Origin of the sequence: Xylanibacter brevis ATCC 19188, assembly GCF_000621725.1 — a bacterium.
GTDB classification, from domain to species: domain Bacteria; phylum Bacteroidota; class Bacteroidia; order Bacteroidales; family Bacteroidaceae; genus Prevotella; species Prevotella brevis.
On the sequence record NZ_KK211333.1, the window covers coordinates 188,523 to 246,193 of the forward strand.

Annotated in this window: 46 protein-coding genes (1 of these 46 only partly in view); 29 read left to right on the forward strand and 17 right to left on the reverse strand. The window is 46.2% G+C overall.

The window, feature by feature from the left end:
• The 14 genes from miaA to T433_RS0113515 form a co-directional block, all read right to left on the reverse strand.
• On the reverse strand, positions 1-44 hold the beginning of the coding sequence (gene miaA, locus T433_RS0113450; RefSeq protein ID WP_027456151.1) for a tRNA (adenosine(37)-N6)-dimethylallyltransferase MiaA. Its footprint begins 877 nt before the window's first position; only the first 44 of its 921 coding nucleotides appear in the window; it begins with the start codon at positions 42-44; its stop codon lies beyond the left edge, outside the window.
• Positions 45-51: 7 nt separating this feature from the next.
• Positions 52-825, reverse strand: coding sequence for an acyl-ACP--UDP-N-acetylglucosamine O-acyltransferase (lpxA, locus tag T433_RS0113455; RefSeq protein ID WP_027449749.1), 774 nt, complete (start codon positions 823-825; stop codon positions 52-54).
• A gap of 37 nt (positions 826-862) precedes the next feature.
• Positions 863-2,245, reverse strand: coding sequence for a bifunctional UDP-3-O-[3-hydroxymyristoyl] N-acetylglucosamine deacetylase/3-hydroxyacyl-ACP dehydratase (locus T433_RS0113460; protein WP_027449750.1), 1,383 nt, complete (start codon positions 2,243-2,245; stop codon positions 863-865).
• Positions 2,246-2,248: 3 nt separating this feature from the next.
• Positions 2,249-3,283, reverse strand: a complete 1,035-nt coding sequence (gene lpxD / locus T433_RS0113465; protein ID WP_027449751.1) for a UDP-3-O-(3-hydroxymyristoyl)glucosamine N-acyltransferase — start codon at positions 3,281-3,283, stop codon at positions 2,249-2,251.
• Between the two features lie 44 nt (positions 3,284-3,327).
• The gene (locus T433_RS0113470) at positions 3,328-4,551 is read right to left on the reverse strand and encodes an HD domain-containing protein (RefSeq protein ID WP_027456152.1); all 1,224 of its coding nucleotides are present in this window, start codon (positions 4,549-4,551) and stop codon (positions 3,328-3,330) included.
• A gap of 11 nt (positions 4,552-4,562) precedes the next feature.
• On the reverse strand, positions 4,563-5,390 hold the full coding sequence (gene pyrF / locus T433_RS0113475; protein WP_027456153.1) for an orotidine-5'-phosphate decarboxylase: 828 nt from the start codon (positions 5,388-5,390) through the stop codon (positions 4,563-4,565).
• A 7-nt stretch (positions 5,391-5,397) separates the two neighbouring features.
• Positions 5,398-6,513, reverse strand: coding sequence for a peptide chain release factor 1 (gene prfA / locus T433_RS0113480; protein ID WP_027449754.1), 1,116 nt, complete (start codon positions 6,511-6,513; stop codon positions 5,398-5,400).
• Between the two features lie 98 nt (positions 6,514-6,611).
• Positions 6,612-7,775: an AIR synthase-related protein gene (locus tag T433_RS0113485; RefSeq protein WP_027456154.1), complete on the reverse strand. Its 1,164-nt coding sequence runs from the start codon at positions 7,773-7,775 to the stop codon at positions 6,612-6,614.
• A 19-nt stretch (positions 7,776-7,794) separates the two neighbouring features.
• Positions 7,795-8,370, reverse strand: coding sequence for a LemA family protein (locus T433_RS0113490; RefSeq protein WP_027456155.1), 576 nt, complete (start codon positions 8,368-8,370; stop codon positions 7,795-7,797).
• A 26-nt stretch (positions 8,371-8,396) separates the two neighbouring features.
• Positions 8,397-9,647 (reverse strand): TPM domain-containing protein, encoded by a 1,251-nt coding sequence (locus tag T433_RS0113495; protein WP_027456156.1) that lies wholly within the window; start codon positions 9,645-9,647, stop codon positions 8,397-8,399.
• Positions 9,648-9,659: 12 nt separating this feature from the next.
• Positions 9,660-10,409 (reverse strand): shikimate dehydrogenase family protein, encoded by a 750-nt coding sequence (locus tag T433_RS0113500; RefSeq protein WP_027449758.1) that lies wholly within the window; start codon positions 10,407-10,409, stop codon positions 9,660-9,662.
• 15 nt (positions 10,410-10,424) lie between these two features.
• A complete protein-coding gene (gene ubiE / locus T433_RS0113505; protein WP_027449759.1) occupies positions 10,425-11,156 on the reverse strand; it encodes a bifunctional demethylmenaquinone methyltransferase/2-methoxy-6-polyprenyl-1,4-benzoquinol methylase UbiE in 732 nt (243 codons plus the stop codon).
• Entirely contained in the window at positions 11,135-12,091 is a 957-nt protein-coding gene (locus T433_RS0113510; protein ID WP_027449760.1) for a phosphoribosylaminoimidazolesuccinocarboxamide synthase, read from the reverse strand. The genes ubiE and T433_RS0113510 overlap by 22 nt, the downstream gene beginning before the upstream one ends.
• Positions 12,092-12,187: 96 nt before the next feature.
• Positions 12,188-13,138 (reverse strand): PhoH family protein, encoded by a 951-nt coding sequence (locus tag T433_RS0113515; RefSeq protein WP_027449761.1) that lies wholly within the window; start codon positions 13,136-13,138, stop codon positions 12,188-12,190.
• 508 nt (positions 13,139-13,646) lie between these two features.
• On the opposite strand from T433_RS0113515, the gene T433_RS0113520 reads away from it, so the two are divergent.
• From T433_RS0113520 to T433_RS0113565, 10 genes are all read left to right on the forward strand, one after another.
• Positions 13,647-14,486 carry a DUF5715 family protein gene (locus tag T433_RS0113520; RefSeq protein WP_027456157.1) on the forward strand — a complete coding sequence of 280 codons (840 nt, stop codon included), beginning with the start codon at positions 13,647-13,649 and terminating at the stop codon, positions 14,484-14,486.
• A gap of 202 nt (positions 14,487-14,688) precedes the next feature.
• Positions 14,689-17,196, forward strand: a complete 2,508-nt coding sequence (gyrA, locus tag T433_RS0113525) for a DNA gyrase subunit A (RefSeq protein WP_394331339.1) — start codon at positions 14,689-14,691, stop codon at positions 17,194-17,196.
• A gap of 21 nt (positions 17,197-17,217) precedes the next feature.
• Positions 17,218-18,462, forward strand: a complete 1,245-nt coding sequence (locus T433_RS0113530; RefSeq protein ID WP_081778510.1) for a tetratricopeptide repeat protein — start codon at positions 17,218-17,220, stop codon at positions 18,460-18,462.
• Between the two features lie 75 nt (positions 18,463-18,537).
• Positions 18,538-19,665, forward strand: a complete 1,128-nt coding sequence (locus T433_RS0113535; RefSeq protein WP_052357163.1) for a hypothetical protein — start codon at positions 18,538-18,540, stop codon at positions 19,663-19,665.
• A 16-nt stretch (positions 19,666-19,681) separates the two neighbouring features.
• Complete coding sequence (locus T433_RS0113540) at positions 19,682-20,740, forward strand: UDP-N-acetyl glucosamine 2-epimerase (protein WP_027449766.1); 1,059 nt, start codon at positions 19,682-19,684, stop codon at positions 20,738-20,740.
• A gap of 199 nt (positions 20,741-20,939) precedes the next feature.
• Complete coding sequence (feoB, locus tag T433_RS0113545; RefSeq protein WP_027456160.1) at positions 20,940-23,264, forward strand: ferrous iron transport protein B; 2,325 nt, start codon at positions 20,940-20,942, stop codon at positions 23,262-23,264.
• Between the two features lie 115 nt (positions 23,265-23,379).
• Positions 23,380-25,017, forward strand: coding sequence for a diphosphate--fructose-6-phosphate 1-phosphotransferase (locus T433_RS0113550; RefSeq protein WP_027456161.1), 1,638 nt, complete (start codon positions 23,380-23,382; stop codon positions 25,015-25,017).
• Positions 25,018-25,896 (forward strand): glycoside hydrolase family 25 protein, encoded by an 879-nt coding sequence (locus T433_RS15590; RefSeq protein WP_044110024.1) that lies wholly within the window; start codon positions 25,018-25,020, stop codon positions 25,894-25,896.
• 20 nt (positions 25,897-25,916) lie between these two features.
• Positions 25,917-26,504, forward strand: a complete 588-nt coding sequence (locus tag T433_RS15595) for a sigma-70 family RNA polymerase sigma factor (protein ID WP_044110027.1) — start codon at positions 25,917-25,919, stop codon at positions 26,502-26,504.
• Positions 26,501-27,667 (forward strand): DUF3078 domain-containing protein, encoded by a 1,167-nt coding sequence (locus T433_RS0113565; RefSeq protein ID WP_027449769.1) that lies wholly within the window; start codon positions 26,501-26,503, stop codon positions 27,665-27,667. Before T433_RS15595 ends, T433_RS0113565 begins: the two co-directional genes overlap by 4 nt.
• 98 nt (positions 27,668-27,765) lie before the next feature.
• Here T433_RS0113565 and trmD read toward each other — a convergent pair whose 3' ends face one another.
• Positions 27,766-28,446 (reverse strand): tRNA (guanosine(37)-N1)-methyltransferase TrmD, encoded by a 681-nt coding sequence (trmD, locus tag T433_RS0113570; protein ID WP_027449770.1) that lies wholly within the window; start codon positions 28,444-28,446, stop codon positions 27,766-27,768.
• A gap of 2 nt (positions 28,447-28,448) precedes the next feature.
• A complete protein-coding gene (locus tag T433_RS0113575) occupies positions 28,449-29,303 on the reverse strand; it encodes a patatin-like phospholipase family protein (RefSeq protein WP_027456162.1) in 855 nt (284 codons plus the stop codon).
• Between the two features lie 266 nt (positions 29,304-29,569).
• Here T433_RS0113575 and ligA point away from each other — a divergent pair, with 266 nt between their 5' ends.
• The 15 genes from ligA (at position 29,570) to T433_RS0113655 (ending at position 52,742) form a co-directional block, all read left to right on the forward strand.
• Positions 29,570-31,567, forward strand: a complete 1,998-nt coding sequence (gene ligA, locus T433_RS15600; RefSeq protein WP_044110030.1) for an NAD-dependent DNA ligase LigA — start codon at positions 29,570-29,572, stop codon at positions 31,565-31,567.
• Positions 31,564-32,229, forward strand: a complete 666-nt coding sequence (locus T433_RS0113590) for a B3/B4 domain-containing protein (protein WP_027456163.1) — start codon at positions 31,564-31,566, stop codon at positions 32,227-32,229. Before ligA ends, T433_RS0113590 begins: the two co-directional genes overlap by 4 nt.
• A 16-nt stretch (positions 32,230-32,245) precedes the next feature.
• Entirely contained in the window at positions 32,246-34,336 is a 2,091-nt protein-coding gene (locus tag T433_RS0113595) for a glycoside hydrolase family 43 protein (RefSeq protein ID WP_027456164.1), read from the forward strand.
• A gap of 1 nt (position 34,337) precedes the next feature.
• Positions 34,338-36,302: a ribosomal protection-like ABC-F family protein gene (gene abc-f, locus T433_RS0113600; RefSeq protein ID WP_027456165.1), complete on the forward strand. Its 1,965-nt coding sequence runs from the start codon at positions 34,338-34,340 to the stop codon at positions 36,300-36,302.
• A 28-nt stretch (positions 36,303-36,330) separates the two neighbouring features.
• Complete coding sequence (locus T433_RS0113605) at positions 36,331-38,370, forward strand: M13 family metallopeptidase (RefSeq protein ID WP_027456166.1); 2,040 nt, start codon at positions 36,331-36,333, stop codon at positions 38,368-38,370.
• Between the two features lie 126 nt (positions 38,371-38,496).
• Entirely contained in the window at positions 38,497-39,408 is a 912-nt protein-coding gene (locus T433_RS0113610) for a double zinc ribbon domain-containing protein (protein ID WP_027456167.1), read from the forward strand.
• Positions 39,405-42,521 carry a protein kinase domain-containing protein gene (locus tag T433_RS0113615; RefSeq protein ID WP_081778511.1) on the forward strand — a complete coding sequence of 1,039 codons (3,117 nt, stop codon included), beginning with the start codon at positions 39,405-39,407 and terminating at the stop codon, positions 42,519-42,521. The genes T433_RS0113610 and T433_RS0113615 overlap by 4 nt, the downstream gene beginning before the upstream one ends.
• 2 nt (positions 42,522-42,523) lie before the next feature.
• Positions 42,524-45,838: an AAA family ATPase gene (locus T433_RS0113620; protein ID WP_044110033.1), complete on the forward strand. Its 3,315-nt coding sequence runs from the start codon at positions 42,524-42,526 to the stop codon at positions 45,836-45,838.
• Positions 45,835-46,440, forward strand: coding sequence for a double zinc ribbon and FHA domain-containing protein (locus T433_RS0113625; protein WP_081778512.1), 606 nt, complete (start codon positions 45,835-45,837; stop codon positions 46,438-46,440). The genes T433_RS0113620 and T433_RS0113625 overlap by 4 nt, the downstream gene beginning before the upstream one ends.
• 8 nt (positions 46,441-46,448) lie before the next feature.
• On the forward strand, positions 46,449-47,195 hold the full coding sequence (locus T433_RS0113630; RefSeq protein ID WP_027456170.1) for a PP2C family protein-serine/threonine phosphatase: 747 nt from the start codon (positions 46,449-46,451) through the stop codon (positions 47,193-47,195).
• Positions 47,196-47,211: 16 nt separating this feature from the next.
• Positions 47,212-48,129: a homoserine O-acetyltransferase MetA gene (metA, locus tag T433_RS0113635; protein ID WP_027449781.1), complete on the forward strand. Its 918-nt coding sequence runs from the start codon at positions 47,212-47,214 to the stop codon at positions 48,127-48,129.
• The gene (locus T433_RS0113640; RefSeq protein WP_027449782.1) at positions 48,129-49,988 is read left to right on the forward strand and encodes a peptidase U32 family protein; all 1,860 of its coding nucleotides are present in this window, start codon (positions 48,129-48,131) and stop codon (positions 49,986-49,988) included. The genes metA and T433_RS0113640 overlap by 1 nt, the downstream gene beginning before the upstream one ends.
• Positions 49,981-50,964: a zinc ribbon domain-containing protein gene (locus T433_RS0113645; protein ID WP_231478006.1), complete on the forward strand. Its 984-nt coding sequence runs from the start codon at positions 49,981-49,983 to the stop codon at positions 50,962-50,964. Before T433_RS0113640 ends, T433_RS0113645 begins: the two co-directional genes overlap by 8 nt.
• A 488-nt stretch (positions 50,965-51,452) precedes the next feature.
• Complete coding sequence (locus T433_RS15605; RefSeq protein ID WP_052342084.1) at positions 51,453-51,806, forward strand: hypothetical protein; 354 nt, start codon at positions 51,453-51,455, stop codon at positions 51,804-51,806.
• A gap of 27 nt (positions 51,807-51,833) precedes the next feature.
• Positions 51,834-52,742 carry a putative 2-dehydropantoate 2-reductase gene (locus T433_RS0113655; protein WP_027456171.1) on the forward strand — a complete coding sequence of 303 codons (909 nt, stop codon included), beginning with the start codon at positions 51,834-51,836 and terminating at the stop codon, positions 52,740-52,742.
• Positions 52,743-52,803: 61 nt separating this feature from the next.
• Here T433_RS0113655 and T433_RS0113660 read toward each other — a convergent pair whose 3' ends face one another.
• Complete coding sequence (locus T433_RS0113660; protein ID WP_027449785.1) at positions 52,804-53,208, reverse strand: DUF3127 domain-containing protein; 405 nt, start codon at positions 53,206-53,208, stop codon at positions 52,804-52,806.
• A 163-nt stretch (positions 53,209-53,371) separates the two neighbouring features.
• Between T433_RS0113660 and dnaN the strand changes: the two genes are divergently transcribed.
• From dnaN to porD, 4 genes are all read left to right on the forward strand, one after another.
• The gene (dnaN, locus tag T433_RS0113665) at positions 53,372-54,496 is read left to right on the forward strand and encodes a DNA polymerase III subunit beta (protein WP_027449786.1); all 1,125 of its coding nucleotides are present in this window, start codon (positions 53,372-53,374) and stop codon (positions 54,494-54,496) included.
• A gap of 126 nt (positions 54,497-54,622) precedes the next feature.
• Complete coding sequence (locus T433_RS0113670; RefSeq protein WP_027449787.1) at positions 54,623-55,483, forward strand: 3'-5' exonuclease; 861 nt, start codon at positions 54,623-54,625, stop codon at positions 55,481-55,483.
• A gap of 10 nt (positions 55,484-55,493) precedes the next feature.
• On the forward strand, positions 55,494-56,726 hold the full coding sequence (gene coaBC, locus T433_RS0113675; RefSeq protein ID WP_027456172.1) for a bifunctional phosphopantothenoylcysteine decarboxylase/phosphopantothenate--cysteine ligase CoaBC: 1,233 nt from the start codon (positions 55,494-55,496) through the stop codon (positions 56,724-56,726).
• A gap of 12 nt (positions 56,727-56,738) precedes the next feature.
• Complete coding sequence (gene porD, locus T433_RS0113680; protein WP_044110036.1) at positions 56,739-57,668, forward strand: type IX secretion system protein PorD; 930 nt, start codon at positions 56,739-56,741, stop codon at positions 57,666-57,668.
• Positions 57,669-57,671 lie beyond the last annotated feature (3 nt).

Below are 57,671 nucleotides of genomic sequence, written 5' to 3' on the forward strand. Positions count from 1 at the left end.
CCGACAGCTGTTGGGCCAGTGATGACTATCAGCGTTTTTGCCAAAGTCTTCTTATCTAATTACGCCTCGTTTTGAATTTTCAAAGAATGAGCAGATATAATCCACTTCTTTAGAGTCGGGATATTTTGCTCGGGCCTCAGCAATACCTTCTTTCAGGATACCCTGAGAGTAGATGATGCGATACGTGTCGTGAATCATATCGATAGTCTCATTAGAGAAACCGCGACGACGCAGACCGATAAGGTTCAAGCCGGCATAGCGGATAGGTTCCTTGCCTGCAATAATATAGGGAGGAATATCCTGGCTCGTACGGCTACCGCCTTGTATCATGACATATCCTCCAACACGGCAGAACTGGTGGAACAAGACTTCTGCAGAAACAATAGCGCAGTCATCAACCTCAACTTCACCGGCAAACTTTGTGGAATTGCCAATGATACAGCCGTTGCCAATGATACAATCATGAGCAATGTGCATGTTTTCCATCAGCAGGTTGTTTGAACCGACTACGGTTTTACCACGACTAGCAGTACCGCGACTGATTGTAACATTCTCACGGATAGAGTTGTTGTCTCCAACTTCGCATGTTGTTTCCTCGCCTTTGAACTTCAAATCCTGTGGCTTAGTTGAAATTGATGCACCTGGGAAGAACTCGTTACCGCTGCCGATACGTGCACCAGTGTGTATGGTAACATTGTTCAGCAGGTGATTATTGTCGCCCATCACTACGTTCTTGTCAATCACGCAGAAAGGACCAATGATATTATTGTCTCCCAATTTTGCCTCAGGATCGACAACAGCTAGGGGATGTATTTGATTTGCCATTATTTAAATTGTTCTATTATTAAATATCTTCAAATCTTCACTTGTTCTTAACAATTTGAGCAGTGAAAGTTGCTTCTGACACAATCTTGTCGCCAACGAAAGCATAGCCGTGCATAGTAGAAATACCATGACGGAGTGGGGCCATCAAATCAACTTTAAAGATCAGGGTGTCTCCAGGTACTACCTTTTGGCGGAACTTCACACCGTCAATCTTCATAAAGTATGTTGACCAACGCTCAGGTTCTTCCACACTGTTGAGAACTAACAGACCACCGCACTGTGCCATGGCTTCAATCTGCAGTACACCAGGCATGACGGGCTCCTGTGGGAAGTGACCAGTGAAGAAGGGCTCATTAGATGTGATATTCTTAACACCAACAATGCTATTGGGACCAATCTCAATCACTTTATCAACCAGCTGCATGGGGTAGCGGTGTGGCAACAGTTCGCGGATGCGGTTGACATCCATTACCGGCTCTTCGTTTGGATCGTAGGCAGGCGCTTGAATCTCGTGCTTGCGAATCTCCTTACGCATTTCGCGTGCGAACTTATTATTAATGGTATGGCCAGGACGTGTAGCAACGATACGTCCCTTTACAGGCTTTCCAATCAGGGCCATGTCACCAATGACATCGAGCAGTTTATGACGTGTACACTCGTTGTCCCAAACCAGTGGCTTGTGCTGGATATAACCCAATTCGTTGGCATCACGATGCTCTACGTGCAGCATATCTGCCAGTGTGTCAAGGCGCTCCTGAGTGGTCTGGCGCTCATAGATGACAATGGCATTGTCAAGGTCTCCACCTTTAATTAAGTTGGCTTGAAGCAGGGGCTCAATGTCGCGTACAAATACGAATGTGCGAGCAGCTGCAATATCCTCGGGATACTTCTTGATGTCATCGAGTGTGGCAAACTGACTGTGGATGAACTTTGATTCAAACGAACACATCGCTGTCAGCGTGAAGTCATCATCGGGAAGGATGGTGATGCACGAGCCAGTGGCTTCGTCTTTAACTTCTATTTTCTTACGAATGACATAGTAGTCTTTGGGGGCATTTTGCTCCTCAATACCTATCTCGTTAATCTTCTCTACATATTTGATGGCAGAGCCGTCAAGAATAGGAAACTCAGGACCGTTAACCTGTATCAAGCAGTTGTCAACGCCCAAAGCGTAAAGAGCAGAAAGAGCATGCTCAATGGTAGAAACTTTAATATCGCCTTTGCCCAATACCGTACCACGTTGTGTATCAACAACATTTTCTGCAATGGCATCGATGATAGGCATGCCATCGAGGTCAATACGCTGTATTTTATAGCCGTGGTTCTCTGGTGCGGGGTTGAATGTTACAGTCAGGCTAAGACCTGTGTGAAGACCTTTTCCGCAAAGCGAGAAACTACCTTTAAGAGTTTTCTGTTTCATACTTTATTTGTTTGCTTTAAGTTCTGCTAATTCTTTCTTAAGTTGATTAAGTTCCCGATACATATCAGGGAGTTTCTTCATTACGGCAGAAGCCTTGAAGAATACTTTGGGATCCATGGCGGGCGAACCGATAAGTTGCTCGTTGCCCTTGGTGTTGCTGATGACACCACACTGAGCACCAACGAAAGTTTTGTCAGCCACGTGGATATGTCCGGCAAAGCCAGCCTGTCCACCAACCATACACCAAGAACCAATCTTTGTGCTACCAGCCATACCGACCTGTGCCGACATAACGGTGTTCTCGCCAATCTCACAGTTGTGAGCCACCTGAATCAGGTTGTCTAGTTTTACTCCTTTATGAACTACTGTAGCACCCATTGTAGAGCGGTCGATACATGTGTTAGCACCAATCTCTACATTGTCCTCAATGATGACGATACCAATCTGTGGAATCTTGTCGTAGCCCTCTGTACTTGGAGCAAAGCCAAAGCCATCCGCACCAATCACGCTACCGGCATGGATGGTTACGTTATTGCCGATACGGCAACCTTGGTATACGGTTACATTGGGGTAGAAGAGACATTTTTCTCCAACTTTCACGCCGTCGCCAATGACTACGTGTGGGTAAATCTGGGCACCATCGCCAATCACCGCACCATCACCGATGCAAGCAAAGGCTCCGATATATACATCCTTACCGATAGTTGCCTTGGGCGAAACGAAAGCCAAAGAGTCAATGCCAGTCTTCTTAGGCTTGATAGACTCGTAAATCTGCAGCAACTTTGCTACGGCCTCGTAGGCATTCTTCACACGGATAAGCGTGGCAGAAACCTCCTGCTCCAGTTCCAAGTCTTCGTTGACCAATACGATGGTTGACTTAGTCTCGTAAAGATAATGAGTGTATTTGGGATTTGATAGGAATGAAATAGCTCCTTCCTGTCCTTCTTCAATCTTTGCAAAAGTGTGGACGGCTGCTGCTTCATTGCCTTCTACTCGTCCTCCAATTAGATCAGCTATTTGTTTAGCAGTAAATTCCATAATATCTACTAGTTTTTCAAATTAGACTGCAAATATAAACATTTTTATTGAATTCGCTGATAACAGAGATAATATTTTCGTATTTTTTTAGAAAGAAGTGCTACATTTAGTATCTCAGAGGCCTCTGAGATGTCTTTTATACTGCCGTCTTTGTATAAAATATCTATAGAATCATCATCAACCGAATACATATCTTTTTGTATTTCGCTGACGTTAAACATATAGTGTGTATCCTCTTTTGGAATACCCATTTCCAAGGCAATACTCGTACGTAGTTCTTCTAGTCTTTCTTCAGATATGGGTTCTTCGTGAACCTCAACTTTGAAGACACATCTGTCGAGCATGTCTTTCGCCAATGTTGACAGTATTTTGTCTTCGTGATATTTCCAAGCTTTCATGGCACTCCAGATGTCGGAGTCGTCTAGATCCTCGTACATCAACAATGCCTCACTATGATTTTCAAACCACTGACGGTCCACGTTGTTGTTTAGGAAATAGGCGAGGGCAGGCGATGCAAACACCTCTTTACCCTGGCGCACCAAATCTTTGGCTCGCGTCAGCATGCTTACCAACACTTTCTCATAAGCCACAGTGGTTTTGTGAAGATAAACTTGCCAGTACATCAGTCTTCTTGTGGTGAGGTAGTTCTCGAGCGAGTAAATGCCTTTTTGCTCGATGACCAAACGATCGTCAACCACATTCAGCATCTTGATGATTCGTGCCGAACCGATATTGCCTTCTGTGACGCCTGTGAAGAAAGAGTCGCGGCGCAGATAGTCCAATCGGTCCATGTCCAGTTGGCTGGATATTAGCTGATGAAGAAATTTCTTCGGATATTCGTTTTTGAAAATAGAAATGGCCAAATTAAGCTGACCGCCCATGTCGCGATTGATTTGCTCCATCATCATCAGTGAGATGTCCTCGTGCGATATACCTGAGATAAGCGTGTTTTCCAATACGTGCGAAAAGGGGGCGTGGCCGATGTCGTGCATCAAAATAGCCGCTTTTACGGCTTCGGCTTCTGAATCAAAGATAAAATGACCTTTCTGTTGGAGCGACAGAATGGCTTCACTCATCAGGTGGAAGGCACCAAGTGAATGCTGAAATCGCGTATGCCGTGCACCAGGATAAACTACCGATGTTAGCCCCAACTGGTTGATCCTGTTTAAGCGTTGAAACAGAGGATGCTTTACGATGCCGTAAAGCAATCCTCTAGGTATTTGGATAAACCCGAATACGGGGTCATTAATGATCTTTGTTTCGTTCATTCATCTGTTTTTTACATGCCGATCTTTGCAAGTTCTAAAGCCATCTCCTGCTGAAGTTCTTTAGCTTTCTGACCTGCTACTTCGGCATAGTTCTCGTCCTGAGAAGCATAGATGATGCCACGAGAAGAGTTGACCAGCAGACCGCAGTCCTTATTCATGCCGTATTTGCATACTTCCTGCAGGCTGCCACCTTGTGCACCAACGCCAGGTACCAACAGAAAGTGGCTGGGAGCCACCTTACGGATATCCTCAAACATCTGTCCCTGTGTGGCACCTACCACATACATCATGTTCTCGTCATTGCCCCATTTCTGTGAGGTCTTCAGCACTTTTTCGAAGAGGCGCTCGCCCTGCTCATCTGCTGTCAACTGGAAGTCATGTGAGCCCTTGTTGCTTGTCAAGGCCAGCAGAATCACCCACTTGCCCTCATAACCCAAGAAAGGCGTAACAGAGTCTTCACCCATATAAGGAGCAACGGTCAGAGAATCTACGTCATATTCTTCAAAGAAAGTGCGCGCATACATGGCAGATGTGTTGCCAATATCACCACGTTTAGCATCTGCTACAATAAAATGATGAGGATAATTCTCTTTGAGGAAAGAAATGGTTTTCTCAAAGGAAATCATACCTTTCACGCCGAAGGCCTCATAAAATGCCAAATTGGGCTTGTAGGCCACGCAGTAGGGGGCGGTAGCTTCGATGATGGCCTTGTTGAAGGCGAAGATAGGGTCTTCGTCTTTTAGCAAGTGCTGTGGGATTTTCTTTAGGTCTGTGTCAAGACCAACGCACAGAAAAGACTGTTTCTCTTTTATTTGCTGGATAAGTTCCTGTCTAGTCATATTCTTTTTATAATTCGTTTTCTTTCATTCGTTCTGCATTCTCAGCTACGGTCAGCGCATCAATCATGGCCTGAATGTCGCCACCCAGGAATCCCTGCAAATCGTGTGTGGTATAGCCGATACGATGATCGGTGACACGACCTTGAGGGAAGTTGTAGGTGCGGATTTTGGCTGAGCGGTCACCCGTGCTCACCAATGTCTTACGGCGACTTGCAATGTCGTCCATATATTTCTGGTGCTCTTTGTCGTAGATGAATGTATAAAGACGAGACAGGGCGCGCTCTTTATTCTTGGGCTGGTCACGTGTCTCAGTACATTCTATCAGGATTTCCTCGGTTTCGCCCGTGTTGGGATTCTTCCACATATAGCGCAGACGTACACCAGATTCTACCTTGTTTACGTTCTGACCACCGGCACCGCTCGAACGGAAGGTGTCCCATTTAATCTCACCTTCGTTGATGTGTACTTCGAATTTGTCTGCTTCAGGCAGAACGGCCACAGTGGCAGCACTTGTCTGCATACGTCCATTAGACTCGGTGACGGGTACACGCTGTACGCGGTGAACACCCGATTCGTATTTCAGTGTACCATAAACGTCGGCACCACTCACGGCGAAGTCAATTTCCTTGTAGCCACCCACAGCACCCTCGTTGAAGTCTGTGACGCTGAGTTGCCAGCCTTTAGCCTCGCAGTAGTTCTTGTACATCTTAAACAAGTCGCCAGCGAATAGGCAGGCTTCGTCGCCACCGGTTCCTGCGCGAATCTCCATCTGAACGTTTTTGGCATCTTCAGGATCCTTTGGAATCAGTGCAATCTTAATCTCCTCCTCAAGTTGTGGCTGTAACGCCTCGTTGGTAGAAAGCTCTTCGCGAGCCATCTCTTTCATCTCGGGGTCGTCTTCATTGGCCAGTATGTCCTTTGCCTCCTTGATGCTGTTCAGACAGTTGATGTAGCGCTTGCGTGCATCCATAATGTCGCCCAGGTCTTTGTACTCCTTCGTCAGTTTCACGAATCGCTGTTGGTCTGCAATCACTGCAGGGTCAGTAATCAGAGTAGATACCTCTTCGAAGCGACTTTCCAGTCCGTCCAGCTTTTGCAAAATGCTGTTTGTTGTTTCTGCCATTTTTATCTTTAAACTTTAATTTGGGTGCAAAGTTACGAAAAAAAAGCAGACTAACCAAAGGCTAGCCTACTTTCTTTAATATTGAGGAGTTTTCCTATTTAGTAATTAAATTCTCCGAATTCGCTCTTGATGGTGAGGCTCTTCTTTCCTTCCTCGATGTGGCCCACAATCTGAGCATCGATGTTGAATGACTTTGAAATCTCGATGACCTTGTCTGCAACCTCAGGACGTACGTAGATCTCCATGCGGTGACCCATGTTGAATACCTGATACATTTCCTTCCAGTCGGTGCCTGAGCATTCGTGGATAGCACGGAAAAGTGGGGGAACGGGGAACATGTTGTCCTTGATGACGCGACAGTTGTCGTTGACAAAGTGCAGTACCTTGGTTTGTGCACCACCAGTGCAGTGCACCATACCGTGAATCTCAGGACGCAGTTCGTCGAGCAACTTCTTGATCACAGGCGCATAGGTGCGGGTAGGTGAGAGAACCAGCTGACCTGCATTGACAGGCGAACCCTCTACGCTGTCTGTGAGCTTATACTTACCACTGTAAACCAGTTCGTCGGGTACTGCATGGTCAAAACTCTCGGGGTAGTTTTCTGCCAGATATTTTGCAAACACATCATGACGAGCCGAGGTAAGGCCATTGCTGCCCATACCACCGTTGTAGCGCTTCTCGTAAGTAGCCTGACCGGTTGAAGACAGACCCACGATGACGTCACCAGGACGGATGTTGGCGTTGTCGATGACGTCGCTGCGTTTCATGCGGCAAGTCACCGTAGAATCTACGATGATTGTGCGTACCAGGTCGCCTACATCAGCTGTCTCACCACCAGTGGGGTAGATGCCAATGCACATCTCGCGCAGTTCCGAAAGCAATTCGTCGGTACCATTGATAATAGCCGAAATAACCTCGCCAGGTATCAGCATCTTGTTGCGTCCGATGGTGGAAGACACGAGGATATTATCTACGGCACCTACACAGAGCAGGTCATCGGTGTTCATCACGATGGCATCCTGTGCAATGCCTTTCCATACGGACAGGTCGCCCGTCTCCTTCCAGTACATATATGCCAGCGAAGACTTGGTGCCAGCGCCATCGGCATGCATGATGTTACAGTACTCGGGGTCACCACCCAGAATATCTGGGATAATCTTACAGAAAGCTTGAGGAAAAATACCCTTATCAATGTTCTTGATAGCGTTGTGTACGTCCTCTTTTGCGGCACTCACTCCGCGTTGCATGTAGCGATTGTTCATTGAATCTATTGATGATGATTTAGAATTTAACTTCTGGTGCTTTCTCTGCCCCTGCGGCAGCTTCAAATTTGTCCATCTTCTCAAAACCAAACATACCGGCAAAGATATTGTTGGGGAAACGACGGATGTTTATATTGTATGCCTGAACAGCATTATTGTACTTGTTGCGGGCTTCGTTGATGCGGTTCTCAGTTCCCTCCAGTTGCTTCTGTAGTTCGCGGAAGTTGTCGTTGGCCTTCAAGTCAGGATAAGCCTCGTGAACGGCCAGCAGGCGACTCAGCGCACTCGACAGTTCGCCCTGTGCCTGCTGATATGCTTTGATGTTATCTGCATCAAGGGTGATGCTGGTGGCCTTCGAGCGCGCATTTACTACGCCCTCAAGTGTTTCCTTTTCGTGTGCGGCATAGCCTTTTACCACCTCAACGAGGTTGGGAATCAAGTCGGCTCTGCGCTGATAGGCAGACTGGATGTATGCCAACTCTGTAGTAGCTTGTTCTTCTGCAGAGACCATGCCGTTGTATGTTCCTTTTACCCATGCAAAGAGCATTAGTGCTGCTGCGGCAACGATGATGAGAATAACATAATTCTTTTTCATAATTGTTATTATTTAAGATGATTTATTTACCAACTTGATGTGGCGCCACCGCCACCAGAGCTTCCTCCGCTGAAGCCACCTCCGCTGAAGCCACCACCGCCACTGAATCCACCTCCGCCAAAGCCTCCTCGTCCACTACCTGGGATGAAAACGATCTGGCTTGTTTGTTTGACAAAGGGGTTTGCCAGTATGTGGTGGTATGCATAGCTCTTGATGTTCCAGCCATGACGCGCTTGAAGGATGTAATATAGTATGAGCCATCCGGAAAACAATACGAAGTAGAGCGTAAAGATAATCGATATGGGATCTGACTCTGCCTCCTTGTATTGCTCCCTCAGTATGCCCATGTTGGGCAGTTCCTTCTTTTGCAGTAGATTGTAAACTGCTTCCGACCAATAGAGCATGCCGCTATCAGGTTGCTCGGCCTTCATGCTGGGTATGATGTAGCGTTCCTGAAGCTGGAAACACTCTATGTCTGTTAAATCGGCTTCCAGCGAGCGACCTGTATGGGTTCGCATCAAATGGTCCTGATAGGCTAAAACAAAAACCAGTCCTCGGTCCTCTTTTCCTACCTTATATATATCAAATATATCCTGTGCAAAGCGGAATATATCCTGGTCTTTCAGATGCTTGACAATGATAACGGCCGACTCAATGCCCAGTTCGTCATCCAACTTCTTCAGTTGCTTGTTCATCAAAGCCTCTGTTTGTGGCGAGATGATGCCATCTGGGTTTGATACATATCTGCTGCCATCGGTCATGTGTGGCATGGGTATGCTTTGTGCCGTCCATGCCTCATCAACCGGCTTGTTGGCTTCTTGTGCTATCTCCGTATTGATGATGCTGTAGCTACATGCCGCCATCTGGGCGATAAGTCCTACGACAATGACAAGCTTCCATGTTTTTGAGATGGAGCGATTGACAACATTTTGAGCATCCCAACCACTTAATACTTCTTTCACCTGGAGCGCGAAATCAGCCCTGTCTCTCATGTACTGAGCTTCATAACTGCGTCTGATGTCTTCCTTGGATGAATTAGTAAGTCGGCTGAAAATGGTCGGTTGATGATAATGGGAGTCTAACTCCAGTTTATACGATCTCTCCAGCGATTTTACCTTGCTGTTGAAACGTGAAGCGCAGAGAAGAAGCTCTTGTTTCTTTTGCTTTATTAAGGCAGCAACATTCGTGCCCGTTTTCAGGTCGGCCATATAGCAACCTAAAATGGCAACAGCGAACGTGCTGGTATAAATCCAAAAGACACTCCAAACTTCTTCCATCGTTCAATTATTCTATTTTTCGCGTCCTGTCCAGAACTCCCAGCTGGCAAAGGCCTGCAGTAGCAGCATCTCCAAACCATTCTTCACGGTGGCACCTCTTTCTGCGCCTTTTTTCATGAAGAGTGTTTCGTCGGGGTTGTAGATCAGGTCATAGAGGATGTTGTGCTCGTCCAGGGCCTCGTATGGCAGATCAGGACATTCGTCGGTTTTGGGATACATGCCTAGTGGCGTGCAATTCACAATGACGTTGTATTCCTTGACTACATCGGGTGTGATGTTTTCGTATTGAATAGTGTCAGGACGCTGATATCTGCTTACAAAGACGGACTCCAGACCAAGTGATTTCAGACCATAAGCAATTGCCTTTGAGGCACCGCCAGTGCCCAGGATAAGTGCTTTCGAGTGGTAGTTCTCCAAAAGAGGCTCGATGCTTTGGGTGAAGCCTATCACATCCGAGTTGTAGCCTTTCAGGATGGTCTTCTTTCCTTCGTGCAGGATTCGTATCACGTTGACGGCACCGATGGCACGTGCCTCAGGACTGATATAGTCCAGGAACTCCATGACCTTTTCTTTGTAGGGGATGGTCACATTAAGGCCTTTAAGGTCGGGATTGGAATTCAGAACTTCCGCCAAATCGTCGATGGTAGGGATTTCGAAGTTGAAATACTTGGCGTTGATACCTTCGTCAGCAAACCGCTGGTTGTGGTAACTGATAGAGAACGAATGTCCCAAGGGGTAACCTATAAGTCCGTACTTATCCATGATTGTTGTCTTGTTTTACTTAGTTGCTGTGTATAGTGTGCAAATGCCGAATGTGAGTCGCCTGAAGGAGGCATTGGCAAATCCAGCCTGTTGCAGAATGTCCACCATGCGCTCGCCTTGCGGAAAAGCCTCAATCGTTTTTATCAAGTAAGAGTAGGCATTGGTGTCTTTGGAGATTAAACGTCCGTAGAAGGGTAGCACAGAGTGCGAGTAGATGTGGAACAGCTGTTTCATGGGGAAGCTCACTGGCGTTGTCAGTTCTACGATGCACAGGTGTCCGCCAGGTTTCAATACGCGGCACATCTCCTTGAGACCTTTGTCCAGGTCGGCAAAATTGCGGATTCCGAAGGCTGCAGTGACAGCATCAAATGAGTTGTCCTCATAGCTGAGGTGCAGACAGTCTTCTTTTTCAAACGAGATGATTTGACTGAGCCCCATCCGTTCCACTTTCTCCTTGCCAATTTTCATCATGCCCTCGCTGATGTCTGTGCCAATCAGTTTGGCGGGCTTCAACATGAGTGCCGATAGTATGGCGAAGTCTCCTGTTCCAGTGGCAATGTCAAGGATAGATTGAGGGTGGTGGGGGGCCAGCGTCTTGATGGCTTTCTTACGCCAACCTCTGTCTATATCCCATGATAGGCGGTGGTTTAAAGTATCATAGGTAGGGGCAATGTTGTCGAACATCGCCTCTACCTGTGTAGTTTTTTCTCCCTCGTGATAGGGTTTTATCGTTTCTTGTTGGTACATAACCATTCAGTTACGTTCTTTTCGATGCGCTGAGCGATGTCGCCAGTCTCTGCAGCACGGTCGAACTTCTCGCCTACGATGTGCTCGAAGAGCTCGATGTAGCGCTCAGAAACGCTCTCTGCATACTCGTCGGTAATCTCGGGCATCTGCTGTCCAGGCTCGTTCATGAAGTTATGCTCAATCAGCCACTGGCGCACAAACTCCTTTGAGAGCTGACGCTGAGGCTCACCTTTTTCCAGCTTCTCCTCGTAGCCATCGGCATAGAAGTAACGGCTTGAGTCGGGGGTGTGGATCTCGTCGATGAGATATACCTTGCCGTCTCTCTTACCAAACTCGTATTTGGTGTCAACCAAAATCAAGCCCTGCTTGGCTGCAATCTGCTGTCCGCGAGCAAAAAGCTTGCGTGTGTAGTCCTCCATGATGGCATAGTCTTCGGCTGAAACGATGCCCTGGGCAATGATTTCTTCCTTAGAGATGTTCATGTCGTGACCCTCGTCAGCCTTGGTTGTTGGAGTGATGATGGGCTCAGGGAAACGTTCGTTCTCGCGCATGCCGTCGGGCAACTTCACGCCGCACAACTCGCGACAGCCATTCTTGTACTCGCGCCATGCAGAACCTGTAAGGATAGAACGGATGATCATCTCAACGCGGAAGCCTTCACACTTGAGACCTACGGTCACCATGGGGTCGGGAGTGGCCAACTTCCAGTTGGGACAGATGTCGGTAGTGGCATCCAGGAACTTAGCTGCAATCTGGTTCAGCACCTGACCTTTGAAAGGGATACCCTTGGGGAGCACCACATCGAAAGCCGAGATACGGTCGGTTGCAACCATAATCATAAGGTCGTCGTTGATGTCATAAACATCGCGAACTTTTCCGTGATAAACACTCTTTTGTCCATCGAAATGGAAGTCAGTACTTGTTAACGCTTTCATTTTTTTACCTAATTTAGTTACCTATTGTCTCAATAAATTGCTTGCAAAGTTACAAAAAATTATGGATTCCATCACTATATATAGTGAAAAATCGTATCATTCGCCTTTAGATTCCTTGTCGAAGGCTTCATAGGCGTTCACAATTCTGGTCACCAGTTTATGTCGTACGATGTCTTTCTGGTCGAGATTGACCACTCCGATGCCTTCCACACCGTTCAGAATATGTAGGGCTTCGATGAGACCGCTCTTCTGAGAGTGGGGGAGGTCTATCTGGGTCATATCGCCAGTGATAATCATCTTGGTGTTCCAACCCATGCGTGTCAAGAACATACGGATCTGTGCAGGGGTGGTATTCTGGGCCTCGTCGAGGATCACAATGGCATCGTTGAGAGTGCGTCCGCGCATAAAGGCTAGAGGCGCTATTTGAATAACTCGCTTTTCCATCATGTCCTGCAATTTTACTTGCGGTATCATGTCTTCCAGTGCGTCGTAGAGAGGTTGTAGATAAGGATCAATTTTGTCTTTCATGTCGCCTGGCAGGAATCCTAGTTTCTCTCCGGCTTCAACGGCTGGACGACTGAGTATAATCTTCTTTGCTGCCTTATCTTTTAATGCCTTGACAGCCAGTGCGATTGATAGGTAAGTCTTACCTGTTCCTGCAGGTCCAACGGCAAAGACCATATCGTTCTCGTTGTAGGCGTTAATCAGTTTCTGTTGGTTCTCGCTTCTGGCCTTGATGGCTCTGCCAGACAGGGCGTAAACGACCACGCCTTCAGGTATTTCGTCGCGTGTTCTTTTGCCTTTTACAATGTCGATAATGTCTTCTTCTTTCAGTGAGTTAAAGCGCAGTACGTGAAGTCTGATTTTCTCGGCACTCTCTTCGAATGATGCCATTTGTTCTTCATCGCCCATGATGCGCAACACGTTGTCGCGTGCCACAATGCGCAGTTTTGGATAGAGCGCTTTCAACATTTGCAAATGAGCGTTGCCGACGCCGTAAAAGACTACTGGATCAATGTCCTCTAAAACAATATGCTTCTCTGTCAAGGTTGTAAATGTTTAGAATTTGCGTGCAAAGTTAATAACTTTCGTTGACTCTTGCAAACATAAAGCTAAAATATTCTTGTTCAAACGCATTGATATAGGTGTCGTTTTGTGTGGTCAAAGTGTTGCTACTATTGCGTAATACTGGCGCTTTTAAAATTCAAAAGAAAAGCTCTTGATTTGAATGCAGACCCTAGAAAGTCTGTTTCTAGACCCTAGAATGATCTGTTCTAGGGTCTGCATCAACCAGTTCTAGGGTCTAGAAATGACTCTTCTAGACTCTAGATTGAGATCAAAAGTGCCACTATTGCAACTCAAAAGTGGCACTTTTGCACTTTAAAAGGGTAACTATTGCGTGCTTAAAGTGCCACTTTTATAGAGCCAGATTTATTATTTGCCTTTTGACATTGATCGATCATGAAATTCTTTATGGTATGCCGAGATAATTCTTCTTGTTTTTTCTTTTGTTTCATTGTTTTTTATTAACTTTGCGCTCAAATTCTACAAGGTAATGAATAGCAGAAGAAAAACTCATAGGAATAGCAAAAGATATATACAGTGGTTTGGTGTGACAGTCATTGTTTTGGCGTTGTTTCGATGCGCTTTTTTAGGTGATTCGACCACCCAAACTAATGCTGAAGAACAAGTATGTCTGGCTGATGATGACTCAATAGCAAATCAGGAAATTGTCGATGTGCAGGAAAGTCAGGATGCTCAAGAGCAGTTAAACGCTCAGTCGCCTAGCATATCTTCGGCTCCGTCTGCTATAGACTGGTCGAAGCCTCATCGCATAAAAGGTGTTGCTAACTTCGATAAAGCCTTTCCCGATAGTAATCATGTGCAGCTGATATCCGCCCATCGCTGGGGCGTTTCGCCAGTGAAAGATCGTGAGGATGCAGAAAGACGCAAGTGCGAGTTGGTCTATATAGGTTCTTCACCTTATTATATTATTAAGCCACTCACATCCAGTATTCCTTATCTTGTACCCCATGCTGCACTTCTCCTGGAGGATATAGGGCGCAGTTTTATGGATAGTCTTCAGGCCAAAGGACTGCCTTTGCATTATGCCGTAGTGACCAGTGTGCTGCGTTCTGAATACGATGTCAAGCGCTTGCGCCGCCACAATGGTAATGCCACCGAACAGTCGTGTCACCTTTATGGCACCACCTTTGATATTAATTACAACCTTTTTGCTAAGGTTGGCGACCCAGAAGTGTGTCCGAAGCCAGACTATGGAGAGGCTCGCTACAAGCAGGTGCTCAGTGAGGTACTTAATGATTTGCGTCAGCAAGGACGTTGCTATGTGAAATACGAACGTAAGCAACCGTGTTTTCATATTACGGTCAGATAGCCTTAAAATTGCTTAAAACTTTCTTGTATTCAAGAAAAAGTTGTACCTTTGTTCGCTGAAAGTAAGTAGGCAAAACGCGTCAGCGGGCCTTAAAATGCCCTTCTCGTTGATTTTAGCCTAAAAATAAATAAGTAAAATTTGATAAAAAGTGGATCAGACTTTTGACAACGACAGAATTTTAAAGATTAACATCGAGGAAGAGATGAAGTCGTCTTATATCGACTACTCCATGTCGGTTATTGTGGCTCGTGCCCTTCCTGATGTTCGTGACGGATTCAAGCCAGTTCACCGCCGTATCCTCTACGGTATGTTGGGAATTGGAAATACCAGTGATAAACCACATAAGAAATGTGCACGTGTCGTAGGTGAGGTGCTTGGTAAGTATCACCCCCACGGCGACTCGTCTGTATATGGAGCCTTGGTACGTATGGGACAGGAATGGAACATGCGTTATACACTTGTTGACGGCCAAGGTAACTTCGGTTCTGTTGACGGTGACTCGCCTGCAGCCATGCGTTACACAGAGTGCCGCCTTTCAAAGATGGGTGAGCATATCATGGACGACCTGGAGAAGGATACCGTGGATATGGACCCCAACTTCGATAACACCCTCGATGAGCCTAGCGTAATGCCTACCAAGGTGCCCAACCTTTTGGTCAACGGTGGTAATGGTATCGCCGTTGGTATGGCTACCAATATGCCTACTCATAATCTCGGTGAGGTCATCGATGGTTGCTGTGCTTATATCGACAATCCCGATATCGACACTGAGGGACTGATGCAGTATATCCCAGGTCCCGACTTCCCTACAGGTGCATATATCTATGGTCTGCAGGGCGTAAAGGATGCCTATGAGACCGGTCGTGGTCGTATCGTGATGCGTGCCAAGGCCGAGATTGAAAGCGGCGAAATGCACGACAAGATCGTTGTGACCGAGATTCCTTATGGTGTAAACAAGGCTGATCTCGTGGCATATATTGCCGATCTGGCCAACCAGCATAAGATTGAGGGTATCTCGAACGTCAACGATGAGTCTGGTCGTCAGGGTATGCGTATCGTGGTTGATTGCAAGCGCGATGCTAATGCCAATGTTATACTGAATAAGTTGTTCAAGATGACAGCCCTGCAGAGTTCTTTCTCTGTGAACAACATTGCTCTGGTGCCCATTCCTGGCACTCATGGCAAGATGCGTCCAAAGTTGCTGTCGCTGAAAGAGTGCGTGCGCTACTTCATTGAGCATCGTCATGAGGTGACCATTCGTCGTACGAAGTTCGACTTGAAGAAAGCCCAGGAGCGTGCTCATATCCTCGAAGGCTTGATCATCGCCGTTAACAATATCGACGAGGTTGTACATATCATCCGTCAGTCAGCTACTCCTTCAGATGCTCAGCGCAACTTGGAGAAGCGCTTCGATCTGGACGAGCTGCAGTCAAAGGCTATCGTAGATATGCGCTTGAGCCAGCTCACCGGCTTGCGTGTTGATCAGTTGCATCAGGAGTATGACGAGCTGATGAAGCTGATTGCCGACTTGGAGGAAATCCTGAACAACCCCGAGCGTTGTAAGGAGGTGATGAAGAACGACCTGCTGGAGGTGAAGGAAAAGTATGGCGATGAGCGTAAGACCGAGATCATTCCTTTCGATCATGAGTTCAACGCAGAGGACTTCTATCCCAATGATCCCGTTGTGATTACCATCAGTCATATGGGTTATATTAAGCGCACTCCATTGAGCGAGTTCCATGAGCAGAGTCGTGGTGGAGTAGGTGCTAAGGCAGCCCGTCATCGTGACAATGACTTCACCGAGTATATCTATCCTGCCACCATGCACAACACATTGCTGTTCTTCACTCAGAAAGGTCGTTGCTACTGGCAGAAGTGCTATGAGATTCCCGAGGGTGACAAGAACTCGAAGGGCCGTGCTATCCAGAATATGCTGAACATTGAGCCCGACGATGCTATCAATGCCGTACTGCGCATCAGCAAGTTCGACGACGAGGAATTCCTGAACAGTCACTACGTGATGTTTGCTACCAAGCAGGGTATCGTCAAGAAGACCTGTCTGAACCAGTATAAGAATGTACGTTCTGCCGGTGTGATTGCTATCAACATCAACGAAGGCGACCAGGTAGTCAGCGTGCGTCTGACCAATGGTAACAACGAGATTATCCTGGCCAACCGCAACGGACGTGCTGTTCGTTTCAACGAGAACACTGTTCGTACCATGGGACGTGTGTCAACAGGTGTTATCGGTATGCGTCTTGATGATGGCGATGATGAGGTAGTAGGCATGGTATGTGTCAACGATCCCCAGACAGAGACCATTATGGTTGTTTCGGAGAATGGTTACGGTAAGCGTTCGGACATCGAGGATTATCGCATCACTAACCGTGGCACCAAGGGTGTTAAGACTCTTGCCATCACCGAGAAGACTGGTCGTTTGGTAGCCATCAAGGTGGTGACCGACGAGAATGACCTGATGATCATTAATAAGAGTGGTATCCTGATTCGTCTGAACGTCAGTGAGGTTCGTGTCATGGGTCGTGCCACACAGGGCGTTCGCCTGATCAATCTTACGAAGAAGAACGACACCATCGCCAGCGTTTGCAAGGTGCAGAAGTCTGAAGACGACCTGATTGAGGAAGACGTAGAGGATGTTGATGCCTCTGAAGTTTCTGAGACACAGGAGACGCCAGATAATAATAATGAATAAACCATTTAACTAATAATTATTATGATGATGAAAAAGTTAATGACGATGGCCCTGATGGCAGCAGCTGCCACCACAGCCTTTGCTCAGGATGCCGTAGTAAAAGAGGCTAAGAAGCTCCTCTCTAGTAAGGACTTTGATGCTGCTATAGCTAAGTTGGCACCAGCTCTCACATCCGACGAGACTCTTGATAAGGAGGCAGCTTGGAAACTGCAGTCGGATATTAACTATGATAAGTTTATAGCTATTCAGACTATCGATGCTCAGAACCAGCTCACTAAGCAAAACACTCCTTACGATACCCTCGGTATGTATAAGGCTGCTGTTGCTACCTGGGAGGCAGCTCTGAAGTGCGATGAGTTCGACCAGTTGCCCGATGCTAAGGGTAAGGTGAAGTTGAAGTATCGCAGTGCTTCACAGGGTCGTTTCAAGAACCACGGTATCGCTCTGGTACAGGCTGGTCAGTTCTTCTACAACCAAAAGGATCAGGATGAGGCTCTTAAGGACTGGGAACTCTATCTGAACATGCGTAACACCTCTATCTTTGAGGGCGTGAAGGACTTCCCCCAGGATCCTTTCTTCTATGACATTGCCTACTATGCAGCATTCCTTTCTTATCAGAATAAGGATTATGTGAAAGCCGAGCGTTATGCTCGTCTCACAGCTCAGGATCCTGCTAAGGCTGATGAGGCCAAGGAGATTCTGCTCTTCTCTCAGAAGGAGAACTGCAAGACTGCTGCCGACACACTGGCATTCATCAACCACCTGAAGGATTTGCACAAGGCAGAACCCGCTGAGCAGCGCTACTTCAACCTGCTGGTTGAGTTCTATGCTAAGGCAGGAAATGAAGAGATGCGTGCTTTCGCTGAAGAAGAGATTGCTGCTGATGCAAACAACAAGACCGCTTGGTTCCTGAAGGGCTATGCCGACATGCAGGACGAGAAGTGGGATGCCGCTATCGAGGACTATAAGAAGACCATCGAGATTGATCCCGCTTATATCGAGGGTAACTTCAACCTGGGTGTCTGCTACAACTCAAAGGCACGTGCTTTGCAGGATGAGTTGGCCGACAAGCGTACCGGTACTATCACTGTGGCTAACTTCGAGAAGGTAAAAGAGGTACTCGCTGTATCTAAGGTTTATCTGGAGAAGGCACGTGAACTCGACCCACTGCGCGAGAAGTGCAATTGGGCTTATCCCCTCTGGCAGGTTTACTATGCCTTGAAGATGGATAAAGAAGCTGCCGAGATGGAAGCACTGAACAAGTAAAGAATAAAAACACACTAAATGACGAAGCAAATCATTTCGACGTTGCTTCTCTTACTATCAATAACACCGTGCCTGATGGCTCAGAAGAAAGAGCTCAGTCAGGCACGGTCTTATATCAAGAGCGGCAACTATGACGGAGCAGATCAGCTGATGATGAATCTGCTCAAAGACACGGCAAATAGGGCCAACGAGAAGGTCTATTTGACGTTGTACGACGCAGTGCGCGGAAAATACAATCAGGGTAACGAAAAATTTTATCTGAAACAGTCCTTGGACACAGCGGCCTTTTTCGGCAATGTAAACCGCATGTTCATGGTCCTTGAGACGCTTGACAGTATTGATGCCCGTCCTGATAAGAAGGGACGTGTGGCACCTTCATATCGTAAGCGTCATGCTTCGCAGATGGATGCACAGCGCTCCAACCTCTTTAATGGTGGCGTGTTTCATGTGCGGAAAGGCAATTGGAAAGATGCCTACAAATTCTTTCAGACCTACATCGACTGTAGGAAGCAACCTCTTTTCACTGGCTATGATTATAATACCCGCGACAAGAGAATGCCTGAGGCTGCCTATTGGGCCACGTTCAGTGCCTACAAGCAGCACGACCCTGAGTTGACTCTACGCTATCAGAACACGGCTCTTCTAGACTCTTCACGTGCTGCGTTCACACTGCAGTATGTAGCCGAGGCTTACCTTTGGCAAAACGACCGCGACCTTTATCTGACCACTCTTCAGGAGGGCTTCCGCCGTTTTCCTCAGTTCGCTTACTTCTTTCCTCGTCTAATAGATGAATATACCCGTCTGGGACAACATGAAAAGGCGTTGGCTGCAGCAGATAGTGCCATCGCAGTGAACGACAGCAGTCAGCTATTCCTCTTTGCTAAGTCTTCTGCTCTGCTGCGTCTTGAGCGCAACGAGGCTTGTATAGAGGTGTGTCAGCGCCTGATACAGTTGAACGATAGTCTGTCTGAGGTCTACTTCAATGCCGGAACGGCTCATATGAACATTGCTATGATGGCTAGTGAGGACAATGATAAAAAGACTGCTAGTCAGCACTATCAGAGTGCTCGCACCTATATGGAGACCTACCGCAAGATGTGTCCCGATGAGAAGAGCAAGTGGGCACCTGCCCTTTATCGCATCTATCTCAATTTGAATATGGGACGTCAGTTTGACGAGATTGACGAGTTGTTGAAAAAATAAATAACCTTGAATAGTTATGAAGAAACAAATCTGCATCGTAGCTGGTGCACGTCCAAATTTTGTTAAGGTGGCACCACTCATTCGTGCCATAGAAAAGAGTGGGGCAGCAAGCTATCAGCTGATCTACACTGGTTGTGAGGATGATCCCACACTTGAACCCACGCTTTTTGAGGATTTGCAGATGCCACGTCCCACAATCTATCTGAATGTGGACAGTGTCAAACTGAACGAGATAACAAGTCGTGTCATGGCCGAGTTCGATCAGTATCTGGATCAGCATCATCCCGATGTGGTTATTGTGGTCGATGATTTGGCCTCTACGATGGCTGCTGCCATTGTTACCAAAAAGCGAGGCGTGCGCTTGGCTCATCTAGTGGCAGGCACCCGTTCGTTTGACATCAACATGCCTAAAGAGATTAATCGTCTGGTGATTGACGCATTGAGCGACTATCTTTTCACAGCAGGCGTGAAGAGCAACAGTGTAGCAACTCGTGAACAGGGGGATATAGGCCAAACCTATATGGTTGGTAATATACTGATGGACTCGCTCCGTTTCAACCACGACCGTCTGCGTCGTCCGGCTCTCAATGTTCAAGAGGGTGCTTATCTGGTGTTTACGCTGAACCGCAAGGCCTTGATGGCTGATCAGGATAATCTGAAGAAAATGCTTGATGCGCTCGTGCAGTCGGCTGGCGATATGCCTATCATAGCACCTCTGCGCGGTCAGGCAGCCAAGGTTGTGGCCTCGGTGTCTAACTGTATTCAAATTATCGATTCGCTGAGCTATTTGGAGTTTGGCTGGCTTACAGCCCATGCCCGCGGTATTATCACCGATAGTGGTAATGTCTCGGAGGAAGCTACCTTCAATGGTGTGCCATGTATCACGCTGAATAGTTATACCGAACACCAGGAAACAGTTACCGTGGGTTCTAACGTATTGGTGGGCGAAGATGCTGATCGTTTGCAAGAGGAGGTCAGCAAGATGATAGCTGGCAATTGGAAGAAGAGTGCATTGCCCGATCGTTGGGATGGACGTACGGCTGAGCGCATTGTTAGAATCTTAACTGAAGTATAACGCGTGAATCGTTTCATATAAAGAGCTCCCCTGATTTTGGATTATCAAAGTCCGTGGGAGCTTTTTTTTTCTTATTTCTTTTGATATGCCACCATTTTCATGATTACTCATTTTTAGGTATCTCGTGTTGAAACTTATATTTCTATATTCATCTTTTGGAAAATATTTGTAACTTTGCAAACCGAAAGAGAATAGAACTATGAGATTATCAGAACTGAATACAGGCGAAAAGGGTGTTATTGTAAAGGTATTGGGACACGGTGGCTTCCGTAAGCGTATTATAGAAATGGGTTTTGTAAAGGGGAAAACCGTCGAGGTTCTTCTAAATGCACCTTTGCAAGATCCCGTGAAGTATAAAGTGATGGGCTACGAGGTAAGCCTGCGCCGCCATGAAGCCGAACAGATAGAAGTGGTTCAAGACCAATTGCCAGCTGCCGTTGCCAGTTCTGTTAGCGAAAGTCAGGAAAGCGTCAGTGAGGAACGACGTGATGTCCATCACGAGGCGCTCCGAAAACGCCGTCATTTGAATGTGGCGCTAGTGGGTAATCCCAACTGTGGCAAGACCTCTCTGTTTAACTATGCCAGCGGAGCCCATGCCCATGTGGGTAACTATAGTGGCGTTACAGTAGATGCAACCATAGCTAAGACCGAGATGTACGGCTACGAGTTTGAACTTACCGACCTGCCTGGTACTTATTCGCTCTCATGCTATTCACCCGAAGAATTGTACGTCAGAAAACACTTGGCAGAGGCCATGCCTGATGTCGTTATCAACGTTATTGATGCGTCAAATCTAGAGCGTAATCTCTACCTCACCACTCAATTGGTGGATATGAATGTACCTATGGTGGGAGCGCTCAATATGTACGACGAATTCGAACGTCGTGGCGATAGTCTGGATATCGACACACTCTCTCATCTCTTTGGAGTCCCCATGATTCCAACTTCCTTTAAGAGTGGCATGGGGGTCAAGGAACTTTTTAAGGCTGTCATCCAAGTGTACGAAGGTAACTTGGGACCTTCGCGTCATATTCATATCAACTATGGTCATGAATTGGAAAACGGTATTAGCGATATTCAGGCCTATCTGAAGGCCGACGAGCATATCCGTCAGCGCTATTCTACACGCTACCTGGCCATTAAATTACTGGAACACGACAGTGATGTGCTGCAGTATGTTGGCAATCACTTGGAAGGTGAGAGCAAAAAGACACAGCGCCGCTTGTTGCTGGCTGCACGTGATAAGGCCGATACACGTATTAAAGAAGAAACAGGAACCGACGCGGAAACGGCTATTATGGATGCGAAGTATGGCTTCATCAATGGCGCACTTACTGAGTCAAAGTTTCGTACTGGCGAGAAAGAAGACACCTATCGTACAACGCACCTCATAGACCGTGTGATGTCCAACCGCTTTTTGGGATTGCCCATTTTCTTCTTCATCCTTTTTGTGATGTTCCAAACCACCTTTGTGCTGGGCCAGTATCCCATGGATTGGATTGATCAGATGGTAGAGTGGGCCAGCGATTGGGTGGGGCAGACCATGAGTGAAGGCCCGTTGCGGTCAATGCTGGTTGATGGCGTAATAGGGGGTGTGGGAGCCGTTATCGTCTTCCTGCCACAGATATTGATTCTCTATTTCTTCATCTCGTTGATGGAAGATTCTGGCTATATGGCTCGTGCTGCTTTTATTATGGACCGTCTGATGCATGTCATGGGACTACACGGCAAATCGTTCATTCCCCTCATTATGGGCTTCGGTTGCAATGTGCCGGCTGTCATGGCAACCCGCACCATTGAGAGTCGTCGTTCGCGCATCATTACGATGATGATTATTCCGCTTATGTCGTGCTCGGCGCGTTTGCCTATTTATATTATGATAATAGGAACTTTCTTTGCTGTGGAGTATCAGTCGTGGATTATGCTTAGTCTCTATGCCATTGGCATCATTATCGCCGTAGTGATGAGCAAGTTGTTTTCACGCTTCCTCGTCAAAGGTGAGGACACCCCGTTCGTGATGGAACTGCCTCCATACCGTTGGCCTACAGCCAAGGCTATTGGACGTCATACGTGGGAGAAAGGAAAAGAATACCTCAAGAAAATGGGTGGTATCATCTTGGTGGCTTCTATCATTGTATGGGCATTAGGCTATTTTGGTCCTAATGGCGTGGCTGCTGATATGTCTAGCAGTTTTATTGGTGCATTAGGTCGTTTTATTGCTCCAGTATTCTATCTTCAAGGGTTCAACTGGCAGATGGATGTGTCGCTGTTGGCCGGTGTTGGTGCCAAGGAAATTGTGGCATCGACCATCGGAATTTTGGGCGGACTGGATGCGGTTTCTTCCCTTGCAGCTTATAGCTATCTGCTCTTTGTGCTTATCTATTTCCCCTGTATTGCCACCGTCGTAGCAGTGAAGCATGAAACAGGGTCATGGAGATGGGCTGGTTTTATGGCTCTATACACGACGATACTAGCTTGGGTCGTTTCTATGCTGGCATATCAGATAGGTCTTCTCTTCGTTTGAAAAAGAATACAAAAAAATGCACGCGCATGATAGTTTTCTCACTGAAATTGATTACCTTTGCAGTCGAATTTCAATAGAACATTTTATTCATTAAAATATAAGTAAGAAAAAGATTATGGAAAAAAGTGCATTGCAGATTGCAAGAGCTGCTTACCAGCCCAAACTGCCTCTGGGACTTCAGGGTGCAGTAAAGGTGCAGGAAGGTGCTCCCACTCAGAGTGTTGACAATCAGGAAGAGATTAAGGCTCTCTTCCCCAATACCTATGGCATGCCTCTCGTAGAGTTCGTTCCTGGACAGGAGACTGCTCACGAGAAAATGAACGTTGGTATCATCCTCAGCGGTGGTCAGGCTCCTGGTGGTCACAACGTGATTACCGGTCTCTTTGATGCTGTTAAGAAGTTGAATCCAGAGAACCGCCTGTTCGGTTTTATCCTGGGTCCTGGCGGTCTTGTTGACCACAACTACATGGAACTTACTGCAGACATCATTGATGAGTATCGCAATACTGGTGGTTTTGATATGATCGGTTCTGGTCGTACCAAGCTTGAGAAGGTAGATCAATTCGAGAAGGGTCTTGAGATCATTCGCGAGTTGGGAATCAAGGCCATTGTTATTATCGGTGGTGATGACTCTAATACCAACGCTTGTGTATTGGCAGAGTACTATGCAGCCAAGAACTATGGCGTACAGGTAATCGGCTGTCCTAAGACTATCGATGGTGACCTGAAGAACGATCAGATTGAGACTTCATTCGGTTTTGATACTGCATGTAAGACATACTCTGAGCTCATTGGTAACATTGAGCGCGACTGTAACTCTGCACGTAAATACTGGCACTTCATCAAGGTGATGGGTCGTTCGGCTTCTCACATCGCATTGGAGTGCGCCCTGCAGACTCAGCCTAACATCTGCCTCGTTTCTGAGGAGGTTGAGGCTAAGCAGATGAGCCTCGACGATGTAGTAAGCTATATCGCAGAGACCGTTGCTGCTCGTGCTAAGGACGGCAATAACTTCGGTACCGTGATCATTCCTGAGGGTCTGATTGAGTTTATCCCTGCCATCAAGAAGCTGATTGCTCAGCTTAACGATGTTTTGGCATTGCCCGAAGCAAAGGATATCAGCCGCGACGAGCAGGTTGACTTCGCTAAGAGTCACCTTACTGCCGAGAACCTCGCAGTGTTCAACAGCCTTCCCGAGGGCGTAGCCCGTCAGTTGGCTCTCGACCGTGACCCTCACGGAAACGTACAGGTTTCTCTCATCGAGACAGAGAAACTGCTCTCTGAGATGGTTGCTAAGAAGCTCGACGCCATGAAGGCTGAGGGTAAGTATGTTGGCAAGTTCTCTGCTCAGCACCACTTCTTCGGATATGAGGGACGTTGCGCTGCTCCATCTAACTTCGATGCTGACTATTGCTATGCTCTGGGTACCAGTGCAGCTCAGCTGATTGCAGCTGGCAAGACTGGCTATATGGCTATCGTTAAGAACACTACAGCACCTGCTGCTGAGTGGAAAGCCGGTGGTGTGCCCATCACCATGATGATGAACATGGAGCGTCGTAACGGTGAGATGAAACCTGTTATTCGCAAGGCTCTTGTGGAACTTGATGGCAAGCCCTTCAAGACATTCGCAGCTAGCCGCGAAAAGTGGGCTCGTGAAACTGCTTATATCTATCCTGGTCCAATTCAGTACTGGGGTCCCACTGAGGTTTGCGACCAGCCTACACGTACTCTGGCTTTGGAGCAGAGCAAGTAAATGCCTGCAAAAAAGAGATCAAAGTATAATCACAAACGCAGCAAGACGAAGAGACGTCAAGGTTTCTTTGCCTTGCTGCGTCATCGTTTACCGGGATGGACGTGGGTGCTCGGAGGTGTTGCTATGATGGGTCTCTATATCTGGGGATTCTGGTATTTCTTCGTGTCGCCCTACGGCATCCGTTGGAAGGCTATCTATGGTGAGATTGACTATCCTGCTGGCTATAATATTCACGGCATCGATGTCAGTCATTATCAAGGCACGATAGATTGGGAACTGCTGCGCAATCGCGGAACGATTGACGAGTGTCCCATTCGATTTGTCATGATTAAGGCCACCGAGGGAACCGACCGTTTGGATCCTAAGTTTAAACGCAATTTTCTGAAGGCACATGAATATGGCTTTACGAGGGGTGCCTATCATTTCTACAGCATGCACTCTGATGCTGCTGCTCAAGCCCGCTTCTTTATCAAAAATGTGAATTTGAAAAAGGGCGATTTGCCCCCTGTACTTGACGTGGAACATAAGCCTCAAAACAGAAGTAAACAGCAATTTAAGCACGACGTGCTCAATTGGTTGCGCATCGTAGAGAAACACTATGGTGTCAAGCCAATTCTTTATACATACTATCGTTTCAAACAGGACTATCTAAACGACAGTATCTTCGACCAATATCCCTATTGGATAGCTCACTACTATGTGGATAGTGTCAGCTACAAGGGGCCATGGAAGTTCTGGCAGCATACAGATATGGGACAACTGCCTGGCATCAAAGGAAAAGTGGATTTGAATATCTATAACGGTTCTTATTATGAACTGCGCCAGCTAACCATCGGCAGCCAGGAGACCATTGGAGTAGATGCTTATAAAGACGAATAAAAACTAATTTTAGAAGGTATATGGGAAAGACGAATGATATCAATAAGTTGGTTGAACAAAACCAGGGATTTGTAGTCACCACAGCTCGTCAGTATCAAGGTCGTGGTCTTGATATTGATGATCTTATCAGTGAAGGAAACATCGGGTTGATCAAAGCCGCCCAGAAGTTTGACCCAGAAAGGGGTGTGCCCTTTGTCAATTATGCAGTAGTCTTTATTCGTCAGCAGATAGAAAAATCCTTGAAGCACGAAGAAGAACTGACAAAAGTTGAGAGTAATGGTAAAGGCATGCGCCGTTCGGTAGATGCTCCTCTTGGCTCTAAGGCTAATGTTAGTCTGCTGTCTGTACTTGTGAATCCTAACTCACCTCTTGCTGATGAACGCGTGTATAATGCTAACACGGCGGATGCTGTGGAGTATGCACTCGACAAACTAGACGATCGCTCGCGGATGGTGGTGGATGCCTATTTCGGTATCACACAGGATCACCTCACCATGGCCGAGATTGCGGAAGATATGAATATTAAGCGTGAACGCGTCAGACAGATTCGCGATCATGCCATTCGCCAGATTAAGAAACATTATAAAAATTATCTCAGCAACCTATGAAAAATCTCTTGATAATTGCATTGGCGCTTTGTTCGCTGAATGTCCATGCCGCTAAACCCAATGGCAAGTACTACAGGCTTTTCACTCCTCTAACATTCTTTCATGGCGTTTCTGGCAGTCAGCTTTCTATTGCTTCTAAAGACTCTGATGAGGTGAGTCAAGCCATCAATCAAGCGCTGATGAATGTCTATTTAAAACGTCCTGATCTGGTGAGAATCACTGAGACCGAACAGCAACATGCAGGAACTCTACGACAAGACATTATTGATAAGGAGATTGTTCAGACAGCCACTGTTGTAGAACAGGCAGAGCCCATGCCATCTGCTCCTGAGGTTGAAACTGTACAGGTAGATGTGAGCAAACCTAATTTCTGGAAATTCCGTGGAGATAGCTATCTTCAGTTTATGCAGAACTATGTCAGCGGCAACTGGTATAAGGGTGGCGAAAGTAACTATTCGGCTGTGGGTAGTCTGACGTTGGAGGCTAACTATGATAATAAGCAGAAATTCAAGTGGGAGAACAAATTGGAACTCAAACTTGGTATGCAGACTTCACGAAGCGATAGCTTGCATAAGTTCAAAGCTCACGAGGACCTGATTCGTTATACAGGAAAGGTGGGTCTTCAAGCTGCTAAACGTTGGTACTATACCATGCAGTTGCTGGCATATACTCAGTTTACTCAGGGTTATCGTGCCAATGATAAGAAAACCTACTCAGACTTTATGTCGCCGTTCAACCTCAGTGTCGGTCTTGGTTTGGATTACAAGGTAAATTGGTTGAAAGGACGTATTACTGGCACTGTCAATATGTCGCCACTTGCCATCAACTACCGTTATGTGGATCGTGCTGACCTGGCTGGCAATTTCGGTGTGAAGCTAGACCGTCATACTCATTCGTTGACTGACTTCGGTTCGCAGCTCACTGCATCTATAGAATGGCGAATCAATGATGTGGTGACATGGAAGACACGTCTGTACAGCTTCTCTAGTTTCCACCGCGAGGAACTTGAATGGGAAAATACCTTTGCATTGCGTGTGTCTAAATACATTTCAGCCAACCTATTCCTCTTCCCACGCTTCGATGACAATCGTGAGCGCGATGAGAAGTTAGGCTACTGGCAGTTCAAAGAGTATTCTTCACTAGGATTCTCATATAATTTCTAATTGATAAAAAGCGTATTCTCAAGAAATCCTGAGGATACGCTTTTTTTATATAGACTCTATTATTCTTAGTACGCTTGAACTTATGGGGGAGGTAACTATTATTTCTCCTCAAGTAGGTCAGGGCGTAAACGACGGGTGCGTTCCATAGCCTGTTCCAATTCCCAGTTTCTTATTTTTGCTTCGTTACCGCTCAGCAGTATTTCGGGCACTTTCCAACCTTTATAATCGGCAGGACGCGTATAGATAGGGGCTGCTAACAGGTCATCCTGAAAACAGTCGGATAGGGCGCTCTGCTCATCACCAATCACACCAGGTACTACGCGTACAATAGCATCGGCAATCATCGCAGCCACTAGTTCGCCTCCTGTCAACACAAAATCACCAATAGATATTTCCTTTGTTATCAGATGGTCGCGTACACGCTGATCGATACCTTTGTAATGACCGGCAAGGATAATCAAGTTTCCTTTCAATGACAGCTCGTTGGCCATATGCTGGTCAAAACGTTCACCGTCGGGTGAAGTGAAGATAACCTCGTCGTAGTCGCGCTCGGCTTTCAGTGCAGTGATGCATCGGTCTATAGGTTCACACTGCATCACCATGCCTGCACTGCCACCATAGGGATAGTCGTCAACACGGCGCCACTTGTCTAATGTGTAATCTCTAAGATTGTGTAGCTTGATCTCTGCTAGTCCTTTCTTCTCTGCACGTGCCAAAATTGACTCGTGGACAAAACCTTCTAGCATCTCTGGTAGTACGGAGATGATATCTATTCTCATGTTTATTCCTTTTGATAAAATGCCTTTATTCTTTCAATATATTGTTCTCCAATGCGTGTGCCCATATCATAAACCTCTTTCATTTCATGTGGGTCGTGTGATATGTGACCGATGGGAATCTTGACTTCCGGACGAATCACCAAGCATCTGCCTGCGGCCTCAGCCTGACGAACGTAGGCCAATTGCCCATTGTACATTTCGTGGCGCAGCTCCATAGCTTTAATCATGTTCGGATATTTTCTAAGTGCAATGCGCATGATGGGCATCAGTGGGTTAGGTTGCTTTACGAACCCATCGGGTTGGGTTAGCACTACAACGTTGCGTCGGTAGCCCAACTTTTCAAAATATTCCAATGGTATGGAATCGCTCACACCACCATCCAATAATTTAATACCTTCTAATTCAACAACCTTTGATGCTAGTGGCATAGATGCTGATGCCCGTATCCAGTCGTAAGTATTATCAGTTACCTCGTCTAGACGCTTGTAAACGGGAAATCCTGATTCTACATCTGTGCATACAGCATAGAATTCCATGGGGTTCTCGTTGAAAGACTTGTCGTCGAAGATGTCATAGCGAGTGGGCACCGTGTGGTAGTCAAACTCAGCGTTGAAGTAGTTGCCAGTCTTTAGCCATGAGCCAATTCCGCTGTAACGCTTGTCCTTGGCAAAACGCATATTGTAGCGGATGGCACGTCCTATCTGTCGCGACTTCATGTTGCAACCGAATGCAGCACCTGCTGATACGCCAATCAAACCATCGGGCCATACTTCGTGGCGCATCATCACATCGATGATGCCTGCAGTGAAGAGTCCTCTCATGGCTCCACCTTCCAGTACAAGTCCTGTTTTGCTCATATTTTAATGCAAAGGTAATATATATTTTCGAATCATGCAAATTAGAATGTGCAAATATGTCTTCATTCTGAAGAGGTACTGCTGTTTTGCCATCTTAAAGTACTTGTTTTGTGAATTAATAGTGGCAGTTTTATGATCTAATAGTGGCTGTTTTGTGGTCTTAAAGTAACTGTTTTTGTAGTTGCAACTGCCAAAAATAGATGATTTTATTTTGTTCTGCTCTCCTTTTTTAGTACCTTTGCAACCAAATACTAAACGGGAAAGCAATGGACGATACACAGCGTATCATGGAATTGCGGCAGCAGTTGCATGAACACAATTATAAATATTATGTACTGAACCAGCCGGAAATCAGTGATCAGGAATTTGATTTCATGATGCACGAGTTGCAGGAGTTGGAGGCTAAACACCCAGAACTCTTCGATGCTAATTCGCCCACTCAGCGTGTTGGCAGCGACCTGCAGTCAGAATTCCATCAGGTGGCGCACAAATATCCTATGTTATCGCTGGCAAATACCTATAGTGAACAAGATGTTCGTGAGTGGTATGAGAGTGTTCGCAAGGGACTTGGAGGCGAGGATTTTGAGGTTTGCTGCGAAATGAAGTACGACGGATTGAGCATCTCGTTGACTTATGTAGATGGGCGACTGACGCAAGCTGTCACGCGTGGTGATGGTGTGCAGGGCGACGATGTGACGCAAAACGTGAGAACGATTTCCTGTATTCCGCTGATATTGCCTGGCAGTGGCTATCCCCGTGAGTTTGAAATTCGTGGCGAGATTCTAATGCCATGGTCTTCATTTGAACGATTGAATCGCGAACGTGAAGCTGCTGAGGAACCTTTGTTCGCAAATCCACGTAATGCTGCAAGTGGAACACTGAAGAGCCTAGATTCGAGGGTGGTGGCTAAGCGTGGCTTAGATGCATATCTTTACTATCTCCTGGGCGAAAATTTGCCAGATGAAGGACATTTCGAAAATCTACAGACGGCTCGTTCCTGGGGATTTAAGATATCAGAGGGTATGCGTAAGGTGAAGACGGTAGAAGAAATTCTAGACTTCATTAACTATTGGGACACTGAGCGCAAGAATCTGCCTGTGGCTACCGATGGCATTGTGCTGAAGGTGAACTCTCTGCGTCAACAGCGTTCGTTGGGCTATACAGCCAAGAGCCCTCGATGGGCCATCGCATATAAGTTCAAGGCAGAACGAGCTTGTACTCGTTTGCTGGAAGTAACCTATCAGGTGGGACGTACTGGTGCTGTGACGCCTGTTGCTAATATGGAGCCTGTGCAACTGGCAGGTACAACAGTGAAACGAGCAACGCTGAATAATGAGGATTTTATCAAGAGCTTTGACCTTCATATTGGCGATGCTGTCTATGTAGAGAAGGGTGGCGAAATAATCCCCAAGATTGTGGGAGTCGATGTAGAACAGCGCCCAATCATCGCCATGCCAGTTCAGTTTGTTAAACGCTGTCCTGAATGTGGCACACCGCTAGTGCGCTATGAGGGAGAGGCTGCATGGTATTGCCCGAATGATACTGGTTGCCCGCCGCAGATTAAAGGTCGTATTGAGCACTTCATAGCACGTAAAGCCATGAACATAGATTCTTTAGGTCCTGAGACCATTGATGAATACTATCGTCGAGGATTGGTGAAAAACGTGGCTGATCTCTATTTGATAGATGTGCAACAAATCAATGGCGATGGCAGTAGAACGAAGTCAGCACAGCGCATCGTGAATGGAATCTTGAAATCTAAAGAGGTGCCCTTCGAACGTGTCGTCTTTGCGCTGGGCATTCGTTTTGTTGGCGAGACTTCTGCTCGTCTGTTAGCCCGTCATTTCAAGTCGATGGATGCACTGATGGCTGCTGGTTTAGACGAACTTCAAGAAGTGGAAGGTATCGGCGAGGTGATGGCAAAGAGCATCATCGGTTTCTTCCATGATGAAAAGAATCAGGAGATTGTCAGCCGCCTGCGTTCGTATGGGTTACAGATGGAATTGCAAGCTAGCCAAACGGCTCAAACCAGCGATAAACTCGCAGGGCAGAGCGTGGTGATAAGTGGCGTGTTTGCTCATCATTCGCGCGACGAGTATAAACTCATCATTGAGCAGAATGGCGGAAAGAACGTAGGCAGCATCAGCGGAAAGACCTCGTTCATTCTGGCAGGTGAGAATATGGGCCCATCGAAGTTGGAAAAGGCGCAGAAACTTGGTATCAAGATATTAAACGAGGATGAGTTCCTTGAATTGCTAAAATGAAGATCATTGTATCCAAAGAGATAGCATCTGTATGCCCAGAGTTCGTAGGAGCAGCAGTTGAGGCACAGGTGAAGAATACAGCATATTGTGAAGCCCTGTGGGATGAAATAAAAGTCTTGCAGGCTGAGGTAACTCAGACTCTGTCAAATGAACTTTTGAAAGAATTGCCTGGAATTGCTGCTACCCGACGAGTCTATAAGGCCTGCGGAAAAGATCCCTCCCGCTATCGTCCTGCTAGTGAACAGCTGATGCGCCGTCTGCTGCAAGGTAAAGACCTTTATCAAATTGATACCTTGGTTGACTTGGTAAACTTGGCCAGCATAAAGTTTGGCTATAGCATTGGCGGCTTCGATGCTGACAAACTGGTTGGTCAGACGATAACGCTGGGGGTAGGGCGTGATGGTGAACCCTATGAAGGTATTGGTCGTGGAGTTTTGAGTATTGCTGGTCTGCCTGTCTATCGCGATGAGGTAGGGGGATTCGGCACACCAACCAGTGACCATGAACGAACGAAGATGACCATTGAAACTACTCATCTGCTGGTGCTTATCAATGGCTACGATGGCAACGAACAGCGCGTGGCTGATAATGCCCGCTATATACAAGAACTACTTAAACGTTATGCCGACAGTGATGGCGGCTCAGTTACTATTTACAAATAATTAATCGACTAAGACAATGAAGAAAACTACTATTTGCCTCTTGCTAGGGGCTGTGATGACGATGTCTGTTCATGCCCAGTCGTGGACGGCTGATAATGGGAATGGAACATTTACAAATCCGCTGTTCTACGATGAGTTCAGCGACCCAGATATTTTGCGTGTTGGTGATGATTACTATTTAGCCGGTACAACAATGCACGCAGTGCCTGGACTTGTCATCCTGCACTCAAAGGATTTGGTGAACTGGGAAAATATATCGTACTGTTTCGATCGCTTTGATTTTGACGATGATGCATTCTCATTAAAAAACCATAAAGAGATTTATGGTCAGGGTATTTGGGCTCCTTGTATCCGCTATGCCAATGGTCAGTTTTATGTTTTCTCAAACGTTAATGGCAAGGGCTTGCAATGCTACACGGCTAAGGATATACGTGGCCCATGGACGCATCATAATATGAAAGGCAACATCTACGACCTTGGTGTACTGTTCGATGATGATGGAAAGGTTTATGCTATCCATGGATATGGAATGGTGAAATGTACAGAATTGAAACCCGATATGAGTGGGCCTGTAGAGGGAACCGAGCGCGTTATTATTCCTGAAGGTAATGGCGTGGGTGAAGGGCATCATATGTATAAGATTGATGGAATGTATTATCTCATCTCTACCGACTACAAACCCAATGGACGCACCCTTTGCTCGCGTTCAAAGAGTATTTGGGGCCCCTATGAGACACGTGTCATTACGGCCGATGAGACCTATGGTTATCATGCTGCCTCGCTCACGCAAGTACCAGGTGGTGAGAAATATCGTATAGGTCATGATGGTACAAAGTTTAAGTTGGGACCTGTGGATCAAAATGCTACTGCCTGTTCCAATGCTCATCAGGGTGGCATCGTACAGGCTGCAGATGGCTCGTGGTGGGCACTGTTTATGCAAGACTTTCACTCGATAGGTCGCACCGTTTGCCTGATGCCTATGACATGGAAGGATGGGTGGCCAATGGTAGGCTTGGAGGGTAACTTAGGACGTGCACCTCGCACGTGGTTCAAGCCTGGTACTCGCTCCGAGGTGTCCACGAAGGTTTGCGCTCCCTATGATAGAAACGAGAATTTTAATGGCAAGACATTAGGACGTGTGTGGCAGTGGAACCACAATCCAGACGATAGTAAATGGCAGTTGAAGAACGGCCGTCTGCGCTTACAGTCGATGCCCGCAGAACAACTGATGTGGGCGCGCAATACGCTGACACAGCGCGTCATTGGGCCTAAGTCCGTGACTACCGTAGAACTGTTTGTAAAGGGAATGAAAGAAGGAGATGTTTGTGGTCTTGGAAATATCAATGTGCCTTGCTCGTGGATTGGCGTGGTGAAGGAGAATGGAAAAATGATTCTGCGCTGTTTTGAGCAGTTGACCAACGATACTGTAGATAAAGTTGTTTCATTGCCTCAGGAAAAAATATGGTTGCGTTGCAATGGTGAGTATGACGATGATAGGGCACAGTATGCTTATAGTGTGGATGGACTTCATTTCCAGACCCTTGGTCGTGTGATGCCCCTCAGCTATCAGCTCATCTCTTTTCAGGGATCACGTCATGCCCTCTTTGCTTTCAATAAAGATGGGAAGAATGGTGGCTATGCAGAGTTTGATAACTTTACTGTAGAGGAGCCTTGTGCTGACCGTAGTGAGAATATTCCTTTTGGTAAGACGTTTCGTATTATCAACAAGTCTACGGGGCTTCCTGCCATTTGCACACCTCACGGCGTTCTCTATGATACCCGTGTGAGCGACAAGAGTCTAAACACGCGGTTTCGCCTTGTTGATAAGGGGCAAGGTCAGGTGTTGTTGCAGTGCGTGGATGGCCGATATGTCAAGGTCTATGGCGAGGGCCTACCTGGTGATGTGCGCTTCACGCATTATGCAGATGATGCAGAAATGTTCCTTTGGCAAGATTACCTGAATGGCGACTTTATGCTGTTTTCTGTGCGCAATCATCAGTATATAGGCAAGAGTCCTACTACAGGTAGTCCTTATAGTATGGATTATAAAGGTGCAGATCCAGCTCGCAAGAATGGGGCTGTGTTGCACTGGGAAATAGTGGAATAAAATGATTTCTGTTGAGAATTTAAAAGTAGAATTTGGCGTCAAGCCATTGTTTTCAGATGTAAGTTTTGTGGTCAACGATCGCGACCGCATTGCCTTGGTGGGTAAGAATGGCGCAGGTAAATCGACCATGTTGAAAATGCTGTGTGGGCTGGAACATCCCACGGCAGGACAGGTTAGTGTACCTACAGATACTACCATTGGATATCTGCCTCAGGTCATGGTGCTTCAGGATAATACGACTGTTAGGGAAGAGGCTCAGAAAGCCTTTGCCGACATTCAGAAAATAGCAGCTCGTATAGAACGTATGGAAAAACAACTCAACGAACGCACTGATTATGAGAGCGAAGAATACATGGCGCTCGTTGAGAAATTTTCCAGTGAACATGAGCGCTATCAAATGTTGGGGGCCGAGGGATACGAGGCTGAGATAGAACGAACGCTGATGGGACTTGGCTTTGAGCGTTCGGATTTAGATCGTCCTACGCGTGAGTTCTCGGGTGGTTGGCGAATGCGTATAGAATTGGCCAAGATACTGCTTCGACGTCCTGATGTGTTGTTGCTTGATGAGCCAACTAACCATCTGGATATTAATTCTATCCAGTGGCTGGAACAATTCCTCACTCAGTCGTCGAGTGCAGTTGTGCTGGTTAGTCACGACCGTGCCTTTATTAACAATGTAACAAACCGTACGCTAGAGATTTCTTGTGGTAAAGTAGTAGATTATCGTGTAAAGTATAACGAGTACGTCACGCTGCGCAAGGAACGTCGTGAACAGCAGATGCGTGCCTACGAAAACCAACAGAAGGAAATCAGTGAAATGAAAGCCTTCATTGAGCGTTTCCGTTACCAGGCAACTAAAGCTGTACAGGTGCAGCAGAAGGTGAAACAGCTAGAAAAAATAGTCCCTATTGAGATAGATGAGGTCGATAATTCGGCCTTACACTTGAAGTTCCCCCCCTGCCTACGCAGTGGTGACTATCCCGTCATTTGTGAGGACGTAAAGAAAGCATATGACCACGTGGTCTTTGACCATGTTAATCTCACAATAAAACGTGGGGAAAAGGTGGCTTTTGTAGGTAAGAACGGAGAAGGTAAATCAACGCTTGTGAAATGTATCATGGGCGAGATTCCCTTTGAAGGAAACTTGAAGGTGGGGCATAATGTGCAAATCGGTTATTTTGCTCAGAACCAAGCACAGTTACTGGATGAATCGTTGACGGTGTTCCAGACCATTGATTATGTGGCTAAGGGTGAAGTTCGTCTCAAGATTAACGATATACTGGGCGCCTTCATGTTTGGTGGTGAGGCTAGTGATAAGCGCGTAAAGGTGTTGAGTGGTGGTGAGCGTAGTCGACTAGCTATGATTCGCCTCTTACTTGAACCTGTCAATCTGCTTATTCTTGATGAGCCTACCAACCACTTGGATATGGCCTCAAAAGATGTTTTGAAAGAAGCAATCAAGGCATTTGATGGTACGGCTATTGTGGTTAGTCACGATAGAGAGTTCCTAGATGGCTTAGTGGATAAGGTCTATGAGTTTGGCGGTGGTAAGGTGCGTGAACACTTGGGCGGTATTTATGATTTCTTGCGATCAAAGGATCTTCAGACAGAGGCAAAGGGCGACACAATAGACGCTTATTTTGAAAAAGGAAAGAAAACTAAGGAAACAGCGAAGACCACCGAGATTCCATCGACAACGGTAAAGTCCGTTTCGTATGCAGCACATAAGGAACTGCAAAAACAATTAAAGAAAGCCGAACGTGCCGTGGAAGATAGCGAAAAGAAAATCAGTAAGTTTGAGCAGCGCCTAAAGGAATTAGATACTCTTTTGTGTGATCCCAAGAACGCCGCCGATATGACTCTAGTTACGGAATATACCGATATTAAGAAAGGATTGGACGAAGAGGTGGAGCGCTGGGAAAGACTCTCTGAAGAACTAGAACAATTACAAGCTAATCAATCATAAAGAGTTATTATTTATATTTTTAAAAAACATGGAATTTAAAAGTTTATTTACTATGATGACATTGACGCTAATGTCAATGACATGTAGCGCACAGGGCTCTCTAAGCTCTGGTATTGATCCCGGGAATATGGATAAGAGTGTGAAACCTGTAGACGATTTCTATCAGTATGCATGCGGTGGTTGGATGACTAAGAATCCGCTGCCTGCCGCCTATTCACGATTTGGTTCTTTTGACATGATCGGTGAAGAGAATAACAAACGTGTGAATGGTATTCTGGATGAGTTGTTAAAGGGTAATTATAAGAAGGGCTCAATCGAGCAGAAGCTAAGTGATCTGTACAAGTTGGCAATGGATGCTGAGCGTCGCAATAAGGAGGGTGTGACACCTGCCATGGCTCTTATTGAACAACTCGAGAAGGCAAAAACCGTGGCTCAACTCTTTCAGGTTCAACTCTCTATGGCACCTTATGGTGATTCAGAATTTTTCAATGCTTACATAGGCGCTGACGAAAAGAATGCGGCTCAGAATATTCTGCAGCTTTCACAGGGTGGCATCTCACTTGGTGATAAGAGCTATTACCTGGAGAATGATGCTGAGACAGTTAAAATTAGAGAGGCTTATAAGAATCATATAACCAGAATGTTCCAACTTTTTGGCTTTAGTAAGTCTACTGCCAGAAAGAAGATGAACAACGTGATTCGAATTGAGACTGCACTAGCCAAGGTGTCACGTTCAAAGACGGATTTGCGTAATCCTCAGTTGAACTATCATAAAATGTCATTAAAAACGTTCAATGAGAATTATCCAAATCTTAAATTAGAAAAAGTGGTAAATGCCAGTGGACTTGATTCTAAGTATTGTCAGGAACTGGTGGTAGGTCAGCCTGAATTCTTTGCCGGTGTTAATGCCCTGTTGGGAACAATAAAGGCTGCTGAATATCGTGACTATATGGAGTGGGGGTATATCCTTGCTGCATCAAACTATCTGGACGACAAAACACAGCAGGAGAGCTTTGAGTTCTTCGGAAAGGTGATGTCTGGTCGAAAGGAAGATCATCCTTTATGGCGTCGTGCAACCCAGCAGTTGCAGAGTCAGATGGGACAGGCACTGGGTCGTATTTATGTCGAGAAGTACTTCCCCGCTTCGTCTAAAGAGCGTATGGTTCGTCTGATTAAGAATCTGCAGATTGCCCTTGGTGAGCGTATTGCAGCACAGGATTGGATGAGTGATGCTACCAAGGTGAACGCAATGCTGAAGCTGAACACGTTCTATGTTAAAGTCGGTTATCCCGATAAGTGGATTGATATGAGTCAACTGACTATCGATCCTGCTAAGTCTTATTTCGATAATATCTTGGCTTGCCGTAAGTTCTGGAATAGCTACCAGATAGAGCATTCTGCAGGTAAACCAGTTGATCGCGATGACTGGCATATGTTCCCGCAGACAGTTAATGCCTATTATAATCCCACTACCAATGAGATTTGTTTCCCAGCAGGTATCTTGCAGGGTTGCTTCTTCGATCCTGAAGCTGATGATGCCTTTAACTATGGCGCCATTGGTGTGGTGATTGGTCATGAGATGACTCACGGATTTGACGATCAGGGTCGCCAATATGATAAAGACGGTAATATGAACGACTGGTGGGCCGAGAAAGATGGTGATCTCTTTAAGGAGCGTGCCAATCAGTATGCTAATTTCTTTTCTTCAATCAAGGTGCTGCCCGACCTGAATGCCAATGGCCAGTTTACATTGGGCGAGAACTTAGCTGATCATGGTGGTTTGCAAGTTGCTTATGCAGCATTTAAGAATGCAACCAAGAATAATCCACTTCCTGTGATTGATGGTCTTACACCAGACCAGCGATTCTTTATAGCTTATGCAGGTGTATGGGCTGGTAATATCACTGAGGCTGAGATCAGAAACCGTACAAAGAATGACCCTCATTCACTGGGTAGATGGCGCGTGAATGGTGCTTTGAAACACATTGATGCATGGTACGAGGTCTTTGGCGTGAAGCCTGGTGACGCTATGTTTATTCCAAAGGAGCAGCGTTTGCAACTGTGGTAATTAGAAACTTAAATTAAGTAAAGTCCTTAAACTTTGAATTTTTTTGAAAGTTTAAGGACTTTATTTTTGGTAATATAAAATATACTACGTATCTTTGCAGAAGATTTTAACTAAGATACAAAAACCATGATTACAAACGATCAGACGCAAGGTGGTGAAAGACCCATGCGTGAACAATCTATGAGTTGGGAAACGTCTGGTGGTATGCAAATGCAGCAGAATACCATTCAGGGTGTTCCTTGTCCAAAATGTGGAACCATAAACGAGCCCGATGCTATGTATTGCGCTTCGTGCGGAGCACTGATGCGCATGGATATCTGTCCAAACTGTGGCGCACAGATTGATCCCGAAGCAGACTATTGTGAGGCGTGTCATCACTATATACGTACCGATGTGTGTTCCTTCTGTGGCGCACACCTTTCTGAGTTTGAGGGCTATTGTCCTGAGTGCGGTTCGCCAAGAGGCGGTATCGTATGTCCTACTTGCCATACGATGAACGATTTCGCATTTTGCAAACAGTGTGGAATGCCACTTACGGAAGAGGCTCGTCAACTTGTCGCCCAATTAAAAGATATCCCAGAATATAAAGAGTTAATGTCGTTGGCTCGTGAATATAGCGAATTGGAAATGAGGTTGCCATATAACACTGAGCGTGACGCTTTGCGTGATAAGGAGTGCCAGGAATTGCGTGATAGAATATTGCGCTTGCTGGCGCAAGACGATGGTATCCAAAATCCAGTTATACCCGAGCCTAAAAATCAGCGCATGAGTAAAGAGGAGCTGACTGCGATGAAGCGTCGTAAGCTTGAACAGATTGCCGAGATGCTTGACCAAATGTCGATCCCTCCCCAGCAATCACCTGCTAAAGTGCGCAATTTCGCTATGGCGCAGAAACCCTCGGGTGTACGTTTGGCATGGCGCTGCAATTATAAGAATGCCATGCACTCAAGTCCTTGTGGATGCGCAAAGCCTCAGATGGGCGGTAAGTGGATTGTATTGGGACACAATTCTAAGCAGGAAATCAAAGACGACAAATGATGACAGACAATCAGTGGGATAAAACAACCCGAATGATCGATAATACAGCAAGTGCGAGCAATGATGCCGACTATGCTGGAGATAGAACCTTAAAAGCGCCGTCATCCATGATGGCGGCAGCTCAGAGTAATGACGAGCCAGACTACGAAAGTACGAGACGCTCGGACATGTCGTTTGCACCTCAGGAATCCGAAGAGTCGCTTGCTGGACATGTGTTCATGTTGAAAGGCGAGGGCTATCGCGAGGTGAAGTGCTTGAGCGATAACTCAGGTGAGGCTCAGGTGTTTCTGGTTGAGAAAGACGGCAAAGAGTTTGTGCTGAAGGTCTATTATCCAAATTTTGATGTTGATAAGAAATTGCTGCAGACCATTCGCTCATTTCATTTTGAGATGATTGTTCGGCTCTTTGACTATGGTAAGACCTATGTTGAAGGTAAAAACCGAAATTATGAGTTGATGGAGTATCTGCGTGGCGGCACACTGAAAGACCTTCGTATAGAGGGTAATTTTAATCGTTTCCGTCGTCTCGTATTGCAGGCTGCAGGTGCTTTGGCCTATTGTCATAAGAATAATATACTGCACAAAGATATTAAGCCCACTAACTTCTTTTTCCGTGATGAGTCTCAGCAGGAACTTGTGTTGGGTGACTTTGGTATCTCTTCATTGCAGACCAACGGCAGCAATACGTTTCGCACAACCCAGGCACGTACGCCAATTTACGCTGCACCAGAGATGTATACAGACGTGATAGACGGTGAAGTGGAGATTACTCCTGCTGCCGATTTCTATTCGTTGGGTATGACACTCTTTGCTGCTTGGCTCGGTGAGAACCCTATGAGTTCTAATGAGCGACTGATGATGCGCCAGAAGAATGAAGGACGTCTGCCGCGTATGGACGAGCTACCTGATCAGGTCAAGAAGTTGATTCAAGGTCTAACGTCTGTCAACAAGATGACACGCTGGGGATACGATGAGGTGGAGCGATGGTTCCTAGGCGAGGATGTAGCAGTGGACATCTCTTCTCCTTTCTTGCGCTATAAGAGCTTTATCGTTGATCCTGACCGCAACTTGGTGGCTGAGAATGTACATGAGTTGGTGCCAATGTTGCTGGAGAACGAACAACTTGGTAAAAACTATCTCTATAATGGGCGTATCGTGCAATGGCTCGAGGCATGCGGAAATACCAAGTTGTCGGCAGTAGTCAATGAGATAGTGACTCAGCGTTATCCCACTGATCAGCGTGCTGGACTTTATGCTTCGGCTTTTACCATGGACTCATCACAGCCTTACCGCGATATAAAGGGTGTTGCATGTGAGGATGTGCATAGCGTGGCTTTGTCGCTGTTATCTCATCGTGAGGAGTATTCTTTGATTTTGAAGAATGCAAATGATCCAGTGTTCATTTGGTTGGAGTCGCGTACGAAATGTCATGTGGACCGCTTGCGCTCTTATTTCAATGAGGATTGTGAGCCGCGCATTTCGTTGATGCGACTCGTTCTGGAGATTGATCCTGATATTCCATTCCTGACCCATCGGTCAACACTTAATATACAAGATATTGTTCAATACTTTGGCAATGCCGAACCAACTGAAGACGAGTGGCACTCGCTTTGCGACGGTCGATTGCTTTCATGGCTTTATGTTCATGAGGACATGGTTAAGTGTGACAATGTCATGAAAATGACAGCGGGTAAAGAATTCTCAATGGATTTGGCCTATAAGGTACTATACAGCGCTGATCGTACTGCAGCCTATGACCTGCGTGAGGCTCAGACGCCACAAGCTGTAGGTGATATACTGGCCAATCAGTTGAAACAATTGGAACATGTATCTGCAGATGAACTAGCTAACCAAATGTCAGCTTTTTCTAATACAGAAGATGGACGATTCTATTTCTTTGCAGAGATTCATGGATGGTATGACCTGCTCAACGAGGCTAAGCGTTGTTTTGACATGAACTCGGAAGAAAACCGTGAACGTTTAGGTGCTTACGACCTTCGCACTGCGCTGTACCGCTTCTGCCGTTCGTTAGGAGTTATTCCAACCTATCTGCTACCAAATGGAACTCTGTTGTCCGATGGAAAACAGTTGGATGCGAACCAAGTACCACAGATGCGCACCGAGATACGTAATGGAGCCTTGTCTCAGTGGCTGTCGGTGTTCTTCCACGAAGATCCTACTCGCGACTTCCAGGAAGAGTATAGCTATGAGCGTGAACTGGAGGCTTGGTTGATGGCAATAGGAAGCATCGATCCACAACAGTTCCATTATCGCCGTTTTGCAAAGGCTCGTGAAGATACTAAGGCTCGTATAGCAGAAGTGCGTCGTGAATGGAATGGTGCTCAATCACGCGAGAAGACGTTCATGGCCATTTATTATATTGTTTGTTTTATATGGGTTGTCATGGTTTTGTTTGTTGGTTTCTCGAACAAAGACTATGTGATGGCTCATCCTTATGTTACGATAGGATTACCCGTAGGCGGTATGACGGCTATTATAGTGGCTACGCGTTCCTATTTTAATGGTTATGGCTCAACGATTGCAGCCTTGTGGGGCATCGTAGGAGCTTTGACCGTGCTTATACCTATTTATACATTAAGATTCGTATATACATCATTCCCTCAGCTTTTCACTGTTGCAGTGTTACTGTTGACGGCTGGATATATGGTGGTGTGTCATTACACAGATTTCCGCAAGGCACAACAGACTGACGCGAAGTTTGTGAACGACGTTTTGAAGCATGAAGATTTAAAGTCGGTGCTGATAGACCCACTTTACTATACCTTCAAAACACGATCCCATCGTTATAAAGGTTCAAAGTTTGGTTTGTTGGATAATGTGGCTGATCAGGTACACTCACTATCGGGTGAGACTGTGTTGCATTATATCCAATGGGCCATCATGATTCTTTTGTTGGTGGGTGAGTTTGTATTGTATAGTCCCTCGCTGATGAATATGAAGAATCCGGACCTTGGTAAAGGGTATATCAGCAATTTTGAGAATGTTGTTGGTACAGGCGACTTTAAAACAAAGTCAGAATCTGAAGAAGTACAACAACAAGAAGGGGAGGTTACAGAGAATAATGAATTATCAGAAAGCGAAGGAAACGAATAACTATGAAGTGCGAACATTGTCAAACTGAAAATAGAAGTAGCGCCAAGTTCTGTAAGCGCTGCGGACAGCCGCTCGTGGTGCAGAACGCACTCGACAAGCTGGTTGGCCTTGACGAGGTGAAGTCTCAGCTGAAGACGATTGTGGACACTTATTCCTTCTTACGAACTCGTAAGGATATTGCCAGTGTGCGACTTTCGGTCAATGCAATCATCATTGGTGAGACAGGTACCGGTAAGACCATGCTTGCTAGCACTATTTGTGACTACTTCTGTCAGCATAAGATTATACAGTCGCCCAAGTTAACAATGGTAGATGCTGTCGATTTCCAGCGTTTCGTTGATCATTGGGACGAGAATATACAGAAAGCACAAGGAGGAATCTTATTCTTCGACAACGTGCAGAAGCTGCTGCCAGATAAGTATTCTAATCAGGTGAACCCGCTTGACAAGCTCTTTGTGGAGATGGATCATTGGAATGATGATCCTATTGTGGTAATGGCAGGTCTTCCTAAAGGATTAGATGACTTTTTGGAGAGTAATCCTGCGGTAAAGAACCGTTTCAAGTACACATTCAGACTTCCAACGCCAGGCTATCAAGAGCTTTGCGACATCGCACGTCAGGAGCTGCGTGTTAAGTATGGTATCGGTGTGTTCTCGGTTGAGGCAGAAAAACACCTCACGCGTTTCTTTAAGTATCAAATTAAGATTAAGGATGATACTTTCGGTAATGCGCATGTAGCCATGAAGACGGCCGAAGATATCTTTACTTCGTTTATAAGTAGAGGTGCTCAGGCTGCCTGTGTCGAGCGCGATGATATTAAGGGTTATGTGCCCGAAGAGCGGTCATTAGATGATATCCTCCACGACCTTGATACGTTCATTGGTATGGACGAAGTGAAACAGACCGTCAAAGAGATTGCCTATTCTGTTCAAAACAATATGCAGCGTGTTGAGCGTGGCTTAGGGCTGCAAGACAAGATGTCTATGCATATTGTCTTGACGGGTAATCCTGGTACTGGTAAGACAACCATAGCGCGTAAGTTGGGCGAGATTCTAGCATCAATTGGCTATCTCGATTCTGGACATGTTGTCGAAGTGGATCGTTCAAAGATGGTGTCACAGTATCAGGGCGAGACGCCCAAGGTGGTCAACCATCTCTGTGACAAGGCTATGGGTGGAATCTTGTTTGTGGATGAAGCTTATACGTTGGCACCGGTCAGTCAGTCTGGAGAACGCGACAACCAAGGCGCACAGGCTCTGGAGACGCTGATGAAACGCATGGAGGACGACCGTGGCAAGTTTGTGGTCATCGCTGCCGGCTATCGCACCGAGATGGAGAACCTGTTCCGTGTGAACCCAGGTATGCGTAGTCGTTTCACCTACTTCCTCAATATTGAAGACTATACCCCCGAGGAACTGTTCAGTATATTATCTGTTTTTGCCAAGGACAAACAGTATATATTTAACCCTGAGGCCGAGGAACTGACACGCAAGGTTATCAGCGATATGTACCAACAGCGTGACAAGGACTTTGCTAATGGTCGTACGATGCGTTCACTCTTCGATCAAATCTGTAAACGTCAAGCTAAGCGATTGCAGACGGGCGATATCATTACGATGTCAAACGAAGAATTAATAACCATCTGTAAGGAGGATATCCCATACGAAGCACCTAAGGAGGTTGACTACACCGAGTGCCTTAAGAAATTTGAAGGTATGGTGGGTCTTGATGCTGTTAAGAAGGAGATTACCAACTTGGCATCATACCTGAATTTGCAGGTGAAACGTGGCGAAGGCAATACTTTCCAAGGAAAGCACTATGTCTTCACGGGTAATCCCGGTACGGGTAAGACCACAGTAGCCAGAATTATGGCTGATGTGTTCCGCTCGCTGGGTATCCTGACCCGCGGACAGCTGGTAGAAGCTGACCGTTCGAAACTGGTGGCTGGTTATAGTGGTCAGACGGCCATTAAGACTAATCAGTTGATAGATTCTGCCATTGGTGGTGTGCTGTTTATAGATGAGGCTTATACACTTAAATCGTCAGATGGCGACACCTTTGGTTCAGAAGCCATTGATACCTTGTTGAAACGTTTGGAGGATGATCGTGGCAAATTTATCTGTATTGTGGCTGGATATACCGACCAAATGCACGACTTTATTGATTCGAACCCAGGTTTGAAGAGTCGATTCACACAGACCATTCACTTCGATGATTATAAGCCAGAGGAATTGACACAGATATTCGGACATCTGGCTGCAGAGAAGCAATTCACCATCGACGAGGAGACACAAGGTGCTATTCAGCGAATGTTCGAACAGCTATACTTGCGACGCGACAAAAACTTCGGCAACGCTCGTGAGGCACGCCGCGTGTTTAATGAGGCCGTGGAGAAACAAAGTCAGCGCCTAGTGCAGCAGATGAACACACCTGGCTTCCAAGAGGAAGATATGTTCAAGTTGACCATTGCGGATCTACCAATGACGCAGAGTCAGGCAGCACGTCCGCTCGACGAGGTACTCAACGAGTTGGATATGTTTATCGGCATGCGTTCTGTTAAGGATAACATTCGCCGCTTGGCCGTGCAGAGCATGTTCATGAAGCAGCGTGCGGCTATGGGAGCTGGCAAGGTGCAGCAGATGGCCATGAACTTCGTGTTGACAGGTAACCCTGGTACCGGTAAGACCTCTATTGCTCGTAAGATGGGTGAGATCCTCCAAGCTATGGATATCCTAAGTACTTCTCATGTAGTTGAAGCTAGTCGAGCAACACTGGTGGGAAAGTATATGGGAGAAACTCCTAAGATTGTAAATGCCATGTGTGACAAGGCGATGGGTGGTATCTTGTTTATCGATGAGGCCTACACGCTGAGCGACCAAAACGACCAATATGGTAAGGAAGCCGTTGAGACACTGATGAAGCGCATGGAGGATGACCGTGGTAAATTTGTGGTCATTGCTGCAGGATATAAAAACAAGATGGACGAGTTCTTGATGTTGAACGCAGGACTTGCAAGTCGTTTCACTCACCGTTTGCACATCGATGACTATACGAATGACGAGCTGCTGGAAATCTTCAAGAAGATGGCAGAGAAGGATCAGTACATCTTGTCGCCAGCAGCAGAGTTCAAGGCGTTAGATATTATCAGTCGCATGGTGATGTCAAAGGACGAAACCTTTGGTAATGCGCGCGAAATGCGCAATATGCTAGATGAAACCATTCAGCAGCTATCTATGCGTGTGTCGCAGATGCCGCCTGAGCAGATTACAAAGGAAACATATCAGTTAATTTTACCTGAAGATATTAAAGAAAGATGATTATTTGCCCAAATTGCAAGGAAGAAATAGATGATGATTCCCACTACTGTGATCAGTGCGGACAGCCTTTGGCTTACTGTGAGCGTTGTGGTAGAGTGGGGATGGGACGTCGTTGTACGGCCTGTGGTGGACTGATGATATCAGCCGATGAATATCAGCGCCGCATTACGAACAATGGTCTTTTTACATCGTCAACGTCTATTAGCTATATGTCGATGTCAATACCATCGAACAATGGTGGTGCTGGAGCTCATCCCTATGTGGCACCAGCTGCAGGCATATCGTCACGACCAGTGGCAGGTGTACCGCAGATGGTTCTTTTTAATGATTCGCTAAACATACGTATCATAGCAGAGGATGGAGCTATAATTGGTCGTCGAGAAGGTCCTTATGCCCAGCTTCTTAAGCAACATAAGTATGTGTCGGGCGTTCATGCACAGTTGCGTTATAAGCCTGGCATGGGCTGGTGTGTAGCAGACCGTAACTCGTCTAACGGTACAAAGTTGAATGATCATCAGCTTCAGCCTGATGTCGAGATGTCATTGAAAAACGATGATATTTTGACTATTGCTAATGTTAGTTTACAAGTAAAGATTTATTAATTAAATACATGACCATGAGACATTTGTTTATAACAGCTGCCAGTCATACAGGCTGTGTCAGAAGCAAGAATGAGGATATGGTTCTTGTTGGCGATTGGTGTGCGCGCAATGCCAAAGTGAGAAAAATTGTAACCCTTGAAAAAACCGATCGCTACCTCTGTTCTGTAGCCGATGGTATGGGTGGTTATAGTGGTGGAGATATTGCGAGTAAAGAGGTGCTAAATAATCTGCAGTTCTTTTACAGCGATATTCCTACCGGACTTAGTGATGAGGAGTTTCGTAAACTCTTTGACGATTGGTTGCGTAGCATCTCCATACAAATTAGTTCGCAGGGCCTGTCTAATAAAGAGTGTTCAGATATGGGAACCACTCTTGTGGCTTTCGCATATTATCAGGGGCAGTTTTATTGGATTAACTGTGGTGATAGTCGCTTGTATTTGCTCCATGATGGTCATCTACAGCAACTGACCACCGATCATACACTTAATTCTGCTCAGCATTCGGGCTATGTGACAAACTGTATTGGTGGCGGCAATAAGCACAGCTATATCGATATGGAAAACTTCACTAAGCTGTTTCGCGATGGTGACACCCTGCTTCTTTGCAGCGATGGCCTTTCGGAAATGGTCAACGAAGAGAGTATTGCTCAGCTACTCAACGATGGTTTTGATGCAGATGCCTTGTGTATGGCTGCAGAAGATGCCGGTGGTATAGACAATGTCTCTGCCATCGTCATAAGAACACAAGATATATAATAGTAAGTAAAAAACTATGCCTCTTAAATTACCAGATAGACTTCCTGCCATAGACCTACTTAAGCAGGAAAATATTTTCGTGATGGATAACTCAAGGGCGCATGCACAGGATATTCGTCCGCTGCGTATTGTGATATTGAATCTGATGCCCTTGAAGATAACGACAGAAACCGATCTGATTCGTTTGCTATCAAATACCCCTTTGCAGATTGAAGTTAGCTTTATGAAACTGCGTAGTCATACGCCAAAGAACACCCCCATCGAACATATGATGATGTTCTATCGCGATTTTGAACTACTGCGCCACGAGAAGTTCGACGGCATGATTATCACTGGTGCTCCAGTAGAAGGTATGCCATTTGAGGAAGTAGGGTATTGGGATGAGATAACAGAAATCTTTAATTGGGCTCGCACACACGTGACGAGTACCTTATATATATGTTGGGCAGCTCAGGCAGGTTTGTATCACTATTATGGTGTACCAAAGTATCCTCTGCCCAAGAAAATGTTTGGTATCTTCGAACAGCATATTCTAGAACCACATCTTCCCATATTCCGTGGTTTCGATGATGTGTTCATGATGCCCCACAGCCGACATACAGAGATTCACCTCTCCGACATTCAGAAGCACGAGGAACTGCATGTGGTGGCTAACTCAGAAGATAGTGGTGTCAGCATCGTTATGGCACGTGGAGGCCGTGAGTTCTTCATCACAGGTCACATGGAGTATTCTCCCAATACGCTTGATAATGAATATAAACGTGACTTGGGCGTACGTGATGATGTAGATCTGCCTCGCAATTATTATCGCCATGATGATCCTTCGCAGGATCCTCTGGTAACATGGCGTGCGCATGCCAATCTTTTCTATAACAATTGGATCAACTATTACGTCTATCAAGAGACGCCATACGACATTAATCAAATTAAATAATGAGAGCACTTGAACTATTGGCTCCTGCCAAGAATCTGGAATACGGAAAAGCCGCCATAGATCATGGCGCTGATGCCGTTTATATTGGAGCTAGTCGTTTTGGCGCGCGTGTGGCTGCTGGTAATAGTTTGGAAGACATTGCTGAGCTTTGTCGATATGCTCACTTGTATGGCGCCAAGGTCTATGTAACGGTCAATACGATTCTTTTCGACCAGGAAATCGAAGATACTCGACTTTTGCTGCATGGTCTTGAGCAGGCTCGTGTTGATGCCATCCTGGTACAGGATATGGCCGTGTTGCAGATCATGCACGATGAGGCAATTAAGGTGGCTGTACATGCCTCTACGCAGACCGACAACCGAACGGTAGAGAAGGTACAGTGGCTTAGTGATCTTGGCTTTCGTCGCGTGGTGCTGGCGCGTGAGTCGTCGCTTCGCGATATAGAAAACATTCATCAGAAGTTGCCTGATACAGAACTCGAAGTTTTTGTTCATGGTGCCCTGTGTGTAAGTTACTCAGGTCTCTGCTATGCGTCGCAGTACTGCTTCGACCGCAGTGCAAATCGTGGCGCATGTGCACAGTTTTGCAGGATGAAGTTCGATTTGGTCGATGCCAATGGGGTGGAGTGGGAGCATCAGCGCCACTTGCTATCATTGAAGGATATGAACCAACTGTCTAACCTTGAGGCCTTGGCTGATGCAGGTGCTACGTCGTTTAAGATTGAAGGTCGATTGAAGGATCTGTCGTATGTCAAGAATGTTACGGCTGCCTATAGTGAGGCCCTCAATCAGTTGGTGACGCGTCATCCAGAGCGCTATCAGCGAGCATCAAAAGGGCGCTGTACCTATACTTTCCGCCCCGACTTGAACCGCACGTTCAATCGTGGCTATACTACTTATTTCCTTGGTGACAAACGTCAACCCGTATGGTCGCCAAATACCCCCAAGGCACTTGGTGAATATGTCGGGAAGGTGAAGGAACTGCGCGGCAATTCATTTAATGTAGCAAGTGTTGCTGCCTTTGCCAATGGTGATGGACTCTGTTTCATCAACGAGCAGCGCGAGTTGGAAGGCTTTCGTGTTAACCGTGCCGAAGGCAACCGCCTCTATCCGCTCAAGATGCCTCGTGGCTTGAAGCCAGGAAGTGCGCTCTATCGTAGTAATGATCAGCAGATGGAACGCCTTTTGGCAAAGCCTAGTGCCGAACGCAAGATACCTGTGGTGATGTCGCTCCATGCGACTGATAGTGGCTTCTCTTTGTCGATGGATGAAGTCGTTTCTTTTAATGAAAACGGTCATGTTTTGTCGAAAGAAGAAGTGGTGGCTACTATCGAAGCAGAACTCCAAGTGGCACAGAAACCACAACGTGAGAATATTGTCCGACAACTGGAAAAACTAGGTGGCACACCCTATGAGTGTGTAGAGGTACGATTGCCTGATGACTTCAACTATTTCATTCCAAGTAGTTTGTTGGCCAATCTGCGTCGTCAGGCAGTAACCCTGTTGCAACAACGTAGTGAGAACACAGCAGCTGCCACACCGTTGAAAGAGCTGCCCTTGCTGCCACCGCCGCCCTATAAGCGTAGCTACTCTTATAATGTATCTAACAGTTTATCTCGTTCGTTCTACGAACAGCGCGGTGTAAAGCCGGAGCCAGCCTTCGAGCTCCGTCAGCCTGCTGATGCCCAACTGATGCAATGTCGTCATTGCATTCGATTCTCGATGGGATATTGTGTCAAGCATGGTGGTAAGCGTCCCGAGTGGAAAGAGCCCCTGCGATTACGCTTGTCCGACGGCCGTGAGTTCCGATTGGAGTTTGATTGTGTACAATGTCAAATGAATGTTTATGCCGATGCGTAAGGTTGTATATCTTCTTCTAGTTCTATCTTTGACGTTCACTAGTTGTTATCGTCAAGAGGTGGAAACCTCTGATGCGTGGGAGTTGACCGACGATCAGTTGGACTCCATCTCCTTCTATACAACTCATCATTATACACGCAACTACAATTTCTTCGTGAAGGCCGATTCTGTGCAGCTTATCAATCAGCAGCCATCTGAGTATCTGAGTGGCATGCTGATAGATACATTCTCTGTGAAGAGAGGTGATCGCTTGGTTGTAGCCGATATTATGACAATGCCTTCAGATTCTATCGATTCAGTGTGGGTTCAGGTGGCTCGCGACCAGCTGACCATGGGGTGGACACACGAGAGTGAGCTGCTGAAGGGAGTGGAGCCTGATAATCCTATCTCGCAGTTTATTGATTCCTTCTCCGACACCCACCTGCTCATCTTTATGGCATTTCTTTCCTTGGTGGTAGCCACGTTCATTATTCGCCATCTTTATCGCAAACGTGCGCGTTTGGTGCATTTCAATGACATAGGTTCGTTCTATCCCACCGCTCTTGCACTCCTGGTGGCGTCGTCGGCCGTATTCTATAGTACCATACAATTAGCCGATCCCGATTCATGGCGCCACTACTACTATCATCCCACGCTCAATCCCTTTGCCGTTCCTCTTCACCTTGGACTTTTCCTGGCTTCAGTTTGGGCCATGCTGCTCATTGGTTTAGCTACGCTCGATGATATTCGTAGACATCTGTCCACCACAGAAGCATTTTTCTACTGCCTAGGTTTGGCTGGAGTTTGTGCCATTGATTATGTCGTGTTCAGCATCTCCACCTTATATTATATAGGATACCCATTGCTTGTAGTATATTATGTTTATGCTATCAGGTGCTATATTCACACCAGCAGGGCAAAGTACTTCTGTGGCCGTTGTGGTGCAGGACTGCAAGAAAAGGGCGTCTGTCCGCATTGTGGTGCGATGAATACCTAAATAATCCCAATTAAAAGTGCCGCTATTTGTTCTGAATAGTGGCACTTTTGTTTGCCGATAGTGCCACTATTCCGTCTTAATAGTGGCACTATAGCGTCTTTCGACTTAAGTCAACAGACCTTTCGACTTAAGTCGTGAACTCTGTTGACTAGAGTCGAAAGGTCTGTTGACTTAAGTCGTGAATTACCGAAGTGGTGCTTTTATGTCAGTAAAGTGTCATTATTAGGTTGGAAAAGAACTCATCTCAAGTCATGATACTTCTGGAAACTTCAACGGACAGCATGGCTTGCCGCTCCAACTAGGTGAAGATGTTTGCATGAAATTCCAAAGCGTAAAAAAGAGACACTTTAATTTGCATATTCAGATGTAAATGCTTATTTTTGCAAACAGAAATACGCACTTACTTTTATTCAGAATGTAATTTCGTATGTTTGAAAAGCCAGCAAAACTGGACGAAGAGTATTTATATAAACTTTACTATTAACATTATGAAGAAACTATTTATGTTGATCCTGATGACTGTGGCATGTTGCACGGTTCAGGCCCAAAACGTAGTAACAGTTAAAGATGCTTCGAATATGACTGCCAAGGAACTGAAACAGGCAGCCAAAGAACAGAAGAAGAAAGAAAATGCCATCAAGGCAGAAGTGAAGGCAAAGGCTGCAGTTTTGAAGGCACAGAAGAAGTATCAAGCAGCACAAAAGGCAGCTGAAAAGGCAGCCAAGAAAGCTGAACAAGCTCAGAAGGCTGCTGAGAAAGCTTCTAATAAAGCCGAGAGTGCTCGTAAAGCTTACGAGAAGGCACAGGATAAACATGCCGATGCTGCTAAGGTCGTAGAATAACGTTTGCGCATCTCCTTATAGAATATCATGAAATATGCAATCATAGGAACAGGGGCCATTGGTGGTTACTATGGCGCCAAATTAGCATATAGTGGACAGGATGTTCACTTTCTGTTGCATAGTGACTATCAGTTCGTACGTGAACACGGTTTGCGTGTTCAGTCTTGCGACGGCTCTTTCCATTTACCTCATGTAAATGTATATCAGCGTACGGCAGATATGCCCCAGGTTGATGTGGTAATTGTGGGACTAAAGACCACTAATAATCATTTACTAGCAGAGATGTTGCCACCATTGCTTCATGAAAATACTATCGTAGTGCTTATACAGAATGGCGTTGGTGTGGAGCAAGATGTTGAGCAAACCTTTCCTGGCATACAACTCGTTGCTGGTCTGGCTTTTATTTGTTCTGCTAAGACAGAGCCGGGTGTGGTCAATCATCAATGCTATGGACAGATAAACTTTGGCAACTATTCTTGTCGCGATGCACAAATGTTTAATAACCTGGTGGAGGAGTTTTGCTCGGCAGGTATCAAAGCCGGTGTGGTGGATTATACTGAAGCCCGTTGGCGTAAAGCCGTGTGGAATATGCCGTTCAACGGCATGACAGTTGCCCTCAATACGCAAACCGACTGCTTGTTGAAGAACCCTTCTACGCGTGTACTCATCCGCGACTTGATGATGGAGGTTATTAGCGTCCCTAAGGCTCTAGGTATCAATGCCATCGGTGAAGACTTTGTAGATAAGATGATACAGATGACCGACGAGATGACACCCTATTCGCCCTCTATGAAACTCGATTTCGATTTCCATCGTCCTATGGAGATACAGTATCTTTATACGCGACCTATCGAAATAGCGCATAAGGCTGGCGTCCGATTGCCAAAGTTGGAAATGCTCGAGGCAGAACTCCGATTCATAGATTCACAACGATAAAAGGAAGAACCGATAGGGCTCTTCCTTTTATCGATATTGTCGTATAGAACTATAGTTTCAATTAGAAGGGCAGGTCATCAGCCGTGCCTTCACCTGCGGGTTCCTGAGCAGGGGGGAAGGGAGCTGTAGCTGCAGAGTCAGCTCCGGGAGCTGCCTGAGGTGCGAATGGTGTTGCGGCGGGAATTTGGCCGGCTGCACCACGCTGTATGCTGTAAGCACGAATCTCGTTGAACCAGCGTCCGTTATACTCGTGAGCATCAATGTCAAACGATACGGTAATTTCCTCACCAGCCTGAATGTTGAACTGTTTGATGCGGTCCTCGCCAAATACGCGGAACATCATTTTGCGAGGATATTGTCCGGGTACTTCAATGACGTACTCCTGGCTCATCCAAGAGTTACCTGTACGAGCAGATACACCGCTGTTTGCCTGAAGAATGGCAATCACTTTTCCTGTTAAATCCATTTCTATTGTTGATTATTTTAATTGGTTTTTTGCAAATTCGTTTGCGAAATTACTAAAAAAGATTGAAATCTCACAATTAATTAGCAATTATTTTGCTACTGACTAACTTTTTTTGTATTTTTGTAGTCCGAAACTGTAAACATCAAACATTATTATTTATAGTATGAGATTTACCATATCAAGTACAGCATTGAGCAGCCGACTGGTAGCTCTTTCAAGAGTAATCAATAGTAAAAACTCTTTGCCTATTCTGGGTGATTTCCTCTTCGAAATTGTTGATGGAAAACTGAACCTGACGGCATCAGATAGCGAGGTGATGATGAAGACCTCGCTCGACTTGGTAGATACCGATGGCGACGGACGCTTCTGCGTGGGCAACCACGATCTGCTTGAGGCCGTTAAGGGTATCTCTGAGCAACCTATCACTTTCGATGTTAATCAGACAGAGAAATTGGCTAAGATCAGCTATCAGAACGGTATGTTCTCGCTGCCCGTTGAGAATGCTGACGAATTCCCCCAGGCACAACAGGTAAGCGACAGCGCTACTACAATCAATATCCCCACATCTTTACTGGCAGAAAATATCAACCGTTCTATCTTTGCCACAGCTCAAGACGAGTTGCGCCCAGTGATGAATGGTATCTATTTTGACCTTACACCTGATTGTTTGGCAGTAGTGGCTAGCGATGGCCACAAGCTGGTGCGCAATAAGATTATGACCATCAGCAGTGACCAACCTGCTGCTTTCATTCTGCCTAAGAAGCCAGCTTCGCTTCTGAAGGGCGTGCTGGGCAAGCAGGGTGGAGACGTTGTCATTCGTTTCGACGAGCGTAATGCCGAGATCAATTTTGAGGATGGCGTCATTCTGTGCCGCCTGATTGAAGGTCGTTATCCTAATTACAACTCAGTGATTCCTCAGAGCAACCCCAATCAGCTCACTGTCGATCGTCTGGGATTGCTGGCTGCTCTGCGTCGCGTACAGCCTTTCTCTAACGACTCTAGCAATCTGATTCGCTTCCACGTGGAGAATGGCGTGCTGCAGCTCGATGCCGAGGATTATGACTTCTCGAAGACAGCTACAGAGAAAATGTCGTGCGACTACAACGGCATGCCTATGAGCATTGGTTTCAAGGGATCTTCATTCATTGAGATTCTGAATAACTTCGACTGCGAGCAGGTCATCATACAGTTGGCCGATCCTAGTCGCGCAGGTTTGGTTATTCCTTCCGAACAGCCCGAGAACCAGGACGTGCTGATGCTCATGATGCCCATGTTGATAAATGATTAATCTAGCCCCCTAAGTTAGGGGGATGGGGGTCTGAACAAACGCAGACCCCCATATTCTTGTTATATATTGTGTCTGATTGTCGTTTGTTCAGACCCCTAATCCCCTATCTTAGGGGACTTATTTAAAATGAAACTGAATCTAACAAAACCATTGATAGTCTTCGATTTGGAGACGACCGGTCTTGATTTAGTCAAGGACCGCATCATCCAGATTTCCTTTATCAAGGTGATGCCTAATGGCGAAGAGGAACGTGGCGACTATCTGATCAATCCCGAGTGCCACATCCTGCCTGTCATTACCGAGTTGACTGGCATCTCGGATGATGATGTTAAGGATAAGCCCACCTTCAAGCAGGTGGCAAAGACCCTGAGCGATAAGTTTACGGGTTGCGACTTTGCAGGTTTCAATTCAAATCATTTCGATATACCTTTGCTGGCAGAGGAGTTTCTGCGTGCAGGCATCGACTTCGACTTTTCAAAATGTCGCCTGATTGATGCTTGCAACATTTTTAAGAAGATGGAACGTCGCAACCTGGCTTCTGCTTATAAGTTCTATTGTGGTCGTCGCATGGAGGATGACTTCGAAGCGCATCGTGCCGATCAAGATACCGAGGCTACCTATCGTGTTCTGATGGGACAGCTCGACTACTACACAGAGGAGCATCAGCGCGAGTTAGGCGAGGACACCGAAGGACGAGTGCTTGCCAACGATATGGATTGTCTGGCAGAGTATTCTAAGACGAATAATAATGTTGATTTCGCCGGTCGTGTTGTGTGGGGCGAGGCTAAGGATGCACAGGGAAACACCATCTTAGACAAAGATGGAAAGCCTGTACTCGTAGAGTGTTTCAACTTCGGAAAGTACAAGGGACGCACCGTGGTCGATGTTCTGCAGCATGATCCCGGCTACTACTCTTGGATTATGGGTGGCGACTTCACCTATAATACTAAGCAGGTACTCACGCGCATTCGCATGCGTTCCATTTAGACAATAGTTCATGTTACAAGGAAAGAAAATAGTTCTAGGTATCACTGGGTCAATTGCGGCCTATAAGTCGTGTCTCATCATTCGCGAACTGGTGAAGCGTGGCGCCGAGGTTCAGGTGGTTATCACACCGGCAGGAAAGGAGTTTATCACGCCTATCACTTTGTCGGCCTTGACACAGAAACCTGTGGTCAGCGAGTTTTTCTCTCAGCGTGATGGAACATGGAACTCTCACGTGAAGTTGGGCTTGTGGGCCGATGCGATGCTTATTGCGCCTTGCACAGCTTCTACGTTGGGCAAGATGGCTCATGGCGTAGCTGACAACATGCTGATAACTACATATCTGTCGATGAAGGCTCCCGTATTTGTGGCTCCAGCTATGGATCTTGATATGTATGCTCATCCCACCACTCAGCAGAATATGGAAACGCTGAAAAGTTTCGGTAACCACATCATTGAACCGCAGAGTGGTTTCTTGGCTTCCGGTCTTGAGGGTAAGGGACGAATGGAGGATCCCGAGAAGATAGTTTCATATCTTGATAATTATTTCTCTGCAACACCTTCTAATGCCGCCTCTTCTGGTGCCACGCATACGGCAGAACTTTCTGGTAAGAAGATTCTTATTACGGCAGGTCCTACTTATGAGAAGATAGATCCAGTGCGTTTTATTGGAAATTACTCTAGTGGAAAGATGGGTTATGCCCTCGCTGAGGAGTGTGCCAACAGAGGTGCAGAGGTCGTTCTTGTTTCAGGCCCTGTGTCGCTTACAACGTCTCATCCTCGTATTAAGGTGGTATCAGTCGAGAGTTGTCAGCAGATGTATGCGGCAGCTACCGAGTCATTCCCATCATGTCAGGCAGCCATTCTGTGTGCTGCTGTTGCCGATTTCCGTCCTGCTGAAGTGGCAGAACAGAAGATCAAACGAGTGGGGCAGACAATGGATATACATCTGGTGCCCAATCCCGATATTGCTGCCCAGTTAGGTAAGATGAAGAAGCCTGATCAGGTGCTGGTAGGTTTTGCTTTGGAAACCAACGATGAGCAACAAAATGCCCAGCACAAACTTGAGAAGAAGAATCTGGATTTTATAGTTCTTAATTCACTTCGTAATGCTGGCACTTGTTTCCAAAGTGACCAGAATCAGGTGTCTATCATCTCTCGTGATGGCAAGCGTGATTACGATCGTAAGCCTAAGAATGCTGTGGCCAGCGATATCGTTGATGAATTATGTAACCGTATTCACTAATTCGTTTCGTTTATGAAGTGCTTCATATTGCAGTCTTTCAGATCTGTCTGCTCCGTCATCGTTGCCTTGTTTCTGCTCTCCGTACCAGCTGCGGCACAGGAGTTGCAGGTGCGCATCAATATCAACTCGCAGCAGGTGCAGGGCACAGATAAATCTGTGTTTGATAATCTGAAACAGACGTTGGAGCAATTCATGAACGAACGCCAGTGGACAGACCTTCAGTTTCAAGAGAATGAGCGTATTGATTGCACGTTCAATATCTCTGTCACCAAGTATGACGCCTCAAATAATCGTTTTACTTGTACGGCCATGATACAAGCCAATCGACCGGTATATAATTCGGCATATACCACCACGCTTTATAGTAACCGCGACAAGAACTTCGACTTCGACTTTGTTCAGTTCGACCAGTTGAACTTCAACGAGGAGGTGATCGACAATCAGCTGGTGGCGCTGATGGGCTACTATGCCTTCCTGATCATTGGCATCGACCTCGACAGCTTCTCGCCTATGGGTGGTACCGATGTGCTGCAGCGCTGTATGAACTTGGTCAATAATGCACAGGATTTGGGCTTTGCTGGATGGAAGTCGTTTGAGGATTCACGCAATCGTTTTGCTATTGTAAACGATTATTTGGACGAAGCGCTCAAGCCTTTCCGCCAACTTCAGTACGACTACTATCGTATGGGCCTCGACGAAATGGCATCCAACGTAGAGCGTGGTCGTGGCAATGTGACCACTGCTCTTGCAAACTGCTTAAAGAAGGCTCACGACAACAAGCCTCTTAGCTTGTTACCTCAGATATGGACCGACTATAAGAAGGATGAGTTGGCCAATATCTATAAGGGTAAAGGCACTCAGAAGGAGAAGGAAAGTGTCTATGATATCCTTTTTGGTATCAATGCTTCTCAGAATAATTCTTGGGAGAAGATTAAGCAATAAGGC

Coding starts and splice junctions, on each gene's coding strand:
- ubiE (WP_027449759.1), bottom strand. CDS start 11,156: ATGTACCAACAAGAAACGATAAAACCCTATCACGAGGGAGAAAAAACT.
- T433_RS0113490 (WP_027456155.1), bottom strand. CDS start 8,370: ATGAAAAAGAATTATGTTATTCTCATCATCGTTGCCGCAGCAGCACTA.
- T433_RS0113670 (WP_027449787.1), top strand. CDS start 54,623: ATGAAACTGAATCTAACAAAACCATTGATAGTCTTCGATTTGGAGACG.
- T433_RS0113470 (WP_027456152.1), bottom strand. CDS start 4,551: ATGAACGAAACAAAGATCATTAATGACCCCGTATTCGGGTTTATCCAA.
- coaBC (WP_027456172.1), top strand. CDS start 55,494: ATGTTACAAGGAAAGAAAATAGTTCTAGGTATCACTGGGTCAATTGCG.
- T433_RS0113510 (WP_027449760.1), bottom strand. CDS start 12,091: ATGAAAGCGTTAACAAGTACTGACTTCCATTTCGATGGACAAAAGAGT.
- prfA (WP_027449754.1), bottom strand. CDS start 6,513: ATGGCAGAAACAACAAACAGCATTTTGCAAAAGCTGGACGGACTGGAA.
- T433_RS0113500 (WP_027449758.1), bottom strand. CDS start 10,409: ATGGATAAGTACGGACTTATAGGTTACCCCTTGGGACATTCGTTCTCT.
- T433_RS0113590 (WP_027456163.1), top strand. CDS start 31,564: ATGAAGATCATTGTATCCAAAGAGATAGCATCTGTATGCCCAGAGTTC.
- porD (WP_044110036.1), top strand. CDS start 56,739: ATGAAGTGCTTCATATTGCAGTCTTTCAGATCTGTCTGCTCCGTCATC.
- T433_RS0113605 (WP_027456166.1), top strand. CDS start 36,331: ATGGAATTTAAAAGTTTATTTACTATGATGACATTGACGCTAATGTCA.
- T433_RS0113625 (WP_081778512.1), top strand. CDS start 45,835: ATGATTATTTGCCCAAATTGCAAGGAAGAAATAGATGATGATTCCCAC.
- T433_RS15595 (WP_044110027.1), top strand. CDS start 25,917: ATGGGAAAGACGAATGATATCAATAAGTTGGTTGAACAAAACCAGGGA.
- T433_RS0113535 (WP_052357163.1), top strand. CDS start 18,538: ATGGCTCAGAAGAAAGAGCTCAGTCAGGCACGGTCTTATATCAAGAGC.
- lpxA (WP_027449749.1), bottom strand. CDS start 825: ATGGCAAATCAAATACATCCCCTAGCTGTTGTCGATCCTGAGGCAAAA.
- ligA (WP_044110030.1), top strand. CDS start 29,570: ATGGACGATACACAGCGTATCATGGAATTGCGGCAGCAGTTGCATGAA.
- T433_RS15590 (WP_044110024.1), top strand. CDS start 25,018: ATGCCTGCAAAAAAGAGATCAAAGTATAATCACAAACGCAGCAAGACG.
- T433_RS0113540 (WP_027449766.1), top strand. CDS start 19,682: ATGAAGAAACAAATCTGCATCGTAGCTGGTGCACGTCCAAATTTTGTT.
- T433_RS0113660 (WP_027449785.1), bottom strand. CDS start 53,208: ATGGATTTAACAGGAAAAGTGATTGCCATTCTTCAGGCAAACAGCGGT.
- metA (WP_027449781.1), top strand. CDS start 47,212: ATGCCTCTTAAATTACCAGATAGACTTCCTGCCATAGACCTACTTAAG.
- dnaN (WP_027449786.1), top strand. CDS start 53,372: ATGAGATTTACCATATCAAGTACAGCATTGAGCAGCCGACTGGTAGCT.
- T433_RS0113575 (WP_027456162.1), bottom strand. CDS start 29,303: ATGAGCAAAACAGGACTTGTACTGGAAGGTGGAGCCATGAGAGGACTC.
- T433_RS0113550 (WP_027456161.1), top strand. CDS start 23,380: ATGGAAAAAAGTGCATTGCAGATTGCAAGAGCTGCTTACCAGCCCAAA.
- T433_RS0113655 (WP_027456171.1), top strand. CDS start 51,834: ATGAAATATGCAATCATAGGAACAGGGGCCATTGGTGGTTACTATGGC.
- T433_RS0113530 (WP_081778510.1), top strand. CDS start 17,218: ATGATGATGAAAAAGTTAATGACGATGGCCCTGATGGCAGCAGCTGCC.
- T433_RS0113620 (WP_044110033.1), top strand. CDS start 42,524: ATGAAGTGCGAACATTGTCAAACTGAAAATAGAAGTAGCGCCAAGTTC.
- T433_RS0113645 (WP_231478006.1), top strand. CDS start 49,981: ATGCGTAAGGTTGTATATCTTCTTCTAGTTCTATCTTTGACGTTCACT.
- lpxD (WP_027449751.1), bottom strand. CDS start 3,283: ATGGAATTTACTGCTAAACAAATAGCTGATCTAATTGGAGGACGAGTA.
- T433_RS0113565 (WP_027449769.1), top strand. CDS start 26,501: ATGAAAAATCTCTTGATAATTGCATTGGCGCTTTGTTCGCTGAATGTC.
- T433_RS0113485 (WP_027456154.1), bottom strand. CDS start 7,775: ATGAACAATCGCTACATGCAACGCGGAGTGAGTGCCGCAAAAGAGGAC.
- pyrF (WP_027456153.1), bottom strand. CDS start 5,390: ATGACTAGACAGGAACTTATCCAGCAAATAAAAGAGAAACAGTCTTTT.
- T433_RS0113610 (WP_027456167.1), top strand. CDS start 38,497: ATGATTACAAACGATCAGACGCAAGGTGGTGAAAGACCCATGCGTGAA.
- T433_RS0113615 (WP_081778511.1), top strand. CDS start 39,405: ATGATGACAGACAATCAGTGGGATAAAACAACCCGAATGATCGATAAT.
- T433_RS0113630 (WP_027456170.1), top strand. CDS start 46,449: ATGACCATGAGACATTTGTTTATAACAGCTGCCAGTCATACAGGCTGT.
- T433_RS0113520 (WP_027456157.1), top strand. CDS start 13,647: ATGAATAGCAGAAGAAAAACTCATAGGAATAGCAAAAGATATATACAG.
- abc-f (WP_027456165.1), top strand. CDS start 34,338: ATGATTTCTGTTGAGAATTTAAAAGTAGAATTTGGCGTCAAGCCATTG.
- T433_RS15605 (WP_052342084.1), top strand. CDS start 51,453: ATGAAGAAACTATTTATGTTGATCCTGATGACTGTGGCATGTTGCACG.
- T433_RS0113460 (WP_027449750.1), bottom strand. CDS start 2,245: ATGAAACAGAAAACTCTTAAAGGTAGTTTCTCGCTTTGCGGAAAAGGT.
- T433_RS0113495 (WP_027456156.1), bottom strand. CDS start 9,647: ATGGAAGAAGTTTGGAGTGTCTTTTGGATTTATACCAGCACGTTCGCT.
- gyrA (WP_394331339.1), top strand. CDS start 14,689: ATGAAGTCGTCTTATATCGACTACTCCATGTCGGTTATTGTGGCTCGT.
- trmD (WP_027449770.1), bottom strand. CDS start 28,446: ATGAGAATAGATATCATCTCCGTACTACCAGAGATGCTAGAAGGTTTT.
- T433_RS0113595 (WP_027456164.1), top strand. CDS start 32,246: ATGAAGAAAACTACTATTTGCCTCTTGCTAGGGGCTGTGATGACGATG.
- feoB (WP_027456160.1), top strand. CDS start 20,940: ATGAGATTATCAGAACTGAATACAGGCGAAAAGGGTGTTATTGTAAAG.
- T433_RS0113640 (WP_027449782.1), top strand. CDS start 48,129: ATGAGAGCACTTGAACTATTGGCTCCTGCCAAGAATCTGGAATACGGA.